The sequence below is a fragment of the Streptomyces sp. NPDC002784 genome, assembly GCF_053592135.1.
On the sequence record NZ_JBSFVD010000017.1, the window covers coordinates 1 to 56,696 of the forward strand.

General features: G+C 71.8%; 51 protein-coding genes and 1 pseudogene (1 of these 52 running past the window's edge). 22 read left to right on the top strand and 30 right to left on the bottom strand.

Going from position 1 to position 56,696, the window contains the following annotated elements; all coding sequences use genetic code 11:
* Nucleotides 1-142: 142 nt before the first annotated feature.
* The 3 genes from ACWD1Z_RS25720 to ACWD1Z_RS25730 all read right to left on the bottom strand — a co-directional run bounded on the left by ACWD1Z_RS25720 (nt 143) and on the right by ACWD1Z_RS25730 (nt 3,847).
* Nucleotides 143-1,615 (bottom strand): serine/threonine-protein kinase, encoded by a 1,473-nt coding sequence (locus ACWD1Z_RS25720; RefSeq protein ID WP_451121944.1) that lies wholly within the window; start codon nt 1,613-1,615, stop codon nt 143-145.
* Nucleotides 1,612-2,412 (bottom strand): serine/threonine protein kinase, encoded by an 801-nt coding sequence (locus ACWD1Z_RS25725; protein WP_389419691.1) that lies wholly within the window; start codon nt 2,410-2,412, stop codon nt 1,612-1,614. Before ACWD1Z_RS25725 ends, ACWD1Z_RS25720 begins: the two co-directional genes overlap by 4 nt.
* 214 nt (nt 2,413-2,626) lie before the next feature.
* A complete protein-coding gene (locus ACWD1Z_RS25730) occupies nt 2,627-3,847 on the bottom strand; it encodes a hypothetical protein (RefSeq protein WP_451121945.1) in 1,221 nt (406 codons plus the stop codon).
* 456 nt (nt 3,848-4,303) lie between these two features.
* On the opposite strand from ACWD1Z_RS25730, the gene ACWD1Z_RS25735 reads away from it, so the two are divergent.
* Nucleotides 4,304-5,221 carry a hypothetical protein gene (locus ACWD1Z_RS25735; protein WP_451121946.1) on the top strand — a complete coding sequence of 306 codons (918 nt, stop codon included), beginning with the start codon at nt 4,304-4,306 and terminating at the stop codon, nt 5,219-5,221.
* A 65-nt stretch (nt 5,222-5,286) separates the two neighbouring features.
* A complete protein-coding gene (locus tag ACWD1Z_RS25740) occupies nt 5,287-5,709 on the top strand; it encodes a peptidase inhibitor family I36 protein (RefSeq protein ID WP_451121947.1) in 423 nt (140 codons plus the stop codon).
* A gap of 56 nt (nt 5,710-5,765) precedes the next feature.
* On the opposite strand, the gene ACWD1Z_RS25745 is transcribed toward ACWD1Z_RS25740, so the two are convergent.
* The 3 genes from ACWD1Z_RS25745 to ACWD1Z_RS25755 form a co-directional block, all read right to left on the bottom strand.
* Nucleotides 5,766-6,116, bottom strand: coding sequence for an antibiotic biosynthesis monooxygenase family protein (locus tag ACWD1Z_RS25745; protein WP_451121948.1), 351 nt, complete (start codon nt 6,114-6,116; stop codon nt 5,766-5,768).
* Nucleotides 6,117-6,169: 53 nt separating this feature from the next.
* The gene (locus ACWD1Z_RS25750) at nt 6,170-6,799 is read right to left on the bottom strand and encodes a DUF3471 domain-containing protein (RefSeq protein ID WP_451121949.1); all 630 of its coding nucleotides are present in this window, start codon (nt 6,797-6,799) and stop codon (nt 6,170-6,172) included.
* 249 nt (nt 6,800-7,048) lie between these two features.
* Complete coding sequence (locus ACWD1Z_RS25755; protein ID WP_451121950.1) at nt 7,049-8,068, bottom strand: DUF389 domain-containing protein; 1,020 nt, start codon at nt 8,066-8,068, stop codon at nt 7,049-7,051.
* Nucleotides 8,069-8,337: 269 nt separating this feature from the next.
* Here ACWD1Z_RS25755 and ACWD1Z_RS25760 point away from each other — a divergent pair, with 269 nt between their 5' ends.
* Entirely contained in the window at nt 8,338-9,747 is a 1,410-nt protein-coding gene (locus ACWD1Z_RS25760) for a DEAD/DEAH box helicase (protein ID WP_451121951.1), read from the top strand.
* A 15-nt stretch (nt 9,748-9,762) separates the two neighbouring features.
* On the opposite strand, the gene ACWD1Z_RS25765 is transcribed toward ACWD1Z_RS25760, so the two are convergent.
* A complete protein-coding gene (locus tag ACWD1Z_RS25765) occupies nt 9,763-10,596 on the bottom strand; it encodes a dienelactone hydrolase family protein (protein ID WP_451121952.1) in 834 nt (277 codons plus the stop codon).
* Nucleotides 10,597-10,684: 88 nt separating this feature from the next.
* On the bottom strand, nt 10,685-11,089 hold the full coding sequence (locus tag ACWD1Z_RS25770) for a BlaI/MecI/CopY family transcriptional regulator (RefSeq protein ID WP_451121953.1): 405 nt from the start codon (nt 11,087-11,089) through the stop codon (nt 10,685-10,687).
* Nucleotides 11,090-11,223: 134 nt separating this feature from the next.
* On the opposite strand from ACWD1Z_RS25770, the gene ACWD1Z_RS25775 reads away from it, so the two are divergent.
* Together ACWD1Z_RS25775 and ACWD1Z_RS25780 are read left to right on the top strand one after the other, a co-directional pair.
* A complete protein-coding gene (locus ACWD1Z_RS25775) occupies nt 11,224-11,799 on the top strand; it encodes a TerD family protein (RefSeq protein ID WP_451121954.1) in 576 nt (191 codons plus the stop codon).
* A 17-nt stretch (nt 11,800-11,816) separates the two neighbouring features.
* Nucleotides 11,817-12,047, top strand: a complete 231-nt coding sequence (locus ACWD1Z_RS25780) for a twin-arginine translocase TatA/TatE family subunit (protein WP_451121955.1) — start codon at nt 11,817-11,819, stop codon at nt 12,045-12,047.
* Between the two features lie 25 nt (nt 12,048-12,072).
* Here the strand turns inward: ACWD1Z_RS25780 and ACWD1Z_RS25785 are convergent.
* Nucleotides 12,073-12,259, bottom strand: a pseudogene (locus ACWD1Z_RS25785) (IS200/IS605 family transposase); the annotation flags it as partial.
* A 24-nt stretch (nt 12,260-12,283) separates the two neighbouring features.
* Between ACWD1Z_RS25785 and ACWD1Z_RS25790 the strand changes: the two are divergent.
* Entirely contained in the window at nt 12,284-13,489 is a 1,206-nt protein-coding gene (locus tag ACWD1Z_RS25790; RefSeq protein WP_451122078.1) for an RNA-guided endonuclease InsQ/TnpB family protein, read from the top strand.
* 40 nt (nt 13,490-13,529) lie between these two features.
* Here ACWD1Z_RS25790 and ACWD1Z_RS25795 read toward each other — a convergent pair whose 3' ends face one another.
* The 7 genes from ACWD1Z_RS25795 to ACWD1Z_RS25825 all read right to left on the bottom strand — a co-directional run bounded on the left by ACWD1Z_RS25795 (nt 13,530) and on the right by ACWD1Z_RS25825 (nt 20,316).
* On the bottom strand, nt 13,530-14,951 hold the full coding sequence (locus ACWD1Z_RS25795; protein WP_451122079.1) for a family 43 glycosylhydrolase: 1,422 nt from the start codon (nt 14,949-14,951) through the stop codon (nt 13,530-13,532).
* A gap of 214 nt (nt 14,952-15,165) precedes the next feature.
* The gene (locus tag ACWD1Z_RS25800; RefSeq protein ID WP_451121956.1) at nt 15,166-15,636 is read right to left on the bottom strand and encodes a DUF3618 domain-containing protein; all 471 of its coding nucleotides are present in this window, start codon (nt 15,634-15,636) and stop codon (nt 15,166-15,168) included.
* Nucleotides 15,633-16,052, bottom strand: a complete 420-nt coding sequence (locus ACWD1Z_RS25805) for a phage holin family protein (RefSeq protein ID WP_389419681.1) — start codon at nt 16,050-16,052, stop codon at nt 15,633-15,635. Before ACWD1Z_RS25805 ends, ACWD1Z_RS25800 begins: the two co-directional genes overlap by 4 nt.
* Nucleotides 16,053-16,186: 134 nt before the next feature.
* Complete coding sequence (locus tag ACWD1Z_RS25810; RefSeq protein ID WP_389419680.1) at nt 16,187-16,735, bottom strand: phosphatase PAP2 family protein; 549 nt, start codon at nt 16,733-16,735, stop codon at nt 16,187-16,189.
* A gap of 110 nt (nt 16,736-16,845) precedes the next feature.
* Nucleotides 16,846-17,907, bottom strand: coding sequence for a YihY/virulence factor BrkB family protein (locus ACWD1Z_RS25815; protein ID WP_451121957.1), 1,062 nt, complete (start codon nt 17,905-17,907; stop codon nt 16,846-16,848).
* A 52-nt stretch (nt 17,908-17,959) separates the two neighbouring features.
* The gene (locus ACWD1Z_RS25820) at nt 17,960-18,508 is read right to left on the bottom strand and encodes a TetR family transcriptional regulator (protein WP_451121958.1); all 549 of its coding nucleotides are present in this window, start codon (nt 18,506-18,508) and stop codon (nt 17,960-17,962) included.
* 212 nt (nt 18,509-18,720) lie between these two features.
* On the bottom strand, nt 18,721-20,316 hold the full coding sequence (locus ACWD1Z_RS25825) for a right-handed parallel beta-helix repeat-containing protein (RefSeq protein ID WP_451121959.1): 1,596 nt from the start codon (nt 20,314-20,316) through the stop codon (nt 18,721-18,723).
* 517 nt (nt 20,317-20,833) lie between these two features.
* Between ACWD1Z_RS25825 and ACWD1Z_RS25830 the strand changes: the two genes are divergently transcribed.
* The 13 genes from ACWD1Z_RS25830 (at nt 20,834) to ACWD1Z_RS25890 (ending at nt 37,232) form a co-directional block, all read left to right on the top strand.
* Nucleotides 20,834-21,547: a GntR family transcriptional regulator gene (locus tag ACWD1Z_RS25830; protein ID WP_451121960.1), complete on the top strand. Its 714-nt coding sequence runs from the start codon at nt 20,834-20,836 to the stop codon at nt 21,545-21,547.
* On the top strand, nt 21,544-22,785 hold the full coding sequence (locus ACWD1Z_RS25835; RefSeq protein ID WP_451121961.1) for a hypothetical protein: 1,242 nt from the start codon (nt 21,544-21,546) through the stop codon (nt 22,783-22,785). Before ACWD1Z_RS25830 ends, ACWD1Z_RS25835 begins: the two co-directional genes overlap by 4 nt.
* The gene (locus ACWD1Z_RS25840; RefSeq protein WP_451121962.1) at nt 22,782-23,723 is read left to right on the top strand and encodes an ABC transporter permease; all 942 of its coding nucleotides are present in this window, start codon (nt 22,782-22,784) and stop codon (nt 23,721-23,723) included. Before ACWD1Z_RS25835 ends, ACWD1Z_RS25840 begins: the two co-directional genes overlap by 4 nt.
* An 11-nt stretch (nt 23,724-23,734) precedes the next feature.
* Nucleotides 23,735-24,607 (top strand): ABC transporter permease, encoded by an 873-nt coding sequence (locus ACWD1Z_RS25845; protein WP_389419673.1) that lies wholly within the window; start codon nt 23,735-23,737, stop codon nt 24,605-24,607.
* A 259-nt stretch (nt 24,608-24,866) separates the two neighbouring features.
* Nucleotides 24,867-26,459 (top strand): ABC transporter substrate-binding protein, encoded by a 1,593-nt coding sequence (locus tag ACWD1Z_RS25850; protein ID WP_451121963.1) that lies wholly within the window; start codon nt 24,867-24,869, stop codon nt 26,457-26,459.
* 9 nt (nt 26,460-26,468) lie between these two features.
* On the top strand, nt 26,469-28,382 hold the full coding sequence (locus ACWD1Z_RS25855) for a dipeptide ABC transporter ATP-binding protein (RefSeq protein WP_451121964.1): 1,914 nt from the start codon (nt 26,469-26,471) through the stop codon (nt 28,380-28,382).
* Nucleotides 28,370-29,533: a mandelate racemase/muconate lactonizing enzyme family protein gene (locus tag ACWD1Z_RS25860; RefSeq protein ID WP_451121965.1), complete on the top strand. Its 1,164-nt coding sequence runs from the start codon at nt 28,370-28,372 to the stop codon at nt 29,531-29,533. Before ACWD1Z_RS25855 ends, ACWD1Z_RS25860 begins: the two co-directional genes overlap by 13 nt.
* Nucleotides 29,530-30,384, top strand: a complete 855-nt coding sequence (locus tag ACWD1Z_RS25865) for an SDR family NAD(P)-dependent oxidoreductase (protein ID WP_451121966.1) — start codon at nt 29,530-29,532, stop codon at nt 30,382-30,384. The genes ACWD1Z_RS25860 and ACWD1Z_RS25865 overlap by 4 nt, the downstream gene beginning before the upstream one ends.
* An 11-nt stretch (nt 30,385-30,395) precedes the next feature.
* On the top strand, nt 30,396-31,133 hold the full coding sequence (locus ACWD1Z_RS25870) for a ribonuclease activity regulator RraA (protein WP_451121967.1): 738 nt from the start codon (nt 30,396-30,398) through the stop codon (nt 31,131-31,133).
* An 84-nt stretch (nt 31,134-31,217) separates the two neighbouring features.
* On the top strand, nt 31,218-33,200 hold the full coding sequence (locus ACWD1Z_RS25875; protein ID WP_451121968.1) for a GH39 family glycosyl hydrolase: 1,983 nt from the start codon (nt 31,218-31,220) through the stop codon (nt 33,198-33,200).
* A gap of 53 nt (nt 33,201-33,253) precedes the next feature.
* A complete protein-coding gene (locus ACWD1Z_RS25880; protein ID WP_451121969.1) occupies nt 33,254-34,633 on the top strand; it encodes an FAD-binding oxidoreductase in 1,380 nt (459 codons plus the stop codon).
* Nucleotides 34,630-35,709, top strand: a complete 1,080-nt coding sequence (locus ACWD1Z_RS25885) for a (Fe-S)-binding protein (RefSeq protein ID WP_451121970.1) — start codon at nt 34,630-34,632, stop codon at nt 35,707-35,709. The genes ACWD1Z_RS25880 and ACWD1Z_RS25885 overlap by 4 nt, the downstream gene beginning before the upstream one ends.
* Before the next feature lie 38 nt (nt 35,710-35,747).
* Nucleotides 35,748-37,232, top strand: coding sequence for an aldehyde dehydrogenase (NADP(+)) (locus ACWD1Z_RS25890; protein WP_451121971.1), 1,485 nt, complete (start codon nt 35,748-35,750; stop codon nt 37,230-37,232).
* 20 nt (nt 37,233-37,252) lie between these two features.
* On the opposite strand, the gene ACWD1Z_RS25895 is transcribed toward ACWD1Z_RS25890, so the two are convergent.
* The 6 genes from ACWD1Z_RS25895 to ACWD1Z_RS25920 form a co-directional block, all read right to left on the bottom strand.
* Nucleotides 37,253-38,245 (bottom strand): LacI family DNA-binding transcriptional regulator, encoded by a 993-nt coding sequence (locus ACWD1Z_RS25895; RefSeq protein WP_451121972.1) that lies wholly within the window; start codon nt 38,243-38,245, stop codon nt 37,253-37,255.
* A gap of 101 nt (nt 38,246-38,346) precedes the next feature.
* A complete protein-coding gene (locus ACWD1Z_RS25900) occupies nt 38,347-40,503 on the bottom strand; it encodes an alpha-galactosidase (protein WP_451122080.1) in 2,157 nt (718 codons plus the stop codon).
* A gap of 49 nt (nt 40,504-40,552) precedes the next feature.
* Nucleotides 40,553-42,586 (bottom strand): beta-galactosidase, encoded by a 2,034-nt coding sequence (locus ACWD1Z_RS25905; RefSeq protein WP_451121973.1) that lies wholly within the window; start codon nt 42,584-42,586, stop codon nt 40,553-40,555.
* Nucleotides 42,583-43,482, bottom strand: a complete 900-nt coding sequence (locus tag ACWD1Z_RS25910; protein WP_451121974.1) for a carbohydrate ABC transporter permease — start codon at nt 43,480-43,482, stop codon at nt 42,583-42,585. The genes ACWD1Z_RS25905 and ACWD1Z_RS25910 overlap by 4 nt, the downstream gene beginning before the upstream one ends.
* Nucleotides 43,479-44,390, bottom strand: a complete 912-nt coding sequence (locus ACWD1Z_RS25915; protein WP_451121975.1) for a carbohydrate ABC transporter permease — start codon at nt 44,388-44,390, stop codon at nt 43,479-43,481. Before ACWD1Z_RS25915 ends, ACWD1Z_RS25910 begins: the two co-directional genes overlap by 4 nt.
* Before the next feature lie 64 nt (nt 44,391-44,454).
* A complete protein-coding gene (locus tag ACWD1Z_RS25920; protein WP_451121976.1) occupies nt 44,455-45,816 on the bottom strand; it encodes an ABC transporter substrate-binding protein in 1,362 nt (453 codons plus the stop codon).
* A 545-nt stretch (nt 45,817-46,361) separates the two neighbouring features.
* Here ACWD1Z_RS25920 and ACWD1Z_RS25925 point away from each other — a divergent pair.
* Complete coding sequence (locus ACWD1Z_RS25925; RefSeq protein WP_451121977.1) at nt 46,362-46,682, top strand: hypothetical protein; 321 nt, start codon at nt 46,362-46,364, stop codon at nt 46,680-46,682.
* Between the two features lie 15 nt (nt 46,683-46,697).
* Here the strand turns inward: ACWD1Z_RS25925 and ACWD1Z_RS25930 are convergent, their stop codons facing one another.
* From ACWD1Z_RS25930 to ACWD1Z_RS25955, 6 genes are all read right to left on the bottom strand, one after another.
* Nucleotides 46,698-47,561, bottom strand: coding sequence for a MurR/RpiR family transcriptional regulator (locus tag ACWD1Z_RS25930; RefSeq protein ID WP_451121978.1), 864 nt, complete (start codon nt 47,559-47,561; stop codon nt 46,698-46,700).
* A gap of 116 nt (nt 47,562-47,677) precedes the next feature.
* Nucleotides 47,678-48,976 carry a cyanophycinase gene (locus tag ACWD1Z_RS25935; protein ID WP_451121979.1) on the bottom strand — a complete coding sequence of 433 codons (1,299 nt, stop codon included), beginning with the start codon at nt 48,974-48,976 and terminating at the stop codon, nt 47,678-47,680.
* A gap of 65 nt (nt 48,977-49,041) precedes the next feature.
* A complete protein-coding gene (locus ACWD1Z_RS25940; protein WP_451121980.1) occupies nt 49,042-50,280 on the bottom strand; it encodes a M20 family metallopeptidase in 1,239 nt (412 codons plus the stop codon).
* Nucleotides 50,277-51,029, bottom strand: a complete 753-nt coding sequence (locus tag ACWD1Z_RS25945) for an amino acid ABC transporter ATP-binding protein (RefSeq protein ID WP_451122081.1) — start codon at nt 51,027-51,029, stop codon at nt 50,277-50,279. The genes ACWD1Z_RS25940 and ACWD1Z_RS25945 overlap by 4 nt, the downstream gene beginning before the upstream one ends.
* 32 nt (nt 51,030-51,061) lie before the next feature.
* The gene (locus ACWD1Z_RS25950) at nt 51,062-52,057 is read right to left on the bottom strand and encodes an amino acid ABC transporter permease (protein ID WP_451121981.1); all 996 of its coding nucleotides are present in this window, start codon (nt 52,055-52,057) and stop codon (nt 51,062-51,064) included.
* A 2-nt stretch (nt 52,058-52,059) separates the two neighbouring features.
* On the bottom strand, nt 52,060-53,007 hold the full coding sequence (locus ACWD1Z_RS25955; protein WP_451121982.1) for an ABC transporter substrate-binding protein: 948 nt from the start codon (nt 53,005-53,007) through the stop codon (nt 52,060-52,062).
* A gap of 264 nt (nt 53,008-53,271) precedes the next feature.
* Between ACWD1Z_RS25955 and ACWD1Z_RS25960 the strand changes: the two genes are divergently transcribed.
* A complete protein-coding gene (locus ACWD1Z_RS25960; RefSeq protein WP_451121983.1) occupies nt 53,272-54,330 on the top strand; it encodes a hypothetical protein in 1,059 nt (352 codons plus the stop codon).
* Between the two features lie 388 nt (nt 54,331-54,718).
* The gene (locus ACWD1Z_RS25965; RefSeq protein ID WP_451121984.1) at nt 54,719-55,885 is read left to right on the top strand and encodes an alkane 1-monooxygenase; all 1,167 of its coding nucleotides are present in this window, start codon (nt 54,719-54,721) and stop codon (nt 55,883-55,885) included.
* A gap of 16 nt (nt 55,886-55,901) precedes the next feature.
* Here the strand turns inward: ACWD1Z_RS25965 and ACWD1Z_RS25970 are convergent, their stop codons facing one another.
* Together ACWD1Z_RS25970 and ACWD1Z_RS25975 are read right to left on the bottom strand one after the other, a co-directional pair.
* On the bottom strand, nt 55,902-56,381 hold the full coding sequence (locus ACWD1Z_RS25970; protein WP_451121985.1) for a MarR family winged helix-turn-helix transcriptional regulator: 480 nt from the start codon (nt 56,379-56,381) through the stop codon (nt 55,902-55,904).
* Between the two features lie 10 nt (nt 56,382-56,391).
* Nucleotides 56,392-56,696, bottom strand: the end of a protein-coding gene (locus tag ACWD1Z_RS25975) for an alkene reductase (protein WP_451121986.1). 757 nt of this gene lie beyond the right edge of the window; the window shows 305 of its 1,062 coding nt (coding positions 758-1,062); the start codon falls outside the window, past its right edge — the gene reads right to left on this strand; its stop codon occupies nt 56,392-56,394.

The following is a 56,696-nucleotide window of genomic DNA, read 5'->3' on the forward strand; positions in this document are numbered from 1 at the left end:
CGGCTGCCGCTGAACGCGGGCGGGGTCGGCTATGTCAGCGGTATCTACCTCAAGGGCGACGAGACCGGAGGCGTCACCACCAGGTGCTGAACCGGGTCGCGGCGGCCGGTGCTTGCGAGTGCCGGCCGCCGCCGTCCCCGTCTCAGCCGGCGCAGGCCGGGACCGCCGGGTGACTTCTGGTCCGCACCTCGGGCAGCCAGGCGGTGGTGCGCTCGGCCTTCGGGCCCTTCTCGGCCACGGGCAGCCGGATGCGGTACCACCGGGAGGACCGCACGCCCACCTCGTCGGTGATGGGCACGCCCCGCTCCAGCGCGCACTCGACGGCGAGGGCGTCGCCGTGCCACACCCGGGTCTGCACCACGTTGTCCAGGACGTACGGCGCGGTGGGGTCGATGGCCAGGCCGAGGCTGCACGTGGGGTGCCGGTCGGTGCGGGCACGGCACTTGGTGTCGGCGTTGTACACGCTCAGCCGGGCCAGCTGCCCCGTTCGCCCGGCGCCGCCCTCGGAGTAGCCCCACTGCCACCAGGCGGCGCCTCCCGCGCCGAGCAGGGCGACCGCGGCGCCCGCGGCCAGCGCCGCGGCCCGCCGGCCGGGCCGCTGCCGGGCGACGGGATGGTCGTCGCCGTGCCCGGCGGCCCGGACGCGCTCCAGCAGACTCTCCGACGTGTGCGCCGCGCGTTCGCTGTGGGCGGGCAGGAGACAGTCGGCGGCCAGCGCCCGCCAGAACTCCGGCACCACGACGTGCAGCCGCAGCGGGGCCCTGCCCTCGGCGTACTCCTGGACAGCGGAGGCCCGGGAGGTGAAGGTGGCCCCCGGGAAGGGCGAGGTGCCCCCGGTGAACACCTGATGGATCATCACGCCCAGCGCCCACACATCGGCGGTGGGCCGCACCTGTACCCCGCGTTCGTCGAGCGGAGCTCTCCAGCGCTCGGGAGGAAGGTAGTCGGGCGATCCGAGCGGCGGGATGTACCCGTGGGTGCCGCGCGTCCCCTCCAGTTCGGCGGTGAGACCGAAGTCGGAGAGCCGCAGCGAACCGTCCGCCATGATCAGCACGTTGTCCGGCTTCAGGTCGCCGTGCACCCAGCCGAGCCGGTGCAGATGGGCCAGCCCCTCCAGGATCTCGGTCAGCAGCCGGTCCGCTTCCGGCAGCGGCTTGCCGCCCGCGGCGTCCAGCAGGTCCTGGAGGCTGCTCTCGGCCCGCTCCATGACCAGCACGACGGCCCCGTCCAGCCCGGGCACCTCCGAGTCACCGAGCACCGCGGAGTCCAGCAGCCGCATCAGCCGGGGATGGTGCGCCCGGCTGCCGAACTCGATCTCCCGTCGCGCCGTCTCCGCCAGCCGCTCGGCCTGCCGGGGAGCGAGCCCCGAGGTCGGCAGGAACTTCAGCGCCACCCGGCCGCCCGCGGCGCCGGCGTCCCCCTCCGGGGCCTCCGCGGTGTCCCGGCCCTCGTAGACGCGACCCCAACCGCCGTCGGCGATCGGCTCGGTGACCTCCCAGCGGCCCACGCGAAAGCCCCGGGGTATCCGGCCCAGCGTCTCCCCGGTCCCACCGCGGCCCGAGGTGGCCGTTCGCCCGTCGACGTGCTCGTCGCACGTCTCCCCCGCACTGTTCACCGGTGCTCCCCCGCCCGTGCGAGTTCCGCGAGCGGAAGGTCCGGGGCGCGGGGCGGCAGCAGCGCCAGGTGCTCCTCGCGGACCAGCCCGAAGCGCAGCGCGACACCGACCACGGCCTCGCGCTTGCCGGTGCGCCGCGCACCGCTGCCCGCGTCGGCGGGGTCCTGCGGCCCGCGCACGCGCAGCTTCTGCTCCGCCAGGTAGTCGATGTGGGAGCTGACCGCCCGCGCGGTCAGCCGGGCCAGCGCCGGATGTGTGCGGATGCGGTCCACGACCTGCGGGGTGGTGGGCACCGAGACGGCCGATTCGTCCCGCAGCCGCGGTTCGCACAGCGCCACCAGGACGAGGAAGTACGTGGCGGTCTCGTCCAAGGAGTAGGCGTTGAGGGTACGGGTGCCCATGACACCGCCGGGGCCGTCGGTGTCGAGGTAGACATGGTCGGGTGCGAACACCTGGAAGCTCACCGAGGAGCCGCGGGTGGGCAGGACGACCCGGGCGAACTCGAACGGGATCGGCGCACCCGACCGGCGCGGCGGGACGCGAAGGTACTCTCCCGCGCCTTCCGGGTTCTCGACCAGATAGCTGTGCGTGGTGGAGTAGTTGGTGAGCTGCCAGTGGTCCTCGGTGACCCGCACCTCCCCGGCGAGCCGGGAGACGGCCGGGTCGGCCAGCAGCAGTTCGACGGGATGCGCTTTCGAGCCCCGGCCGAAGCGCGCAGCCTCCCCCGGCCCCAGGCGCAGGGTGGTCGCCGGTTCCGTGCGGTGTGCTGACGGCAAATGAATCAGTATGCCGCTCATCGACAGATTGTCCTTCCCCGAGTTCGGCCTGGTCAGTGGCCGGCAGGCATCGTAGCCCCGGGGGATCCCGTGCGAGTCCGCGCGGGGGAGCCGTTGGCTGGATTCTGCCGGTGGGCGGGAGCGGCCGCCCGAGGACGATACACGGAGAGCAGGACGCGGGCCCGGGTGGATTCCGTTCCACGCCGGGCCCTTCGCCGCTCGTCCCCCCGTGCTTCTACGGGGAACAGACGGGCACACCGGGGAGCTGGTTGCCCGGCGAGCTGATGTAGATGTTCGTCATGTAGCCGCCGTACTGGGGAAGATAGGCCCACCAGTCGTTCATGTATGGCGGAATGCTGACCTCCTGTCCCCGCTTCTGGCAGCTGACCAGGACCTCCACGCCGGCCGGCAGCGTCGTCAGCGGGGTGGTGTCGACGGTGGCCGGCCGCGGCCGTACGTTCGCGCCCGGGCCCCAGGTGCCGAACCAGGTGCCCGCCGGGCGGACGGCGCCGGGCACGTCGAGGGAGCGGGTGAGCCGGTTGACGGCCGTGTAGGCCGTGCCGTACGGGGTGCCGTCGGGGTGGAGGGTGAACACGGCCACGATGCTGCGGTCCTGGGGCCCGACCGTGCCGGTGGTGTGCAGCGCCTCCTGGGTCAGGTCGACCCCGGCCGCGGCACGCGGCGCGGACCGCTGCGCCGGGGTGGCGGATGCGGTGGTCGGGGGCTTGGGGGCGCAGTTGCCGGAGCTGCCGAAGCCGGACCAGCCCTGCTTGACCGCCCACGGCCGCTCGAAGGAGCCCGCGACGCCGAACTGCTGGTCGAACCCGTCGGTGCCGCAGCGCGTCGACTGCCGCAGGTTGCCCATCACGTAGTCGCGCACCGGCGCGGGGGCGGTGTCCAGGATGTGGCGGTAGATCCGCACCGTGTCGGCGGCCGACAAGGCCACATAGCCCCAGTAGGCCTCGAGTCCCGCGGGCGGGTTGGCGGTGTCGGTGAGCCCGAGCTGCGCCACCGTACGGTCGATGATCGCCGTCCGTCCGCCGAGGTCCCAGTAGTAGCCGGCCGCCTTGTCGTCGCTGCTGCGCAGCATCGAGTCGAGGCGGGTGCGGTCGGCGGCGGGCAGGGTGCGGGGGTCGCGGGTGCGCAAGTAGTCCAGGGCGATGAGGAGTTTCACCACCGAGGCCGACCGGAATTGCTGGTTCTCGTTGAGTCGTTCGGTGAAGGTTCCGGTCATACGGTCGAAGACCGCCACGCCCGCGGTCACGCCCGCCGGTACCTCGGCCTGCGTGGCGCGGGCCGGTGCGGCGGCGGCCTGCGACGTCCCGGTCAGGCCGAGCACCGTCGCGGCCAGGGCGAGGGCTGCGCCGGCGGCGGCGAGGCGCCGCGGGCGTCTGCCGCTCCGGTTCGGCGGGCGGTCGGCGGCCGAACCGCCGTGGTGGGTGGTCGGACTGTTCACAGTGGGTTCCCCTTGTTCGCTCGGGCCGCCGCGACGTCGTGCCACGGGCGCGGGTGCGGGCCGGACAGGACGGGCCTGTACCGGCACGGCGTTCCCCGGTGCGCACCCGGCGGCGGGTGCGGGACACCTGCCTGCCGGGCGAGTTCCGCGTACGGATCGCAGGCGGCGGGGGCACGCTACGGCGCACACCGGGCCGCCGGTATCCGGAAGTTGACGGAGTGACGGGCCCGCCGGGCAGGGGGTCGCCCAGGACCAGGAGCGCGCCCCGCCCGCCCCTACCCCACCCGCCCTCAGGGCGTCATTCCGCGAACTTCCGGATGACGCGCCCGGCCGCGCCCCGGATACGTTCCGCAGCGTCCGGTCGAGCCGCACACCGTCGGCCGACAGCACACGCTCCGTCCCGGCCGGGGACCGTTACCCGGCCGGGGACCACCATCGACGACACGAGGAGTTCCGATGAGCGGAAAGGATCTGCTCCGGACGCTCGCCGTGACGGGCCTGCTGCTCGTCACGGCCTGCTCCAGCGCCGACCAGCCGTCCGACGACACCGCCGGCCCCCTGCGCACCGGCCTGACCGACGAGGAGCGCAAGCTCCTCAGCGAGGCCGAACAGCGGCTGATCACCGACTGCATGCGGGACAAGGGCTTCAAGTACGGCCTCGACCCGGAGGGCCCGCGCAGCGACGCACCCGAACGCCGCTTCGGCCTGGACGACGTCACCTGGGCCCGCCGACACGGCTACGGCCTGGCCGAGGCGGCCCGCTCCGGCGACCGGGAGGGGAAGGCCGCGGCCGAACAGGGTCCCCAGGCCCGCTATCTCGCCTCTCTCTCACCGCGACGCAGGGCCGAGTTCGACCGCGCCCTCAACGGCACCGACCGGGCCGCGATCGTCGTCCCGGCGCCCGGCCGCGGCCAGATCTTCACCAGCGCCGACGGCTGCCAGGCCGACGCCCGCACAGAGCTCTACGGCGATCTGCGCCAGTGGACCGAGGCCAAGGCGGCCGTGGTGAACCTGGAGTACCTCACCTTCGACGATGTGGTCGCACAGAAGCCGTACACCAAGGCGGAGGCCGACTGGCGCGCCTGCATGAAGGCACGCGGGCTGTCCTACGCGAGCTCGTCGGAGGCCATCGGCGCGGTGGCGAAGGAGAACGAGTCACGCACCGCCCGGAAGGCGTGGCAGCGCGAAGTGACCGTCGCCGTCGCCGACGCGGAGTGCAACCGCGCGGCCGGACTGGCCCGGACGGGCAGCCGCCTGCAACGGCAGCACGTGCGGGACGCGGCGCGCCACGAGTTCGCGCGCCAGACCCGCTACTACACCCAGGCGGTCACCACCGCGCTCGGCCGAGCCCGCACTGTCGTCGGCTCCGCCTGAGCGCGCACCGCCCCACCGAACCCCCCGGCGCTCCGCCGGAGGAAACCCACCACAAGGAGAACACCATGCGCACCACCAAGCGCGCCCTGCTGGGGCTGGCCCTGGCCGGCGCCCTGCTCCCGATCGCCGCCACCACCGCCCAGGCCGGCGGCACGACCCCCACCTACAGCACGAAGGACCCCGGCAACTGCCCGGCGGGCAACCTGTGCGTCTACGCGGACATCAACTACGGCCAGGGCAACGTCGGCATCGCCATGTTCAAGTACGACAACCCCATCTGGTCGAACACCGTCAACAAGTACATGGCCCACGAGGACTCGTCCTGGTACAACAACGGCACCGGCACCTCGTACAGCTCCGTGGAGGTCTTCGCGGACAACGGCTACGGCGGCAACTCCTTCTGCCTGGACAGCGGTTGGGGCAACACCTGGGACAAGGTGGCCAACGACCAGGGCGAGGCCAACCGCTGGAAGAACGGCCCCTGCTGACCTGAGTTCGCGGAGCACCACCCCCGGGTCCACGGCCCGGGGGTTTCTCCTTGCCGTCAGGCGGTGAACCCGCTGCTGCGCTCCACCTTCGCCACGTGCAAGGAGTAGCTCTGGTACCACTCGGCTCGTCCTCGCTTCTGTGCCGCGCGGTGCTCGAGGTTGTTCCGCCACTCGGTGAGGGCGTCGGCGTCACGGAAGTATGCGACGGTGATGCCGAGCCCGCCGGGATTCTGCGCGTGGTCCAGGCCCAGGTAGCCGGGGACGTTCTTCACGAGCTCTTCCATGCGTGCGTTGGTCTCGCGGTATCCACTCTGCTCCTGGGTTCGCAAGGTGGTGAAGACCACGGCGTAGTAAGGGGGTTCCAGTGCCTCGAAGGGCATGACAGGTGCTTCCGGCTCGATGCTCATGACGTCACCGTAACCCGGAGGCCACGGTTCCCCTCCCATGAACTTTCCTTGTCTCACTGGGTGCTTGACTCGAAGGTGCCCAGCCCTTCGGCGTCCAGGTACTCGACGGTCAGGGACTTCTCGTCCGGGTCGAAGGTGACTCCGGTGCGGCCGACGGCGTTCTCGCCCCTGGTCAGGAAGCTGAACGTGTCGCCTTCGTAGTGCGTGAGCCGGTAGGACTGGGGCTCCGGTCCCAGCCGCAGCGTCAGGGTGCCGTCCTCGCCGGCGACGACTTCGGCCCGCCCGTAGTAGTCGTTCTCGTACGTCCCCGTGTAGGTGTCGGCGTCCTTCGCGGGCGCGGCGTCGGCGGGCGGGTCGGCGTAGTCGGTCTTCGACCGGCCGGCGTCCTCCTGCTGCTGGTACACCGCGTCCACCAGAGGAATCCAGTCGCGGCTGACCTCGCCGTCCTGCGCGATGTCGAAGAAGTCCAGCGCGACGGCGTCCGCGACCCCGGCCGGCGCGCTGTTGGTCAGCACGACGATGCCGAGCCGCTCGCCGGGCAGCATGGTGACGTTGGTGTGCGCGCCCAGCGCGAACGCTCCGGTGTGCGAAAGCCTGAGCCGGCCCTCGTCGTCGTAACTCACGTTCCAGCCAAGGCCGTAGAAGCCGGTCCGGCCTGCCGGGGCATGGGGCGGGCTGGCCACCGACTCGGGCCAGTGGGTGCGCCCATCCGAACCTGCTCCTCCTCCATTGAAAGTCCCGCGAGGACGTCTGTCGCGCCCAGCCGGACCCACCCCGGAGCCGAGCTGAAGCTCCCGCTCGGCGACGGTCTCGCCCTCCACCACCTCGTGCCCGGGGTCGAAGCGCTCCTGAACGGGCCGCACCCGCGCGGCATGCGGTCTGCCGATACCCACGCCTGCCGGCAAACCATCGATTGCGCCCACCAGTCGGGCTCAGCTGCGTCTGCTCGCGCGCACCGTGCAAGTGTCCGTCTGCGTGGGGCACCACAGGGTGCGGCCGCCGACCAGATGCAACTCCAGGTCGGCGTCCCGCATGCCGTTGGTGTCGAGCGCGGCGCGCAGTGCGCTGGGGGCGGGCTGCGGAGGCAGGCCGAGGATGCCGATGACGACGATGCCGTTGCGTGCCTCGACGGAGGCGACCTCCCAGGTGCCGGAGGCCGCCCACTGCTCGGCGACCGGCCGGGCGTTGGCGGCGAGCAGGCGGTCCCGGGCGACGCTGATGGTGCCGGCGGTGAGCGGGGCCGCGACGAGCACGAGCACGCAGGCCACCGCGGCGAGGGTCCGCCCGCGGAAGCGGCCGACGCGCAGAGCGGCCCGCTCCGCGCCCGCCCGGACGCCGTAGCAGAGGAACACCACGGTTCCGGTGGCCACGATCGCGGCCACGTTGGTGGCGAACAGCAGCGCCGACTGGCCGGCGTCGTGGTAGCGGTGCACGGTGAGCAGCAGCCCGGTGACGGCCAGGGGCGGCACCAGGGAGATGGCGATCGCGACGCCGGGCAGGGTGTCGGAGATGTCGGAGCGCACCAGCGCGAACGCGCCGACCGTGCCGGTGGCCAGCGCAGCGAGCAGGTCGATCAGGCGGGGGCTGATGCGCGAGGACACCTGGCCGTTCGAGGCGAAGGCGTCGGGCGGGGCGGCGATCCAGCCGAGCAGCATGCCGATCGCCACCACGGCCAGCGCGCCGCCGAGCACCAGCAGCACACAGCGGACCACCTGGTGCCGGTCGGCCAGGACGAGCGCCAGGGCGCAGCCCAGGATCGGCGTCATGAGCGGGGCGACGATCATCGCGCCGATCACCGTCGCCGTGGAATCGCCCACCACACCGGCGCTCGCGATGACGGCGGCGAGCACGAGCAGGCTCCAAAAGCGCGTCGAGCCCGGGCTCCGCAGCCCGCGCTCGATGAACAGGGTGTCGGTCATGCGCCGGGCGGCGACCGCGTCGACCTCTGCCACTACCGGGTCCTTCCGGGTTCAGGCGGCCTCGTGAGCGGGCGCCGGACCCACCACGGTCCAGCCGGTCGGGGTGATCACCGTACGGGCCACCAGCACGAAAGGGCTCCAGGCGCGCGGGGTGTCACCGGCGGAAGGCGACGCCGATGCCAGGGCTGAGAGTGAGTGGGCGCCCGCTGATAAAATGAGGGCACGCTTCGACCTCGCCGGGGCCCGTACCAGGGAGTACGGGCCCCGCAGCGTTCCGGGGCGCCAGATCAGGAAGGTCCCGTATGAACCCGAAGCCGCCCGCCCCTGGGCCCTCCCCTGCCGGTGCACCGCAGCGGGCGACAGGACCGCAGGGCGAGCCTTCGATGCCGCTGACCGTGTCCCCGGGCCTGCCTCCGGCCGCGTCCTTCGCCGCCCTCGACATGCCGTCGAAGCTGACGCAGAAGATGACCGGCCTCGGCGTGACCGAGCCCTTCCCGGTCCAGGCGGCCACCCTGCCCAACGCGCTGGCCGGCCGCGATGTGCTGGGCCGCGCGCGGACCGGCTCCGGCAAGACGCTGGCCTTCGGGCTCGCGCTCCTCGTCCGGACAGCCGGCCTGCGAGCGGAGCCGAAGCGGCCGCTCGCGCTGGTCCTGGTGCCGACCCGGGAACTCGCACAGCAGGTGAGCGACGCGCTGACCCCGTACGCGCAGACCCTGAACGTACGGCTGGCGACGGTGGTCGGCGGGCTGTCGATCAACCGGCAGCAGGCGCTGCTGCGCACGGGAGCCGAGGTCGTCATCGCGACGCCGGGGCGGCTGACCGACCTGGTGTCGCGCCGCGACTGCCACCTCAACCAGGTGCGGATCACCGTGCTGGACGAGGCGGACCAGATGTGCGACCTGGGGTTCCTGCCGCAGGTCTCGGAGCTCCTGGACCAGGTCCGCCCCGACGGGCAGCGGCTGCTGTTCTCGGCCACCCTCGACCGCAACGTCGACCAGCTGGTGCGGGACTACCTGCACGACCCGGTCCTCGCCTCGGTCGACCCGGCGGCGGGCTCCGTCACCACGATGGAACACCATGTGCTCAACATCCACCCCGCCGACAAGTACGCCACCGCGACCGAGATCGCCGCGCGCGACGGCCGGGTCCTGATGTTCCTGGACACCAAGGCCGCCGTGGACCAGTTCACCCGCCACCTGCGGGCCAGCGGCGTCCGGGCCGGTGCCCTGCACAGCGGGAAGTCGCAGCCCCAGCGCACGCACACGCTCGGCCAGTTCAAGGACGGTGGGATCACCGTGCTGGTGGCCACCAACGTCGCCGCGCGGGGCATCCACATCGACACCCTCGACCTCGTCGTCAACGTCGACCCGCCGGCCGACGCCAAGGACTACCTGCACCGTGGCGGGCGCACGGCACGCGCCGGGGAGTCCGGGACCGTGGTCACCCTGGTCACCCCCAACCAGCGGCGCGAGGTGAACCGGATGATGTCCGAGGCCGGGATCCGGCCGACGGTCACACAGGTGCGTTCCGGCGAGGCGACGCTGACCGCCATCACCGGCGCCAAGCGCCCGCCCACCCCGGCCGGGAAGAGCGGCGGCAACGCCCCCTTCCGCGGTCTCGGCTCCCGCCCCGCGAAGGAGTCCCGCAAAGCCGCCGAGGCCCGCAAGGCCGCGGAAGCCCGCGCGGCGGCCAGGGTACGCAAGAGCCGCTGACGGCGGCCTTGACTCCTACGTCGGATCAGGCAGCGCGAGCAGCCGGGTGCGGAAGTGGTCGAGGACCTGGTCCAGCGCCTGGCGGGTGGGCTGGCCCGGCTCGTCGACCAGATGCTCGGTGAGCACCGAGTGCGGGGGCAGCAGCCCCTCGGGGTTCGCCGCCTTGTCGTCGAGTTCGATCGCCACGAACGCCTCGCCGAGCTTCTCCCGCAGCAGCGCGAACCGCTCGGCGGGAGCCACCCGGTCGCCGCGGAAGCGCAGTCCGAGCACGGTCAGGCCGCCCGCCGCGCAGCGCTGCTGGACGCTGCGCAGGTCGCCCGGGGAGATGTCCAGGGAGCGGCGCTTGCGCGCGGTGACGGGCAGCGGGAGGGAGGGCTGGCAGAGCACGGGCGCGAGGAGGCCTTCATCGGTGGCCATGGCGAGGGCGTAGCCGCCGGTGAAGCACATGCCGAGCGCGCCGACACCCGGGCCGCCGCACCGCTTGTGCTCGCGGACCGCGAGGGCCCGCAGCCAGGTGACCACGGGTGACGTGCGGCCCGCCGCGAGTGTGGTGAACTCGCGGCTCACGCAGATGTGGGCCGCGGCGCGCAGGCCGGTCATCGCGGTTCCGGTCCACCCATGGGCACGTGGGTGGGGATCGCGTCCGGCGACGCCGAACAGGTCCGGCAGAACCACGGTGCAGCCGATGTCGCGCACGCACCGCGCGAACCGGGCGACCTTGGGAGTGATGCCCGGGATCTCGGCGATGACGATCACGGCCGGGCCGGTGCCGGAGCGCAGCACGACATGCGACCGGCCTTCGTGGGTGAACGGCTCCCGGGTGAAATCCGTCAACGGGTCGTCGGCCACGCGTCCTCCTGGCTCCAGGGCGGTGCTGAGGTCCTGACAACGGATCAGGATCCTACGCGCCAGCGGCTGTTGCCGCACCGGTGCGGCTTCAGCCATGCCCTTTGTCTTCGGCCTCGTCCTGGTCCTTCGGCCGCCCCAGCAGGGCCCGCAGGATCCGTTCGCCCTCGGGGTCGAGTGCGGTGACGAAGCCGGCCAGTACCGCCTCACGGTCCTGCTCGGCGTCCAGCACCTTGCGCATCCTCCACGCGGCCAGCCCCGCCTCGTCCGAGGCCGGCGTCCAGACGAAGGACCGGCCGGTGCGCTCCCGGGTCACCGCACCCTTGGTCAGCAGCCGGGTCAGGATCGTGATCACCGTCGTATAGGCGAGGTCACCGCCGAGCCGCTCCTGCACCCAGCCCGCGGTCGCCGGTCCGTCCGCCGCGCGCAGGGCCGCGAGGACCTGCCCCTCCAGCTCCCCCTGCCCCCGCCGCCGGCGGCGCCGGTGGTCCGTCACGCCCTGACTCCCTTCCGCCGCCGCGCACTTGACGGGCGGTCCGCCGCCCCGGAGTACCCCTTCCATGATTTCTACAATGCTGTAGATTCGGCAGCGGCGGAACCTCGATCGGGATCTCAACCAGGAGGAAAACAGTGGGTGTTTCCCTGTCCAAGGGCGGCAACGTCTCGCTCAGCAAAGAGGCCCCGGGTCTGACCGCCGTACTGGTCGGCCTCGGCTGGGACGTGCGCACCACGACGGGCACCGACTACGACCTGGACGCCTCCGCCCTGCTGCTCGACGCCGCCGGAAAGGTGCTGTCCGACCGGCACTTCGTCTTCTACAACAACCTCACCAGCCCGGACGGCTCCGTCGAGCACACCGGCGACAACCTCACCGGTGAGGGCGAGGGCGACGACGAGGTCGTCAAGGTGAACCTCGCGGGCGTGCCCGCGGAGGTCGACCGGATCGTCTTCCCGGTCTCCATCCACGACGCCGAGAACCGCGGCCAGAGCTTCGGCCAGGTCCGGGGCGCCTTCATCCGCGTGGTCAACCAGGCCGGCGGCGCCGAGATCGCCCGCTACGACCTGTCCGAGGACGCCGCCACCGAGACCGCCATGGTCTTCGGCGAGCTCTACCGCAACGGCGCCGAGTGGAAGTTCCGCGCGGTCGGCCAGGGTTACGCCTCCGGCCTGGCCGGGATCGCCGCCGACTTCGGCGTCAACGTCTGACCCGGACGGCCAGCGACATGTTCGGACTCAGCGAACTCGCGGTCGTCCTGCTCGTCGTCATCGCCGTTCTCGCCGCTAAGAAGGGGCCCGAACTGGCGCGTTCCGCGGGCAAGGCGGCGCGCGTCCTCAAGGCGGAGGGCCGGGCATTGAAGGACGACCAGGAGGCCGCCGGGGAGCGGACTCCACCCCGCGTGGTCCAGGGTAAGACCGCCTCCCCCGACACACAGCAGCCACGGGACTGCAGCTGAGACGAGTCCTTGACCATGCGGAGTGGAGTGGCGTGCCGCCGCATGAACCGGCGAAGTAGGAGGACGATCAGAACCAGCCGCGCATGATCGCCTGGCTGATCCTTGCTGGTGAACTCCGCGCGCAGGCGGCGGGAGGAGACGCCCTCGATGCTGTTGACCAGGCTGGCGAGTGCGACCTTCGGCGGGTAGTGCACGAGCGGGTGGACATGGTCGGTTGCGCGGATAGGGAGATGGCTGTGCAGCTTCGGTACAGCTTCCGCTTGTACCCCAGTGCCGGTCAGCGCACGGCGTTGGCACGGGCGTTCGGGTGTGCGCGGGTCGTCTTCAACGACGCGTTACGCGTCCGCGAGGAGGCCCGCGCGGCGGGGCTGGGATTTGTCACCTTGGCGCAGCTGTCGAAGAATCTGACGGCCTCGAAGAGGACGCCGGAGCGGGGCTGGCTGGGCGAGGTGTCCTCGGTAATCCTCCAGCAGTCCCTGCGGGACGTGGATACCGCGTACCGGAACTTCTTCGACGGCCTCAAGGGCAAAGGCCCGCGCATGGGTGCGCCACGGTTCAAAGCGAAGCGGGACAGCCGGCAGTCGATCCGCTTCACCGCGAACGCCAGGTGGCGGATCACGCCAGGCGGGAAGCTGTGTCTGCCGAAGGTCGGCGACCTCAAGGTGAAGTGGTCCCGGACGCTGCCCTCGGCGCCGTCCACCGTGACGGTCGTCAAGGACGCGGCCGGCCGGTACTTTGCCAGCTTCGTCGTCGAGACCGGCGCCGCCGAGGTGCTGCCCGCAACGACGGCCGCGGTCGGCATCGATCTGGGCCTGGGGCACTTCGCCGTTCTCTCCGACGGCCGCAAGGTCGACAGTCCGCGCTTCCTGCGCCGCGCCGAGAAGCGGCTGAAGAAAGCCCAGCGGGAGCTGTCCCGCAAGGAGAAAGGCTCCAGCAACCGGGGCAAGGCCAGGGTGAAGGTCGCCCGCGCTCACGCGCGAGTTGCCGACGCACGCCGCGAGTTCCACCACCGGCTCTCCACACAGCTGATCCGCGAGAACCAAGCGATCGCCGTGGAAGACCTGTGCGTGAAAGGGCTCGCTCGCACGCGCCTGGCCAAGTCCGTTCACGATGCCGGGTGGTCGGCGTTCGTGGCCATGCTGGAGTACAAGGCCGCCCGGCACGGACGCACCCTGGTGAAGATCGGCCGCTTCGAGCCGACCTCCCAGGTGTGCTCCGCCTGCGGCGTGAAGGACGGCCCCAAGCCCCTGAACGTCCGCGTCTGGACGTGCTCGGCGTGCGGGACCGTCCTCGATCGGGATGAGAACGCGGCCGTCAACGTCGCCAAGGCCGCCGGACTGGCGGTATCAGCCTGTGGAGCGCAGGTAAGACGGGCACCCGTGCCCGCACCGCGCAGCGAAACAGGAACCCACCAAAAGCTACCCACCGCGTCCCCGCGGTAGGAGCAGATTGGAATCCCGGGCCTTTACGCCCGGGAGGATGTCAATGCGTGTAGAACGTGGCGTCCGCCCGGTCGGTCGCCGTGTTCAGGGCCTGGACGTGCAGCAGGTAGTTGTAGTGGCGGATGTAGCGGCCCGGGGCGTTGTACGACTCGTAGGAGACGCCTGCCGGGTCCGTCAGGCCGGCCCGGGCGGTGAAGGAGGCGTCGCCGCGGAACTGGGCCGTGCCGTCGTTCTTCTCCACCCACACCTCGAAGTTTCGGTGCCGCAGGTAGTAGCCGGGGAAGTTGGCCGACTCCAGGGAGATGGTGCCGCTGCCGGCGAGACCGGTGACCGTGCGGAACTGCGAGTCGGCCAGCGGGGCGACGTTCGCCTCGATCCTGGCGCGGTACTCCCAGTGCCGGATGAACCGGTCGGGGGCGTTGTAGGAGGAGAGCCGGATCGGCGTGAGGCCGTCGGCGACCGGGATGCCGAAGTCGGGTGTGCCGTCGGCCTTCCAGTAGATCTTCTGCACGCGGGTGCGGCGGTTGGGGTCGTTGAGCGGGTCGCCGCTGATGTCCTTGTAGCTGCGGTCGTGGTACACGAGGATGTCCGACCTGCCGTCCTCGGAGACCGTGAACTGGTTGTGGCCGGGGCCGTATTGGCTGGTCGCCGCGTTGCTGGCGAAGACGGGGCCGGCGGTCTTCACCCAGGACGAGGCGTTCAGCAGGTCGGCGGAGGCGGAGGCGGTCAGCAGGCCCATGCAGTAGTTGGCGTCGGTGGCGCTGGCCGAGAAGGTCATGAAGACCTTGCCGTTGCGCTGGATCACGGCGGGGCCCTCGTTGACCCGGTGGCCGATCGTCTCCCAGGAGGCGGTCGGCGTGCTGATCCGGACCGGGGTGCCGGTGATGGCCCAGGCGCTGGACATTCTCGCCAGGTAGAGATTGGTGCCGCTGCCGACGGCGGGGTCGTTCTGCGCCCAGCTGAGGTAGCGGACGCCGTTCACCACGAAGGTCGTCGCGTCGAGCGAGAAGGTGTCCAGCGGCAGTGCGATACGGCCCTTCTCCGTCCAGGTGCCCGTGATCGGATCGGCGGCGGCGCATTCGAGGACGTAGGGCCGGATCTTCCAGATGTCGTTCGTGGCGCCGGCGGCGAAGTAGACGTACCACTTGCCGTCGATGAAGTGGATCTCCGGGGCCCAGATGTGGGCACCCATCTCGCCGCTGGAGTGCTTGGTCCAGATGGTCGTCTCGGCGGCGGACGCGAGCCCCTGGATCGTGGTGGCGCGGCGCAGGACGATGCGGTCGTACGCCGGCACCGTGGCGGTGAAGTAGTAGAAGCCGTCGGTGTGTTTGAGGATGTGCGGGTCGGCTCGCTGCGCGGCGAGGGTGTTCGTGTAGGTGACCCCGGGTGACGCGGGCACGGCGGCGTGGGCCGTCCCGGCCGAGACTCCGGCGACGGTGGCGGTGGCCGAGCCGGCGATCATGCCGAGGACCGTTCGACGGGCGAGCTCAGGTCGCACGGGGGCACTCCTTCTGGTCGATATATCGAATGCCATTCGACTGTTCGGCCAGAAGATAGGATCCTCACCCCCCTCCGTCAACGCTTCTGTCAGATCCCGCCACGGCTGTCTGCACGCAGAGGACCGGCAGGTTCGGTTCACCTGCCGGTCACGACTGCTCCGCCCTGCGCCCGAACCGTCAGCGGCGCCTGCGAGCGCGACGGATCAGCAGCAGCGCCACGAGCGCGCCCGCGGCGGCGAGCACCGGAGTCCGCTGGTCCCGCGCCACCTGCATGCCCTGGCCGGCCTTCTCCCGCACCGGCTCGGGGGCCTTGTCCCGGGCCAGCTCCGCCATGTGCGCGGCCTTGTCGCGGACCTGCCCGGAGGCCGCCACCGCCTTGGCGCGTACCGGCTCCGGGGTCTTGTCCTGCACCGTGTGGGCCGCGTGTGCGGCCTTGTCCCGCAGCTGAGCCGTGACCTGGGTGGTCTTCTCGGCGACCTGCTGCTTGACGGCGGTGGTCTTCTCCTGGGCCCGGGTCTTGACGTCGGTCTTCGCCGCGAGGGCCTCGACGGTCTCGCCCAGTTCCGCGCGGGTCGCTTCGACCTGATCGCGCAGTTCGGCCGGGGAAGGTGCCTGCTCATCGCCCGTGTGCGGCTTGTCTGGAGTCATCGTTGTGCCTTCTCCTTGATCTCGGCCACATCGGCCTTGATGCTGTCCATGGCCTGTTCGGGCTTCGCCGGGGTCGCCTTGTCGATCTGCTTCTTGCCGAGCACCGCCATCACCGCGGTGATGACGGCCAGGACGCCGGTGACGATCAGAGCCGCCAGCCACACATCCATGGCCTGCGACAGCGCGGCGATCGCGGTGGCCACCAGCGCCTGGAGGGTGAGCACCCCCATCAGCCCGGCGCCGCCGAACAGGCCGCCGCCCTTGCCGAACCGCTTGCCCTTCTGGCTCATCTCCGCCTGTGCCAGGCGCATTTCGTCGCGGACCAGTTGCGACAGCTGCTGCGAGGCGCGCTGGACCAGCTCACCCACTGGTTCCTGCGTCTCGGCACCTGGGCGGTGGGCGCTGTCTGCTGTCATGGCTGCTCACCTGTCCTTCGTCGGCCTGTCCGGCAGGCCCGGTGCGCGCCGTGGTCCGTTCTGGTACGGCTGCGGCCTGCCCGCTGGTCTGATCGGACGTCCGGGTACCCCCGCGGGACACACGTCACCGCTTCTCAGCGGACGGATCGCCACAGCAGCCGCGGAGCGCTCCGGACCAGGGCGGCCGCGCCCAGTCCGATCAGGCCCCCGGCCACCACGTCGGAGGGGTAGTGCGCTCCGCTGTACACGCGCTGCGCGGACACCAGCACCGCCATCACCCCGCAGGCGGCGCCGGCGGCCGGCCACGGCGGCGCGACGGCGCCCGCGAAGCCGACGGCCGCCGCGGTGTGCCCGGAGGGGAAGGAGGAGCTGTCCGGACGGTCCTCGAGCTCCTCGGGCGGCACCCACTCCCGCGGCGGGCGGCGCCGTTCGTACAACTGCTTGGCGACCGCGTTGGAGAGCACCTCTGCCGTCGCCATGGCAGTGATTCCCGCTACGGCCGCCGTACGGCCGCGCCACCCGCCGAAGGCGGCCAGCGCTGCGGCCGTCGCCCACCACAGCTTGGTGTGCTCGGCCGCCTCCTGCACCGCGGGCGAGGCCCGCCGCAACCAGGGCGGCCCGCACCCGATCACCCGCCTCGCCAGCAGATGATCCCCGTCGCGCAGATCCGTCATCGTCACCATGACCAGCCGACTTCCCTCCAAAGGCGTTGTCCATACGGCTCGGCCGCCGCCGGACCTGTCCGGAACCCTGCGCCGGGTCCGGGACGGGGCCCGCGGCGGCGGCCGCGACCTCAGGTTTCGAGACGGCGGCGGTCCTCCTCGTCCCACTTGCGGGTGTCACGCGGCTCGACGTACGGCTCGTCCCCAGCGGGATGACCGCCCGCCACAGCCCGCTGGCGGGCCATCTCCGCGTCGAACTCCAGGCCCAGCAGGATCGCCAGATTCGTGATCCACAGCCACACCAGGAAGATGATCACACCGGCGAAGGTTCCGTACGTCTTGTTGTACGAGCCGAAGTTCGCCACGTAGAACGCGAACCCGGCCGAGGCGACCAGCCAGATCAGTACCGCGAGGAGGCTGCCCGGGGTGACCCAGCGGAAGCCGCGCACCTTGGCGTTCGGCGTCGCCCAGTACAGGATCGCCATCATGGTGGTGACCAGGATCACCAGCACCGGCCACTTCGCGATCGACCACACGGTCAGTGCCGTGTCGCCGAGACCGAGCACGGAGCCGACCTGCTTGGCCAGGCTGCCGGTGAACACGACGATCACCGCGCTGAGCACGGCAATGACCATCAGGACCACGGTCACGCCGAGGCGGACGGGCAGCACCTTCCACACCGGCCGTCCCTCGGGGACGTCGTAGACCGCGTTGGCCGTCCTGATGAACGCGGCGACATAGCCGGAAGCCGACCACACCGCCAGTGCCAGGCCCACGATCGCCATGATCGAGCCGAGCCCTGCGTTGCCCTGCATCTGCGTCACCGCGTTGGTCAGGACATCTCGCGCCGCGCCCGGGGCCAGCTTTTGGATGTTGTCCAGCACCTGCTGGGACGCCGACTGCCCGACGACTCCGAGCAGCGAGATCAGCGCCAGCAGTGCGGGAAACAGCGCCAGGATCCCGTAGTAGGTCAGGGCCGCGGCCCGGTCGGTCAGCTCGTCCTTCTTGAACTCCTTCAGGGTGCCTTTCAGCACCGCCATCCAGGAGCGCTTGGGCAGGTCGGTCGGAGTGTCCGGCGCCTGCTCTTCCACCTGTTCGTTCGGCCCGGCCTGGGGTCCCTGCGCGGTGTCGGCCGTCTGGTCGGTCGTTCCGTGCTCGCCGTGCCTTCCATGCCGTCTCAGAGTCCGTGCCATGCGGCCCCGAGTATCCCCTCGGGCACCACCCCACACACGGCGTCCCACCTGATCAGCTCAGCACCTTCAGCACCGCCTGGGAGATCCGTGCCGCCGTCGGCCCGGGCTCCTCCCCCGGGAGGAGGAGGTGGCTGATGGTCATCCGGACGGTGATGTCGGTCGCGAGGGCGACGAGATCCTCGTCCCGGTCGGGGAAGCGCTCCGTGAGCCATGCGCGCAGCAGGGACTGGGCAGCGTCGAAGATCGGGTCCGCGCGTGCGGTGAGGTAGGGCAGCAGGCTGTCGGACCCCTCCCTGGCGGCCACGACCACAGCCCGGATGAGCGGGTTGCGGTGGGCCTCGGTGAGGACGAAGAAGACAGCGCTCTCCAGCGAAGCACGGGGATCCGGGAGCCCGGGGTAGAGGGTCAGGGAGACGCTGTGCAGAAACTCGTGCGTCTCCCTGATCACCAGGGCACGGCCCAGGCCCGCACGGTTGCCGAACTCCTTGTACACCGAGGGCCGCGACACCTCGGCCGCCGTCGCGACGGCGGACAGGCTCACCTTGTCCCAGCCCGAGCCGCACGTCAGGTCGCGTGCGGCGTCCAGTACGCGCTGCCTCATGTGCTTGCGCCAGGCGACGCGTGGCGGGTCGGGTATCGATCGGTCGCTGTCAAAGGGCTCTGTCCTGTTCATGTGCGCCGCCATGGCCCGAGTCTGGCAGGACCACCTGGCCGCGGATGCTCCGGTGGAGGAACCCGCGGCCAGGTGGTGGGGGCCCGCTGCCCGGGCGGGGGGGGCCGGGGCAGCGGGGGCAGGGAGGGGATCCGGTCGCGTCAGCCGCGCTTGCGGCGGAGCAGGAAGATGATCCCTCCGCCCAGCGCCAGCGTCACGGCGGCCAGTCCGAGGGGTACGGCCACGCCGGCACCGGTCCGGGCCAGCGGTTCGCTGTCACCGGCGGCCCGGGAGTCGTTCCCGCCGTCCGGGCCCGTCTCGTCCGAAGGGCTCGCGCCGGCCGCCTCGGTGGCCGTCGTGCCGGGTGCCTGCGAGGCGTCGGTTCCCGAGGTGGGAGCGGCTCCCGCCCCGGACGCGGGGGCCTCGCCGGGTGCCGCATCGGTCGCCTTCGCGGCGTACGCCCCGCGGTCGGGGGCGTCGGCGGATCGGCGGGCGCCGGTGATGTCCGTGGTGACCTCGGCCAGCGACATGCCCGAACCGATGGCGGGCGAGCCCTCGCTCAGCCGGAAGTCGGCGCCGGACCGGGCGCCGGGCTTGACGAACCCGGGGTCGGCGATGATGTCGTGCGAGCCCTTCACCTCGGGCGCCTTCCCGCCGTAATAGACGTTGTAGTCGTAGAAGACGTCGACGTTCTTGTGCGCGGAGTTCGTGGCCTGGCCGGGGCGGCCGTAGGAGACGTTGTTGAGGAGCCGCACGTCCTTGCTGTCGTGGGCGAAGATGTTGGCGTAGCTCTCCATGCGGGTGCTGCGGCCGTTCTGGTAGGCCGTGTTGTGCAGGATGTCCACGTGCTGGCTCTTGAAGGAGTGGATGCCCGAGCCGCCGTTGTTGTAGGAGACGTTGTTGGCGACCAGGACCCGGCCCTGGTAGTCGGGGCCGCTTTCGCCGGCTTTCGACTTGTCCTTGAGGGTGTCGATGATGATGCCGTTACCGTCCGAGTAGCACTTGCAGCGCTCCCACTTCACCTTCGTCTCGTTGTCGTGGACGGTGTTGTTGGTGACGCGGATCTTGTACTTCCTGGGGTCGCCGCGGTCGATGTCGCGCGCGGCCAGGATCGAGATGCCGCTGGTGGCGAAGACGGTGTACCACGAGGTGGAGTAGACGTGGTTGCGGTCGATCGTCATGTAGTCGGCGCCGCGTGAGCCGATGCCCAGGCCGGGGCAGTGGTGGACGGTGTTGCCGACGATGTCGATGTGGTGGGGTGTGGCGCCCGACGACTTGTTCGGTTCGGCCCAGATGCAGTTGCCGTTGTACTTCCCGTCCTTGGTGCCGGCGCCCCGCTCCGCGTCCGCCAGGGACATGGTGGCGCTGCTGCCCTTGACCTCCAGTCCGCGCACCACGATGTGCGCGGCACCGCTGATGCGGATGCCGTTCCACGCGGCGACGGTATGGATGACGGGGCGGTGTCCCGGGTGCGCCTGGAAGGTGATGGGTGCTCCGGGCCGGCCGGAGCGGGAGATCACCATCACGTCCGAACCGCCCGGACGCTCGGTGTAGGTGCCGTTCATGATGGAGACGGTGTCTCCGGGGGCGGTGCTGTCAGCGGCCTTCTGCAAGGTGCGGAACGGCTTGGCCGGCGATGTTCCCTGGTTGCTGTCGGAGCCGCTGGGGCTGACGTAGTACGTGCGGGAGGCGGCCTGCGCCGTCTGCGATCCGGCGAGACCGAGGGGTATCGCCGCGCCGACGAGTACTACGGACACTGCGTATGCGCCTGTGCGTTTCATTGCTGCCTTTTCTTCGAGGATGCTCGCGCGGACGACGCTCCGCCCCGGCCCCCACGGGACCGGCTGGAAGACCATGGGTCGCGCAAGACCTCACGAGCGGTCCGGGGAGCAACGTCGGGCACGCGACCGCGGTGCGAGGAGGCACATAGGGATGTCGTTCCTGGCCTGCGCGTGACGATTGCGTCCCTGCGCTCCTCCGGACTCTTCTCTCAGGAGGCACGGCAGCTCACGATCGCCCGACCGGCAGGCCCTGGCCCCGCGGTCGCGGAATGTCGGCAGCCCGATGCGTCACCGGCTGCCCACCCGCGGCGTCACTCACCCAAGTCCGCTTCGTGGGGGGTGAGTTGCGCAAGTGACGTTGGCAGACTCCGGCTCCGGACGCAAGGCAGAACGAGTTGTCAACGTTCTGACCACCTGTCAGCTCCGCACGGAATTTCACGAAGGTGACATCAAAGGGTTGCGCATTGGCATCGTGGTATACCAGCATGCCGCCATGCCAAGCATCGATTACGAGACACCGGGCACCCCGCCCTCTCCCCCCGCCGCGCTGCCCCCCTTGAGGCAGCCCGCCTCCCGCACGGACCGGGTGCGCGACGCGCTGCGGCAAGCGATCCTCGACGGGGCGCTGCCGCCCGGGCGGGCCCTGGTGGAGCGGGAACTCGCCGAGATGTACGGCGTCTCGAAAACCCCGGTGCGTGAGGCGCTCAAGCAGTTGCAGTCGACCGGGCTGGTGGAGATCAATGCCTATCAGGGGGTGAGCGTCCGCAAGCCCGACGACCGGCTGGTGCGGGAGCTGTACACCGCCCGGCGCGCGGCCGAGCCCGAGGCCGTCCGGCTGGCCGCCGAGCAGCGCGGAGCCGCGGTGTATCCCGCGGCGCGGCGCGCGCTCGACGAAGCGGCCGTACTGATCGGGTCCGGGGAGACGCAGGGCCTGGGCATCGCCAACCGGCGCTTCCACCGCGAGCTGTACACCGCCTGCGACAACAGCTTCCTGTGCGGTTTCCTGGACCAGCTGCAGGACCTGACCGCCTTCGTGGCCGGACTGGGCTGGCGGCTGCGGGCGACCTTCGAGGAGGAGGCCGCCGAGCACGCGGCCATCCTGGAGGCCATGGAACAGGGCGACGCCGACCGGGCCGAGCAGCTGACCCGGTCCCATATCCGCAAGGCGCAGCAGACGCTGTCCCGCACGCTCGGGGACGAACGGTGAAGACCGAGATCTTCGCCCATCCGCTGTCGTTCCGCCGCGCACCGCAGGCCGAGGCGGAGCGGTTGCGGTCCGCGGGAGTCGACGGGGTGCGCCTGGCGTACGCCTACCACGGCGGACGCTGGCTGCTGACGACGAGCGACCCGGCGGCCGTGGTGGACTTTCCCGCCGGCCGCTGGTTCGCCCGGCGCGACGACCGCGCCGGCGACGGAACCGGGCTGTCCCTGCCCGTGCTCGGGAACGAGGCGGTGGAGGCGACCACGGCCCTGGTGGCCGCCGGTGTCGCCGTGACGGCCTGGCTGGTGGGCCTCCACCAGTCGGGCCCGGCGACCGCCCGGCCCGACCTGGCCCTGCGCAACGCCTTCGGCCACCCCTACCGGCACGCGCTGTGCCCCGCCCAGCCCGAAGTCGTCGACTACGCCCGGACTCTGGTCGCCGAAGCGGCCGGGCAACCCGGAGTGAGCGGCCTGGAACTGGAGGCGTTCGGTTACCTGGGCTGGCAGCACCAGAGCGCGCACGACAAGTGCGGGGCAGCACTGCGGCCCGTGGACCGCTGGCTGCTCTCCCTCTGCTTCTGCTCGGCCTGCGCCGACCGGTTCATCGCGGCCGGCATCGACGCCGCCGAGACGGCCGCACGGACCCGGGCCGCCGTGCTCGCCCAGCTGGCCGAGCCTCGCCCCGCCGACGGCATCGCTGAGGACGCCGCCACCGCGCTGGGCCAGGACCTGCACGACACGGTCCTCGCCGTGCGGGCCGACGTGACCACCGACCTCGTACGGGCGGCCGCCGAGGGCTCGGCAGGGCTGCCCCTCTCCGTCCGCGCCACCGACGACCGCTACGCCTGCGACGGGAAGTCCTCCGGCGACCTGCGCGCACTGGCGTCCGCCGCCAGCTCGCTCACGGTCACGAATCTCGCCGGGGACGCCTCCGCTCTGCGACAGGACATCGTCGCGGCCCGCGGCACGGAGGCTGAGGTAGCGGCCGGCTGGCACTTGGGCACCGCACAGACCCACACCGAGGAAGAGCTCACCGACATCGCTCTGCAGGCCCGCTCGCACGGAGCCGGCTCCCTCGTCCTCTACGCCTACGATCTCGCCCCCGCACCGCGGCTGGAGTGGTTGCGCCGCCTGCCCCGGGGGCCAGTGGCCGGTGCCCCGGCCACGTACGAAAGGCGGCACGAAAGCCCTCACGAAAGCCCGCACGACAGCCCGCACAACAGACAAACGGAGCCGGCAAGATGACCGGATACCTGATACGCCGCCTACTCCAGCTCATACCCGTCGTCCTGATCGTGTCGCTGGTGCTGTTCCTCCTGCTGCGCCTGATGCCCGGCGACCCCACCCTGGACATCCTGGGTCAGGAGGCCAGCGCCGAAGACCGGGCGGCACTCCGCGCCGAGCTGGGCCTGGACGCCCCCCTGTGGCGCCAGTTCACGGACTGGCTCAGCGGCATGGCCCGCGGCGACCTCGGCGCCTCCTGGCTCACCGGCGAGGAGATCGGCACCGTACTCGGCGAACGGCTCGCCGCGACAGCCGAACTCGGCGTCATCGCCCTGCTCTTCGCCCTGTTCATCGGCATCCCCGCCGGAGTGCTCGCCGCCGTGAAACGGCGCACACCCACCGACACCGCGCTCAACTCCGCGGGGCTCCTGGCCCTTTCCGCGCCTCACTTCTACCTGGCGGCCCTGCTCATCCTCGTCTTCGGACTGTGGCTGAAGTGGCTCCCGCCCTCCGGTTATGTGCCGTTCACCGAGGACCCGGTGGAGAACCTGCGGCACATGGTGCTGCCCGCGGTCACCATCGGCTCCACCATCGCGGCCGTCACCATGCGCCAGACCCGCGCCGCGCTGCTGGCCGTGTTCAACGAGGACTACATCCGCACCGCGGAGGCGAGCGGCCTGTCCCGTCGCCGGATCGTCGGCGTCTACGCCCTGCGTAACGCCATCGTCCCCGTGGTGACCGTCGTGGCCCTGCAGATCGGAGCCCTGATGAGCGCCACCGTGGTGACCGAGACCGTCTTCACCGTTCCCGGCATGGGCACGCTGATCGTCAACGGCATCTTCAGCCGGGACCTGCCCGTCGTCCAGGGCGCCGTTCTGATGGTGGTGGTCTTCGTCCTCCTGGTGAACCTGCTGGCCGACCTGATCTACGCGTGGCTCGACCCGCGCATCACGTACTGACAGGAGCGACGATGGCCACCGAAACCCTCACCCCGGCCGCGCGCCGCCCGGTCCTGGACCGGCTGCGCCGCGACCGCCGCGCCCAACTCGCCCTGCCGATCCTGCTGTTGCTGGCTCTGGCCGCCGCTGCCCGGCCGTTCATGACCGAGCGGATGCGGGCCACCGACACCGACAACCTCCTCGCCGGCCCCAGCGCGCAGCACTGGCTGGGCACCGACGAACTCGGCCGGGACGTCCTGGCCCGCATCACCGCCGGGGCACTGGTGACCGCGGAGGTCGCCACCGTCACCGTGGGCGCGGCCCTCGTGGCGGGAACCGTCCTCGGCCTGCTGGCCGGATACCGCGGCGGATGGCTGGACGCCGTCATCATGCGGACGTCCGACGGGCTGCTCGCCTTCCCGCTGCTCGTGCTCGCCCTCACCGTGGTCGCCGCCCTCGGCCCCGGGCTGCGCAACGCCCTCATCGCCATCGCCGTCGTGACCACGCCCCGCTTCGCCCGGGTGGTCCGCGGAGAGGTGCTGTCGCTGCGGACTCGCGAATGGGTCTCGGCCGCGCGCATCGTGGGCGTACCGCAGTCCGCCATCATGCGCCGCCACCTGCTGCCGCACCTGGCGGGCACCCTGCTGGTCTTCGCCGCGCTCCAGGTGTCCACCGCGATCATGGCCGAGGCCGCCCTCAGCTTCCTCGGCCTCAGCGTCCAGCCCCCGCAGCCCAGTTGGGGCGCCATGGTGGCCTCCGGCACCGACCATCTCAGCGCCAGCTGGTCGCTGAGCGTCTTCCCCGGCCTGGCCATCCTCCTCACGGTCGCCGCGTTCAACATGCTGGCCGACGCCCTGCGCGACGCGCTCGACGCGCATCGGCCGCAGCTGACGCCACCGCGCTGACGCGGTCGCGCCGCCTGCAGAACAGAACAGCGGCCTGCGCAGCCTCGAACCGCACCCGTGGGCGGTCCTACCGCCCACCGAACCGAACCACCTCCCTCACCGGCGCACCAACCCGCGTCCCACCCCTCCGGCGCCCTCTGCCGCGCCCGTCGGCCCACCCTCCAGGGCCCCTAGGAGCGAGCCCCCTCCGGCCCGCCTCCCCCGCACCCAGCGCACCCCGCACCCCGCACCCGCGATCCGCACAAGGAAGTGCCCTGTCATGCCCCTTTCCTCACGTATCTCCCGTTCCTCCCTCGGCCTGCCACGCCGTGCCGTCCTCGCCGGTGCCGCCGCCACCGCGGCCACCGTCACCCTGTCCAGCGTCTCCGGATGCAGCGGCGACTCCGGTTCGCCCGGTGGCTCCTCCGGCACGCTGACCGCGGGATTCGACAACGAACCGGTCACCCTCGACCCGGCGCTCAGCGCCGCCATCTCCTCCGACCGCAACGTGCTGAACCTCTTCTTCGACGCGCTGCTGCGTCAGCTCCCGGACGGAACGTTCGAGCCGGCCCTCGCCACCAAGTGGGACGCCACCGACTCCGCGGTCACCCTCACCCTGCGCGAGGGGGTGAAGTTCCATGACGGGACGCCCTGCGACGCCGAGGCCGTGGTGTTCAACCTGCGCCGGGTGATGGAACCTGCCACCCTCTCCACCAAGGCCGCCGCACTGGCCAAGGTGGCCTCCGTCGAGGCGGCGGACCCGAAGACCGTGAAGATCACGCTCAAGTCGCCCGACCCCCTGCTGCTCACCCACCTCGCCCACGAAACAGGCATGATCGCCTCCCCTGCCGCGATCAAGAAGCACGGCGCGGACTTCAGCCGCAACCCGGTCGGCACCGGTCCCTTCACCTTCGCCCAGTGGCGGTCCAAGGTGCAGCTGACCGCCGAGCGCAACGACACGTACTGGGCGAAGGCCGCCGACGGCAGCGCCCTGCCGAAGCTGGACAAGGTCATCCTGCGCTTCGTCACCGAGGCCAAGGTGCTGCGCGCCGAACTGTCCACCGGCGGTGTGCAACTGGTGCGCGCGCTGCCCCCGGAGGAGTACAAGCAGCTCAGCGGTGACCAGCGGATCGTCATCAAGGACGGCGGGGTGCGCCGCGCCTACTACGTCGCCCTCAACGTCACCAAGGGCCCCTTCAAGGACCCTGCCGTGCGCGCCGCGTTCGCCCGCGCCGTCGACCGCCGCGCGGTGGGCAAGGCGGCGGCCGGTGACGAGTACGACATCGCCCCGTCCTTCGCGACCTCCTCGGACTGGTTCTACGACGACTCCATCGCGCCGCTGCCCCAGGACCCCGGCAAGGCGCGCCAGGCCCTGGAGGAGGCCGGGCTGCGCGGCGAGGTGCCCATCACCGTCGTCGCCCGCCGACGCGCGCCCGACCCCACCATCGCCGAACTCCTGCAGAGCCAGCTCACCGAGGTCGGCTTCGCCCCCAAGGCGGAAGTCCTGGAGTTCCAGACGCAGCTGGACCGCATGAAGAACCGGGACTTCGACGCGGCACTCCTGGTCATCGACATCCCGCGCCTGGACCCGTCGCTGGCGTTCGACCCCTACTTCACCAGCGACGGATCGAACAACTGGTCCGGGCTGGACGACCGCACCCTCGACGCCCTGCTCGCGGACGCCGCCGACACCGGCGACAGGCCGGCGCGCAAGAGGGCCTACTCCGACGCGCAGCGCCGCATCATCGACAAGAACTACTGGGTCTTCCTGCACCAGGCGAAGTCGCCCCTCATCCACAGCAGCCGGCTCAAGGGTGTCCAGCTCGACGTGGACGGCCAGTGGCGGCTCGCCGAAGCCCACCTGGATGTGTGAGGAACGCACATGTCCCTCCTCGAGATCCAAGACCTGAGCGTCACCTTCAACGGCACCCCGCCCAGTCCGCCGGTGCGTGCCGTGGACAGCGTCGATCTGCACCTGGAAGCGGGCGAAACCCTCGCCGTCGTCGGTGAGTCCGGCTCCGGGAAGACCGTCACCGCCCTGAGCCTGCTCGGACTGAACCCTCCCGAGCCCGTGTGCAGCATCACCGGCTCGATCCGGCTGGACGGCACCGACCTGCGCGCCCTCGACGGCAACGAGTGGCGGGCCGTACGGGGCCGGCGCGTGGCCATGGTCTTCCAGGACCCCGGCTCCGCGCTCAACCCGCTGCTCACCATCGGCACTCAGATCGTGGACGCGGTACGGGCCCACGAGCGGCTCACCCGCGAACAGGCCCGCCGGCGGGCCGTGGAGGCCCTGGAGCTGGCCCGGATGCCGGAGCCGGAGAGCCGGCTGCGGCAGTACCCGCACGAGCTGTCCGGGGGGATGCGGCAGCGCGCCGCCATCGCCCTGGCCATCGCGGCCCGCCCCCGGCTGCTGATCGCCGACGAGCCGACCACCGCCCTGGACGTCGCCGTACAGGCGGAGATCATGGCGATGCTCCGCTCCCTGTGCGTCGACCTCGGCATGGGGCTGATCCTGATCACCCACGACCTCGGTGTGGTCGCCGAACAGGCCGACCGGGTGGCGGTGATGTACGCGGGACGGGTCGTGGAGAGCGGCCGGGCCGCACACGTCCTGAAGCAGCCGAGGATGCCGTACACCCAGGCCCTCCTCGCGGCCACGCCCCGGCTCGACGCCGCCGCCCGTACCCGGCTGGTGTCCATCGAGGGGCAGCCGCCCCGGCTGCGGGACCGGCCCTCGGGGTGCTCCTTCGCTCCCCGGTGCCCCGTCGCCGTGGACGACTGCACGAAGACCGCGCCGCCGCTGACCGTCTTCCCCCGAGACCACGCCGCGGCCTGCCTGTTCGCGGACGCTCCGGTGGAACTGCCCACCGCACCGGCCGCGACCGCGAGCGACCCCGAGCCCGTGGCCCCGGCCACCGCCGCCGAGCCGCTGGTGGAGTTCGACGCGGTCGACCTGCGCTATCCGGTCCGCGGCGGGGCCCTGCGCCGGGTCACCGGCCACGTCCACGCCGTCCAAGAGGTCAGCCTGCGGGTCGAGGCGGGCCGGACCCTGGCCCTGGTCGGGGAGTCCGGCTCCGGCAAGACCAGCCTCACGAAACTGCTCCTGCGCCTGGAGCGCCCGTCCGGCGGCACCGTCCGCTACGACGGCATCGACGTCACGCGCCCCGACCCGGCCGGGCTGCGGCGGCTCCAGCGGGAGGTGCAGGTCGTCTTCCAGAACCCCTACGCGAGCCTGGACCCCCGGCTGACCGTGCGGCAGATCCTGCACGAGCCCCTGCGGGTGCACGGCCTCGACGCCGACGCGGCCGTCCTCACCGGGCTCCTGCGGGACGTCGGCCTGGACTCCTTCGCCCTGGACCGCTTCCCCTCCGCCTTCTCCGGCGGCCAGCGTCAACGCATCGCCATCGCGCGGGCCCTGGCCCTGCGCCCGCGGCTGATCGTGTGCGACGAGGCGGTCAGCGCCCTGGACGTGTCGATCCAGGCGCAGGTGCTCAACCTGCTCGCCGACCTCCAGGCGGAGCACGGCATGGCCTACCTCTTCATCACCCACGACCTGGCCGTGGTCCGCTCGGTCGCCCACCGCATCGCGGTGATGCGGCACGGCCGGATCGTCGAGGAGGGCACGGCGGAGGACATCTACGCCGCCCCCGCCCACGAGTACACCCGCGCACTGCTCTCCAGCGCGCCCGGCCGCAATGGCCCCCCGGCGTGCGCGGGCGCCCGGCAGCCCACCGCATCGCTCTCGCAGAACATCTCGCAGAACAAGGAACGGAGCCCCCTGTGGCGAAGGTGACCAGGGTCAGCCTGACCTCGATCAACACCCCCCGGCACAACAGCATCACCTGCGGCCACATCCTGGTCGAACTCCACACCGACGACGACTCCCTCGTCGGCGTCGGGGAGATGTCCGACCTCCAGCACCTGCCGCGCTTCCACTTCGACGTGCCGGAACTGGAGGCCACCCTCAACGAGATCCTGGTGGGCCTGGACGCCCTCCAGCTGACCGAGGTCGAACGGCGGCTGGAGGCCAACTTCCCGCAGGCCGGGTACATCTACGACAAGAGCCGGGCCATCAAGTGCGGCGTCGACATCGCCTTCTGGGACCTGGCGGCCAAGCAGCTCGGGGTCCGGGTGTGCGACCTGCTGGGCGGTGCGGTCCGCGAGTCCGTGCCCATCGCGTACCCGATCTTCCGGCAGCAGCACGAGGAGGACGTCGAGCGCAACCTCGCCATGGTCGAGCGGCGCGTCGCGGAGGGCTTCGAGTTCTTCCGGGTGTACGTGGGGCGCCGGCTGGACCTGGACGAGCGGTTCCTGCGCACCGCCCGCGAACGGTTCGGCGACCGGATCGCCATCAAGTCGCTGGACTTCTCCAACCTGCTGGACGCCAAGGCGGCCTGCAACTTCGCCGAGAAGGTCGCCGACGTGGGCTTCGACCTCGTGGAGGCACCGGCACCCAACCACGACGTGCGCGGGCTGGTGTACGCCCGCAACCGGCTGCCCGTACCGATCAGCGAGCACGTGTACGGCTTCCGGTGGGCGCTGGACCTGGTCGCCGCCGACGCGGTCGACGTGTTCAACGTCAGTGTCATCGCCATCGGCGGCATCACCCCGGCCCGGCGCATCTTCGCCATCGCCGAGGCCGCCGGGAAGTCGTGCCTGGTCGGCACCACGCAGGAGCTGTCCATCGGGACGGCCGCCGCGGCCCATGTCGCCATGGCGATGGCGCCGGTCACCGTGCCCAGCGACCCCGTCGGCCCGCTGCTCTACACCCGCGACGTGGTCTGCGACCCGGTGCGCTACGTCGACGGCCGGCTGCACGTGCCGTCGGGCCCCGGCCTGGGCATGCGCCTCGACCCGGAGCTGGTGAAGGCGTCGGCGGGCCCGCTCACCTGGGCCGCCACCAGCGCCGCCGCCGTCGTCGACCGGCAGGAGGTCCCGCGATGACCGGCCCCGCCGCCGAAGGGCCCACTGGGGGCGGACGGTTCGCCGGCCGGGTCGCCCTGGTCACGGGCGGGGCCCGCAACATCGGCCTCGCCATCGCCGTACGGCTGGCCGCCGAGGGTGCCGCCATCGCCGTCAACGGCCCCGACGAACGGGAGGCCGAAGCGGCGGCGGCAGCACTGCGCGAGAGCGGGGCACGCGCCGTCGCCTGCCCGGCGGACGTCTCCGACCCGGCGCAGGTCGACACCTGCGTCGCCCGCGCGGTGGAAGTGCTGGGCGGCCTGGACATCCTGGTCAACAACGCCGCCGCGGCGATGCTGGGGCGCGGTCGCCTGCTCGACCTGGATCCGGCGGACTGGGACCGCAGCTTCGCGGTCAACGCCCGCGGCACGTTCCTGTGCACCGTCGCCGCGGCCCGGGTGATGCCGGCCGGCGCGGCGATCGTCAACATCTCCTCCGTCGGCGCGACCCGCGCCCACCGCTCGGCCGTCGCCTACGACGCCTCCAAGGGCGCCGTCGAAGCCACCACCAGGGCCACGGCCCTGGAACTGGCCCCCATGGGCATCCGCGTCAACGCCGTCGCGCCGGGCCCCGTCATCAACGACCGCTACGAACTGCTGGACGCCGCGCAGAAGCGCGCCCGCGTCCAGCCGGTGCCCCTGGGCCGCATGGGCGACGGTTCCGACGTCGCCGCGGCCGTCGCCTTCCTGGCCTCCGCCGACGCCTCGTTCATCACCGGCCAGGTGCTCACCGTCGACGGCGGGCTGACGGCCCAGATCAGGCCGCCCGGCACCGACCCCAGCCTCGACTCCCCCGCCACCACCCCGGCGCACACCACCGCCGACCAGCCCTAAGGACCCGCAACATGACCGAGACGCCCCAGGCGCCGCTCAACCCCGACGACCTGGCCGCTCTCCGCGAGGCCAGCACCGCCACCATCACCACCCAGCTGTTCAAGCACGGCCTGCGCAACACCTTCCTCGCCGGCCTCACCCGCGTGACCGCCGACGCGCCGCGCATGGTCGGCGAGGCGTTCACCCTCCGGTACATCCCGGCGCGCGAGGACATCGACACCCTCGACGTGTACGACGACTACGACCACCCCCAGCGCGCCGCCATCGAACAGGTCGGGCCCGGCCAGATCCTCGTCGTGGACTGCCGGGGCGAGGGCCGCGCCGCGTCGGCGGGCAACATCCTGCTCACCCGGCTGTCCGTCCGGGGCGCCGCCGGACTGGTCACCGACGGCACGCTGCGCGACATCGAGGAGATCGGGCGCCTCCCGCTGCCCGTGTACGCCACCGGTGCCGCGGCGATGACCAACCTGGCCCTGCACCACGCCGTCGACCTCCAGGTCCCCGTCGGCTGTGCCGGTGTCGCGGTCTACCCGGGTGATGTCCTGGTCGGCGACGCCGACGGCGTGGTCTGCATTCCCCGCCACCTCGTCGCGGTGATCGCCCGTCAGGCGCGGGAACAGGAGCGGCTGGAGGCGTTCATCACCGAGCGGGTCGCCGCCGGCGCACCCCTGCGCGGCACCTATCCCGCGGACGCCGAGACCCTGCGCGCCTACGAGGAGTCCCTCCTCGCCCCGTCCGCCCAGGACTGACCCATCACACTCCCGCGGCGGGCGGGACCGCCGCGGGCCGGCCGTCCGGCCGGAACCAGCCTCCGAGGAAGAAGGCAGGAACACATGGTCACCCCCTCCCCCACCGTCAGACGCCCCTTCGCCGTCCTGATGGCCGGCGCGCTCGTCGGCGGCCTGATCTCCGTCGCCACCGCCGGTCCGGCCACCGCGGCCGACATCACCGGCGACTTCGACGCCACCGCACCCGGCAGCACCCCTGCCGGCTGGCAGGTCACCGGCGCGGCCGGTGACGCCGCCGTGCAGGACGTGCCCGGCACCGTGGACCGGAGCCTGCGGCTGCGGGACACCTCCACCGGCGCCCCGGTCACCGCGAGCACGACCTTCGGCACCACCACCTCGACCGTCGTCGCGGGCTTCCGGCTGCGCGCCGCGCAGACCTCCGCGACGATCGGCGTGCACCTGGACAGCAGCGGCGGACACAGCGTCACCGTCGCCATGGGCACCGACGGCCGCCTTTACACCTACAGCGCGGCCGAGCGCGTGGACCTCGGCGCGTACACGGCCAACCGCTGGTACGACATCCGCGTGGTCGCCCACCCGTCCTCGGGCACCGCCGACGTGTGGGTGGACGGCTCGCGCAAGGCCAAGGGCCTGGCGTTCCGGACCGGCACCAGGGCCCTGGGCAGCATTGCGGCCGGTACCTCCACGGCCGGCACGGGCACCGCCTGGCTGGACGACGTCCGCACCACCACCGAGAGCGCCCCGCAGGGCTGGCCCCGCCTCGGGTCCGTCGCCCCGCGCACCGCCTGGGAGGTCGGCACCTCCCCGCTCATCGTCGGCGCCGAGACCCTCGACCGCGACTACACCGACTACCAGGCCTTCGCGCCCTACCTGGGCAAGCTCGGCGCGACCAGCACCCGGCTCCAGGGCGGCTGGGCGAAGACGGAGAAGACCAAGGGCGTCTACGACTGGACCTGGCTCGACCGGATCGTCGACGACGCCCTCGGCCGGGGCGTCAAACCCTGGATGCAGCTGTCCTACGGCAACGGCGCCTACACCGGCGGCGGCGGCTCCGGCCTCGGCGGCCATCTGCCCACTTCCCCGGAGGCCCTGGCCGCGTGGGACGCCTGGGTGACCGCCATGGTCAAGCGGTACGAGAATTGGGTCACCGAGTGGGAGATCTGGAACGAACCCAACCTGGCGGGCATCCCCGTCGGCGACTACACCGACTTCTTCATCCGCACCGCCCGGCTCATTCGCGCCGAACAGCCCGACGCGGTGATCTACGGGCTGTCCGAGGCCGGCATCGACGTGCCCTACACCCGGGACTTCCTCGTCCGGCTCGCCGAACGGGGCAGGGCCGACCTCCTGGACGGCATCAGCTACCACCCGTACAACCCCAACCCCGACGACGCGTGGACCTACGGGCAGGTGCAGAAGATCCGGGACCTGATCGCCCAGTACGCGCCCGGGACCGTCCTGCGCCAGGGCGAGAACGGCGCGCCCAGCAGGCCTGGCAGCTTCGGCGCCCTGGGTGACCTCGACTGGACGGAACTCAGCCAGACCAAGTGGGTCCTGCGCCGCGTGCTCAACGACCTCGGACGCGACATCAGCACCAGCGTCTTCAGTATCTCCGACCTGCACTACCCCTCGAAGATCAACAGCAAGGGGCTGCTGCAGACCAACACCGACAAGAGCATCCGCTACGCCAAGCCCTCGTACTACGCCGTGCAGACTGTGGCGTCGGTCCTCGCCGGCACCAGGCCGCTGCCCGGCTACCGCTGGAGCGCGGCCCCCGACACCCCGCTCACCGTGCAGGCGTTCGCCAAGCGCGACACCGGCCGGCAGATCGTCGGCGTCTGGTCCGGCACGGCCAAGCCCAGCGAGAGCACCGCCCGCACCGCCACCGACCTCACCTTCACCGGCGGGGACTTCGCCGATCCTGTCTACGTCGACGTCCGCACCGGCGCCGTCCACGACATCCCGGCCGCCAACTGGTCGGTGCAGGGCAGCACGTACACCTTCAAGGACATACCGGTGTACGACTCGCCCGTGCTCATCGCCGACCGTTCCGTCATCAAGTTCTAGCGCCCGGCCGGTCCCCGCCCCCGCCGGGGCGGGGACCGGCCCAGGAGGCAACCGTGCAAGCCCCTGTCCGAGCCGCGCTGAAGTCGATCGTCGGCGACGCGCACTACCGCGAGGCGGACGGCGACCTCGTTCCCTTCAGCCGGGACGCCACCCCGCTGTTCACCGCACGGCCCGACGCCGTGGTCTTCCCCGCCGACACCCAAGAGGTGTCGGCCATTCTGGAACTCGCCACCCGGCACGGCGTTCCGGTCGTGCCGCGCGGCGCCGGATCCAACCTGTGCGCCGCCACCGTCGCCCTGCGCGGCGGCATTGTCCTGGCCCTCACCCGCCTCGACCGCATCCTGGAGATCGCCCCGGCCGAACTGCTCGCCCGCGTCCAGCCGGGCGTCACCAGCGCGGCACTCGCCGACACGGCCGCCGGGCGGGGCCTGCTGTGGGCACCCGACCCGGGCAGCCGCACCGTCGCCACCATCGGCGGCACCATCGCCACCAACGCGGGCGGTCTGCGCGGCCTCAAGTACGGCGTCACCCGCGACTACGTCCTCGGCCTGGAGGCCGTCCTGCCCACCGGAGAGGTGATCCGCACCGGCGGGCGCCTGCACAAGGACGTCGCCGGATACGACCTCACCCGCCTGCTCACGGGCTCCGAAGGCACCCTCGCCGTGATCACCGAGGCCACCCTCGCATTGCGCCCCGCACCCCGGACGTCCGGCACCGGAGTCGCCTACTTCCCCGACCTCGCCGCCGCGGGCAGCGCCGTCACCGCGATCATCTCCAACGGCGTACTGCCGGCCACCCTCGAATTCCTCGACCGGTCCTGCGTCCAGGCGGTGGAGGACTTCGCCGGACTCGGCCTGCGCACCGACGCCGGCGCGCTGCTCCTCTTCGGCGACGACGGCGAACCCGACGCCGTGACCCGCGCCCTGACCCGGATGAGCGAGGCCTGCGCCGCGCACGGCGCACTGGAGGTCACCACCGCCGCCCAGGTCGCCGAGGCCGCGGCCCTGCTCGCCGCACGCCGCTGCGCCCTGCCCGCCCTGTCCCGGCTCGGCGCGCTGACCATCCTGGAGGACGCGACGGTCCCGCGCCCGCGCATCGCCGAGATGGTGGAGCGCATCGACCGGATCGCCGAGCGGCACGACGTCACCCTCGCGACCTTCGGGCACGCCGGCGACGGCAACCTCCACCCCACCTGCGTCATCGGCTCCCCCGACGACACCGAGGCCATCGCCCGGGCGGAACGCGCCTTCGGCGACATCTTCGCCACCGCCATCGAACTCGGCGGCACCATCACCGGCGAACACGGCGTCGGAGCCGCCAAGTTCCCCTACCTCACCGCGCAACTCGGCTCCGCACAGGTCGCGTTGCTGCGCCGCGTCAAGGACGCCTTCGATCCGGCCGGCATCCTCAATCCCGGAAAGCTGGGTTCATGACCGACTCCGTCTTCGACCCCGACCTGCTGTCGCGCTGCATCTCCTGCGGCTTCTGCCTGCCCGCCTGCCCGACGTACGCCGCGACCGGGGACGAGGCGTCCTCGCCGAGGGGCCGGATCAACCTCATGCGCGCCCTCCAGAACGGCAACCTCGACCCTTACGACCCCACACTGCAGGAGCAGTCCTCGCAGTGCCTGGGCTGCCGCGCCTGCGAACCGGTGTGCCCGGCGGGGGTCGAGTACGGGCAGCTCCTCGAACAGTGGCGCGACCACCAGTGGAAGGGCCGCAGACAGCCGCTGCCGGCGCGGGCCCTGATGCTGGCGGCCCGGATGCGTCCCGTCTTCCGCCCCCTGGGCCTGGTGCGCAGAGCAGCCCGCGGCAGGCACCGGTCGTCGAAGGCCTCCGCAGCCCCGGTGTCCCTCATGCTCGGCTGCTTCGAACGGGTCCTGTTCCCGAAGGTCAGCCGTGCGGCCCGGGCCTTGGTGCCCGGCGCCGCAGTCCCCGCCGGCCAGGGCTGCTGCGGCGCCCTGCACGCCCACAACGGAGACACGGCAGCCGGCGAACGCCTCGCGCACCGCCTCGGGGACGATCTGCCCGGCACCATCGTGACCACGTCCGGAGGCTGCGCCGCCCACCTGTCCTCGGTGCTCGGCCCGGAGCGAGTGCGCGAACTCTCCGCGTACCTGGCCGATCGCGGCGCGTCGGGCGAACTGCGCGTGGACGGACGGCGGGCGCGCGTCGCCCTCCAGGACTCCTGCCACCTGCGCAACGGCCTCGGTGTGTGGCAGCAGCCCCGCGACCTGATCGGCCAGGTCGCCGACTACGTCGAGCTGCCCTCCGCCGCCACCTGCTGCGGGGCGGCGGGCACGTACTCCCTGCTCAGGCCCCGCGAATCCCGCCGCATCCTCGACGCGAAGGTCCGGGAGATCGAGGCCGCCGGCGTCGACTACGTCGCCGCGGTCAACCCCGGCTGCCTGCGCCAACTGCGCACCGGTCTGCGCCGCGCCCGCTCCCGGGTGAAGGCCGTGCACATCGCCGAACTGCTCGCCGAAGCAGCGGACAACGGGCCCCGGTGACGGGCCCCCACCTCAGTCGACCCACCGAGAGGCAGCACATGTCTTCCCGCACCACGGCGCCGTCACAGGACGCCGCCACGGCCACCGCCCGCGCCGCGGCCCAGGCCCAGGCGGCCGCCCCGGCCCTCGCCGGCCTCCCCCTGCCCGAGCGAGCCGCGCTCCTGCGCGGCCTGTCCCACACACTGGGCGAGAACGCCGCCCACCTCGCGGCCGTCGCCGAGGACGAGACCCGGCTCGGGGTGGACCGCCTGCGCGGCGAAATACGGCGTACACAGGCGCAGTTGGAGATGTTCGCCGACGTGGTCGAGGCGGGCGCTTTCCTGGACGTCATGATCGACCCCCCCGACCCCTCGGCGCAGCCCGCACCCCGGCCCGACATCCGCCGCATGCTGGTGCCGCTGGGGCCGGTCGCGGTGTTCTCGGCCTCCAACTTCCCGTTCGCCTTCTCCGTGCTGGGCGGTGACACCGCAAGCGCGCTCGCCGCGGGCTGCCCCGTGGTGGTCAAGGCGCACGAGGGACACCCCCGGCTCTCCGACCTGACCGGTGAACTGGCCGCCGAAGCCCTCCCGGCCGGCGTCCTGTCCGTCGTCCACGGCCGCGAGGAGGGCCGGAGCCTGGTCACCCATCCCGCCATCCGCGCGGTCGGCTTCACCGGCTCCACCTCCGGTGGCCGCACCCTGTTCGACCTGGCCGGCAGCCGTCCCGACCCGATCCCCTTCTACGGCGAACTCGGCTCTGTGAACCCGGTGGTGGTCACCCCGGCGGCCTGCGCGGCACGCGGCGCGGACATCGTCCGCGAGTACATCGCCTCGGTCTCCCTGGGCCAGGGACAGTTCTGCACCAAGCCGGGCCTGCTCTTCCTGCCGGCCGAGCACGCCTTGGAGGACCATCTCCGCCGGGCCGTCGCGGCTGTCCCCCCGGCCCCCCTACTGGGCTCCTGGATCAGCACCGCCTACCGCGCGACCCTCGAAGAAGTGGCCACGCACCCGGCCGTACGTTCCGTACACCGTGCGCCAACCCCGGACGACGCGAGGGCGTCCGTCCCCGCCCTCCTCGCCACCACGGCCGAGTCCGTACGGGCGCACCCCGAACTCCTCCAGGAGTGCTTCGGCCCGGCCTCGCTGATCATCACGTACACCACGACGGAAGACCTGCTGGCCACCCTGCACACCCTGCCGGGCAGCCTCACCGCGACCGTCCACGGCCAGGAACACGAGGACGAGCCCCTGGCCCGTCTCCTGGCAGCCGCCCTGCACACCGGACGCCTGATCTGGAACGGCTGGCCCACCGGCGTCGCCGTGACGCCCGCCATGCACCACGGCGGCCCGTGGCCGGCGACGACCTCCCCCCTGCACACCAGCGTCGGCAGCAGGGCCATCACGCGCTGGATGCGCCCGATCGCCTATCAGAACATGCCGGAGCAGCTGCTGCCGGCCCCGCTCCAGCGCGCCAATCCCTGGAACGTCCCGCAGCAAGTGAACGACGCCCGGCGTACCGTCCCGCCAGGACGCGCGGCCTCCTGACGGGGGCCGCGGCCGGGGTCTCACACCGACGCGCGGGCCACGAACTCGGCCTTGACGTGCACCGTCTTGTGCACCTTGCGGCCGTCGAGGCGCTCGGTGAGGAGCCGCGCCGCCGCCCGGCCGACCTCGGCCGCCGGGTAGCGGATGGTGGTCAGCTGGGGGCGGACCAGGGACGCGAAGGAGGCGTCGTCGTGGCCGATCAGGGCGACGTCTCCGGGGATGTCGATGCCGAGTTCGTGGGCCTTGTCCAGGGCGCCGACGGCGATGACGTCGTTGCCGCAGAAGACCGCGTCGGGGCGGTAGCGGCGGTTCATGAGCTCGCCGAAGCCGGCCGCCCCGGCTTCCCGGGTGTGCTCGCCCCTGACCACCAGGTCGTGGGGCAGCGACATGCCGAACTGCAGGGCCACGGCGCGCAGGTGCTGCAGCCGGGGATCCCCGCCGGTGGCGTCGCGGGGACCGGCGATCATGGCGATGCGGCGTCGCTGCGCCGCGGCCACCCGTTCCAGCGCACGCCGGGTCGCCGCGCGCGCGTCGGGCGTGACGAGGTCGATCGGGCCGAAGGAGACGTCAGCGCTCACGACGACGGGCATACCGGCGTCGACGAGCGGCTTGAAGTCGTCCGGGTTGAGCCGGAACGGGGTGATGATGACACCGGCGAAGCGCTGCTGGAGCGCCTCGGCCAGCAGGGCGCGTTCCTCGTCCTGGCGGGCGCGGGTGTTGCAGACGACGACGTGCAGTCCCAGGCCGCGCAGCTCTTCCTGCAAGGTGGCCGCGAGCTGCGCGAAGAAGGGGTTGGCGATGTCCGGCACGATCAGTGCCACCAGGCTCGACCGGCCGGTCCGCAGACTGCGCGCGGTGACGTCGACGGTGAACGACAGCTCCTCGATCGCCGCTTCCACCGCGGCCCGGGTCTCGGGCGCCACCGGCCGCTTGCCGGAGAGCACATAGGAGACCGTGGCCGACGACACTCCTGCCGCACGGGCGACATCGGCCATCGTGACCCGTTCTCGCACCACTCACGCTCCCTTCGACGGCCACCCTACTTCACGTGCGGTTCCGTCGAGAGAGCGCTCTCCGCGGGGCGGTCCGGCGGACGATTCCGGCCCCGCCTGCGTCAGCCCGCCACGCGCCGCAGCCGGATCAGCGCGCTCGCGCAGTCGCCCGCCGGCAGGTCGGGCAGCGTCAGGCCGAAGCCCATCAGCGTGGCCCCCGACCATGCGCGTCCGGTGTCCTCGTCGCGGTAGCGGGCGGCGTTCTCCAGCCCGCGCAGCCGCAGCGGCGCCTCCGGCGGACCGAACGCGGTGCTGGGCCGCCAGACCAGGACGGCCGCGCGGTCACCGTCGAGATACTGCACGGCCGTCAACGGCCCCTGGCCGGGCGCCAGGAGACGGAACTGCTCGCCTCGCTGCACCACGGGACGGATGTCCTTGTAGACCTCGACCAGGTCGGCGGCCTCGGCGAGTTCGGCGTCCGTCCAGCGCGTCAGGTCCCCGCCGATGCCGAGCACCCCGGCCATGGCGCTGTGGAAGCGGAACCGCAGCGGCACTGCCCTGCCGGTCAGCGGGTTGGGGCTGTCCGTGACCCAGGCGGACATCACGTGCGCCGGGTACAGCTGGCTGAAGCCGTGCTGGATGCGCAGGCGGTCCACGGCATCGGTGTTGTCGGAGGTCCACACCTGGTCGGTGCGGGCCAGGATGCCCGGGTCGACGCGTCCGCCACCGCCCGCGCAGGCCTCGATCCGCAGTCCCGGGAACTCCGCCCGCAGCTGGTCCAGCACCCGGTACAGCCCCCGGGCGTGCTCGACGTGCACGCGGCGGGCGTCGGGGCCGCCCGCGGCGTGGCCCGCTTCGGTGAACGAGCGGTTGAAGTCCCACTTGAGGAAGTCGACCGCGTTGTCGGTCACCACCTGGCGCAGCCGGCCGAGGGTCCACTCGGTGACCTCCGGCCGGGAGAAGTCCAGCACCAGCTGGTGCCGCAGCTCGGTGGCGGTGCGGTCGTGGAGGTGCAGGACCCATTCCGGGTGGGCACGGTACAAGTCGCTGTCGGCGTTGACCATTTCGGGCTCCACCCACAGCCCGAACGCCATGCCCAGGCGGTGCACCTCGTCGGCGAGCGGACGCAGGCCCCGGGGGAACTTCTCCGGATGGGGCGTCCAGTCGCCGAGTCCCGCCCGGTCGTCGTCACGGCCGAGGAACCAGCCGTCGTCGAGCACGAACAGCTCGGCGCCGATGGCGGCGGCGCGGCGGGCGAGCGCGATCTGGTCGTCCTCGCTCACGTCGAACCCCGTGGCCTCCCAGGAGTTGTACAGCACCGGCCGCACCTCCTCCGGGTGGGGCAGGACGTGCGCGCGCAGGTGGCGGTGGAAGGCCCGGCTCGCGCCCCCGAAGCCGCCGGTGGTGTGCAGGGCGAGACTGGTCGCGGTGCGGTGCCGTCCACCGGGCCGCAGGCGCAGCTCGGCACTCTCGTGGCCCTCGTTCGCCAGTACGCCGGTCCGGCCGGCGGCCGTGCGCTGCGCGGTGATCCGCCAGCTCCCGCTCGCCGCGAGCGCGACGACCCAGACCTCCCCCTGTTCCTCGCCCGCGTCCCCGGCATCGAGTGCGGCCCAGGGGTTGGCGTGGTGTCCGGTGTGGCCGCGCCTGCTGCCCAGCGCCGTCTCGCCGACCGGCAGCCCCGACCGCTGGAGGCGGCCCTCGGCGGACCAGCCCCCGTGCACGGAGCTGAGCCGCCAGTCCGGCCGCTGCGGGAGCGGCCAGTGCGCGGAGGCGTACCGGACCAGCAGCACGTCCCCGTCCCGCGGCGTGCCGGTGTGCGCGAACTCCACCCACCGCTCCACCACGTCACCGTCCGGCGGGACGCGGTAGTGCAGCTGCCAGGCCAGCGGCCGGGTGCGGTCCCGCAGCTGGACGACCACATGGTCTTCCTGGACCAGGACGACGTCCTGCACGGTCGCCTCGACGGGACTGCTGCCGTCGGCGAAGCGCACCTCGAAGGCGGGGACGCCGAAGCGGGCTCCGCCGTCGACCGGGTACTCCTCGGTTCCGTCCCAGCGGCCGGCGAAGCTGTTGTCGTGCTCGCTCCAGGGCGGCAGCGCGACCGCGTCGGCGAGCGGCAGCGCGGCACCCCAGTGGAGGTGCCGCACGATGCCCGCGTCCCGGTCCACCCGGAAGACGTAGGCACCCTGAGCGGTGCGCAGCAGCACGGTGCCGCTGTCCTCGTCCAGCTCCACGGGGCGGAACGCACCGGTGGACGACGGGACCGGGCGGGTGGGCATGGTGGTCACGTGACCCTTCCTCGCAGCTTCTCGCGGATCCGACAGCAGGTCAGTCCGGGGTGGACGACTGATCCTCGCGTACGACGGCCACTCCCCCGGGCGGTACCACGGCCCGGCCGTCGGTGACGTCGGCGTCGCCGAGGCCCACTCCGGTGACGGGCACGGTGACGGTCTGTTCCGTGTGATTGATCAGGAACAGATAGGAGTACCGATCCCCCACGCGCCGCACCGCCTCCAGTCCGGGCGGTGCCTCGACGACGGGGGTGAGGCGGGCCTGCTCGCCCATCGCGTGGATCACGTCGCGCAGGGCGGGTACGGGCAGCCGGCCGGCCGCGTACCAGGCGGCGCCCCGGCCGAAGCCGTGCCGGGTGACGGCCGGGCCGCCGCGGGCCGGGCCGCCGTCGGCCGAGTCCTCGTACCGCAACACCGTGGTGCAGCCCCGCGGTTCGACGCGCTCCACCCACTGCGCGACGTCCGTTCCGTCGTCGAGCCGGGCCCGTTCGCCCGTCCGCAGGGGCAGGAATTCGTCCACGACGAGTCCGAGCACCTCCCGCAGGGCTCCCGGATGTCCGCCCGGCCGCACCCGGTCGGAGTCGTCGACGACCCCGCTGAAGCAGCCGACCGCGAGATGGCCGCCCTGCCGCACGTACTGGGTGAGGTTGTCGGTGGCGTCGTCGGAGAGCAGGTACAGATTGGGGGCGACGACGGCCCGGTACGGGGTCAGGTCGGCGCCCGGGGGCACGAGGTCGCAGGTGATGTTCATGGTCCACAGCGCCTCGTACCAGTCGCGGACCACGTCCAGGTAGCGGAACTGGCCGGAGGGCCGGGCCTGCAGTTCCAGGGCCCACCAGTTGTGCCAGTCGAAGAGCACGGCCACCTCGCCCCGCACCCGGCTGCCGGTGACCTCGGCCAGGGAGGCCAGCTCCGCGCCGAGCGCACTGACCTCCTTCCAGACCCGGCCGTCGGTGCCCGCGTGCGGGAGCATCGCGGAGTGCCACTTCTCGGCGCCGGCGCGGGACTGCCGCCACTGGAAGAACATCAGCCCGTCGGCGCCGCGGGCCAGGTGGGTGAGGCTGTTGCGCCGGGTCTCCCCGGGCCGCTTGGCCACGTTGACGGGCTGCCAGTTGACCGCGGACGTCGAGTGCTCCATGAGCAGCCAGGGCCGGCCGGCGGCCATGCCGCGGGCGAGGTCGGCGTTGAGCGCCAGGTCGATGTGGCCGTCGCGGTCGGCGGCGGGGAGGTAGTGGTCGACGGAGACCAGGTCGCACTCGGCGGCGAAGGCGTAGCCGTCGACCTTCTTCTCCAGGGTGCCCATCACGTTGGTGGTGATCGGCACCCGCGGAGTGGTACGGCGCAGCAGGGCCGTCTCGGCGAGGTGCCGGGTGAGCAGCGCGTCGGAGGAGAAGCGGCGGTAGTCGAGTTCCTGGCCGGGGTTGCGGAAGGCGGTGGTGTCTCGGGGCGGGTCGATCTCCTCCCAGTCGCCGTAGCGCTGGCTCCAGAAGTCGGTGCCCCATACGTCGTTGAGCGCGTCGAGGGTCTTGTACCGCTCCTCCAGCCAGATCCGGAACGCGGCCGCGCTGGTGTCGCAGTAGCACAGGGCGTTGTGGTTGCCCCACTCGTTGTGGACGTGCCACAGGGCGAGGGCGGGATGGCTGCCGTAGCGGGCCGCCAGCTCGGTGACGAGGGCGTCGGCCGCTTCGGCGTAGGCGGGGCTGCTGGGGCAGAAGACCTGCCTGCTGCCGTGCGCGAGCCGCGTGCCGGAGGCGGTGACCGGCCGGGCCTCGGGGTGCCGGCGGGTGAACCAGGGGGGCGGTGCGGCGGTCGGCGTGGCCAGGTCGACGGCGATGCCGTGGGCGTGCAGCAGGTCCAGGACCTCGTCGTGCAGGCTCCAGTCGTACGTGCCGGGCCGTGGCTGGATGCGGGACCAGGAGAAGACACCGACGGTGACCAGGTTGACGCCCGCTTCGCGCATCAGGCGGGCATCCTCGCGCCAGACCTCGCGCGGCCACTGCTCCGGGTTGTAGTCGCCGCCGTAGGCGATCCCGCCGAGTCGGCGGGTCACTTCGGCGAGGGGGTGGTTCACGATTTCACGGCTCCAGCGGCGAGTCCGGCGCGCCAGTAGCGCTGCAGGAGGAGGAAGGTGAGCACGATCGGCACGACCGAGACCAGGGCGCCGACGATGGTGAGGGTCTGCAGTTCGGGCAGCCGGCTGGTCTGCGACTGCCAGGTGAACAGGCCCAGGGTGACGGGGTAGAGACGCTCGTCCTGCAGCATGATCAGGGGCAGCAGGAAGTTGTTCCAGATGACGACGAACTGGAACAGGAAGATGGTCACCAGGGCGGGTGCCATCAGGCGCAGTGCGATGGTGCGGAAGATGCGGAACTCGCTCGCTCCGTCCATGCGGGCGGCCTCCATCACCTCGTCCGGGACGGACGCGGCGGCGAAGATGCGGGAGAGGTACACGCCGAACGGGCTGACGATGCTGGGCAGGAACACCGACCAGAAGGTGTTGGTGGCGTCGAGTTCGGCGAACATCAGGAACAGCGGCAGGGCGAGCGCGGTGGCCGGGACGAGGACGCCGCCGAGGACGACGGAGAAGACCGCCTCACGGCCGCGGAAGGCGTACTTGACGAGCGCGTAGCCGGCCGCCGCGGCCAGCAGGGTGGCGACGGCGGCTCCCGCGCCCGCGTACAGCAGGCTGTTGAGCAGCCAGCGGGCGTAGACGCCGTCCTGCTGGGCGAAGAGCGAGGACAGGTTGTCGCCGAAGTGCCATTCGGCGGTGCGGAATCCGGGCGTGCTGACCAGGTCGCTCTGGCTCTTGGTCGAGGACACGAGCAGCCAGTAGACCGGCAGCAGCATGTAGCAGGCGACCGCGATCATGAAGGTCACGGCGGCGGCGGTGGACAGGCCGGTGCGCGGTCCGCGGCGTGCGCCGGCGGAGGGGGCGTGGGCGCCCTCGGTGCGGGTGAGGAAGCTCATCCCTGCCTCCTGGAGGTGAAGCGCAGGAACGCGAACGACAGGACGAAGGTGACGAGCGCGAGGACGACCGACAGGGCGGCGGCCTCGCTGTAGTTGTCGCCGGAGGCGAGCGAGTACGCGGCGAGGTTCGGGGTGTACGTGCTCGTCACGCTGGTGGAGATGGACCGGAAGACCTGCGGCTCGGTGAACAGCTGGAAGGTGCCGATGATGGAGAAGACCCCGGTGAGGATGAGGGCCGGACGGATGATCGGGATCTTGATGCGCAGGGCGATGGTCCAGCCGCTCGCCCCGTCCACCCGTGCCGCCTCGCCGATGTCGGCCGGCACGGCCTGCAGGGCGGCGTAGATGATCAGCATGTTGTAGCCGGTGTACGTCCAGGTGACGACGTTGGCGATGGACCACAGGATCGCGTCCGGGCCGAGCAGGTCGACGTGCAGGCCGGCCGACCGCAGCAGGTCCACCACGGGCGACAGCCGCGGGTCGTACAGGAACGCCCACATCAGGGCGGCGACGACGCCGGGGATGCCGTACGGCACGAAGTAGACGAGCCGGAAGAACCGCTTGGCGCGCGCGACCGCGGAGTCCAGCAGCAGCGCGAGGACCAGGGCCAGCAGCAGCATCACGGGGATCTGCACGAGGGCGAAGCCGAGGACGCGCAGCAGGCTCTCGGTGAAGTAGTCCTCCTGCAGGACCCGTCCGTACTGCTCGAACCCGGCGAAGACCGTCTCGGTGCGGCCGAAGGTGCCGCCGGTGCGTTCGGTCTTGTGCAGGCTCTGCCAGAAGGCGTACCCGACCGGCACGAGGGTGAACAGGACGAAGGGGATGAGGAAGGGTGCCAGGAAGGCGTAGGGGGTGAGGGTCCGGCGCGATCGACGGCGCGCCGGGGCCGGGGCGTTGGTGGATGTCACGGGCAGCCTTTGAGGTGCTGTTCCCCGCCGCCCGAGGGCGGCGGGGAGGCCGGGGAGGGACCGATCACTCAGCCACGTCGAGCGACTGCTTGCGCAGGGACTCGGCGCTCTGCGCGCCGGTGTCCTTGAGCACGTCACCGAGGGTGCTCTTGCCGGCGATGGCCTTGGCCGTGCCGTCGCTGAGGAAGCGGTAGGTGTCCGTCATGGTCGGACCCCAGGTGAAGTCGGTGTCCACGTTCGCGGAGGCCTCGGCGAAGACGTCGAAGATCTTCTGCTTGCCGTAGAAGTCCACCGGCTGCTTGAGCGCCGGAAGGTCGAGACCGGCCTTCGCCGCCGGGTAGAGCCCGCCCTCGCGGTTGAGGATCTCCAGCGCCTCGGGGTCGCTGTTCAGCCACAGGGCGAACTTGGCGGCCTCGGCGGGGTGTTCGGTCCCGGCCATCACCGTCGTGGTGGAGCCGCCCCAGTTGCCGGCCTGCTGCTGGCCCTCCTCCCACTGCGGCATGGGGGCGACCGCCCACTTGCCGTCGGTGGACTTGGCGTTGTCGCGGATGGTGCTGTAACCCCAGGCGGCGCTGACCCAGGTGACCACCTCGCCGGTGTTCCATGCCTTGTACAGCGCCGGGGAGAAGCCCTGGAGGTCGGTGGCGACGAGCTTGTCGTCGATCAGCTTCTGCCAGTAGTCGGCGACCTGGCGGCTCTCGGGCCGGTCGACGGTGACCTTCCAGCTGTCGCCGTCACGCTCGAACATGGTGGCCTGGTTCTGCCACAGCAGGCCGGTGAACCAGTTGGGGTCGGTCTGGGAGAAGTGGGTGATGTACTTGCCCTCCTCCTTCAGCGTGCGGGCCTGCTCCGCGTACTCGTCCCACGTGGCGGGGGCCTTGAGACCGAGCTGGTCGTAGATGTCCTTGCGGTAGAACAGGGCCATGGGGCCCGTGTCCTGCGGCACCGCCCAGACGCCGTCCTCGCCGTCGGCACCGAACTCCACCTGCGACCAGGTCCAGTCGACGAAGGTGTCGCCCGCCTCCTTGACGCCGGGGCAGGACGAGATGTCCGTCAGCCCCTCCTTGAGCCGGAAGCTCGCCAGGGAGTCGTACTCGACCTGACCGAGGTCCGGCGCCTTGTCGGCCTTCAGGGCGTTGGACAGGTTCTGGTAGGTGCCGGCGTTGCCGGCGGGGGTCGTCTTCAGCTTGACCTGGATGTCGGGGTTCTTGGTGTTCCAGACGTCGACGGCCTTCTGCATGCCCGGGACCCAGGACCAGTAGTCCAGCGTGACCTTGCCCGAGGCCGGCTTGCAGGACGCCTCACCTCCGCTGCCGGCCTTGTCGCCCCCGTCACCTCCACCGCAGGCGGTCAGTGCCGTGAGGGCCAGAACCGTTCCGCCGATCACGCAGCGTCCGACCAGTGATGTGCGATCACGCATCGCCATGGTTGCTCCTTGCACCGGGATCCGCTCCGATGAAGCGGTGGGCACAAGAGACATCTGAAATCAACGAAAGTCAACAGGCTCAGGCGAACTTATGACGCTCAGGTGCACTTCGTAATCAGTTCGAAACCTTACGCGGAGCCTCTAAGAGCCCCGTGACCTGCACATTCACGGAGCGCGGCACAGAACCCGCGCAGCGATCTCGCTCTGCGGAATCGATTACGCTACGGTGCTCAAGCGCACCGACAAGAGAGCGGCGGCGCATCCGGGGGCGGGGCACTGCGGCGCCCCGCCCCCATCTCCAGCCACTTGACGCGGCGTCAGAACGTTGTCGAGGAAGGGTCCGCCATGCGTCGTACGCTCTTACGGGTCCTCGTCACCGTCACCGGCCTGATCGCGGCGACCCTGGTGACCGTGTCGAAGTAGGAGTCCCTGGTGCGGCACTACGCCTCCTGGGGGCTGATCAGTGTCGCGCGGAAGTCCCAGGGCGGCCTGTTCCCCAGCCATTCCGGCTTCGCGGACGACCTCAACGCGCGCTGACCTGGCTCGTGGCCCAGAACGGCACCGCCGGATCGCGCTTCGAGAACGCCGTGGCTGTACGGCACTTGGCGCTCTCCGGGCACTCCATGGGGGCGGGCGCCGCGGTCCTCGCCGCGCAGCGCAACCCGGCCGTCTCCTCGGTGTCCCTGCTGGCCGCCGCCGAGACCAACCCGTCCGCCGTCGCGGCCGCCGCACAACTGACGCTGCCGCCACAGTTCCTGGCCGGCAGCCGGGACACCGTCACCCCACCGGAGCAGACCTGGCACGAGCAGGTCTGGGGGCAGGCCGCGCAGACGCTGCCCGGCGTCGACCACGAGGCCAGGCGCTGACGCCTCGGCGACCGGTCACACCAACCCGGTACGGCGGGCGACGTCCTCGGTGTGCCGCATGTGCTGGTGCGCGTCGTCACCCAGCTCCGTGATGAGGCCCGCGACGACGGTCTCGATGACGGCGAGGGTGGGCACCAGGCTGTCGTACGGGGACGGGGTGGTCACCTGGCTGGGCAGCACCACCTCGGCGTGCGCGCTGGTGGGCGACAGCCAGGTGTCGGTGAAGACGACGACCTTGCCGCCCTGGTCCTGCACGAGCTGGGCGAGCGCGGTCTTGTCGCTCTCGTAGCGGCGGTAGTCGAAGACGACGAGGACGTCGCGGCGGCCGAGCCGGGCCAGGGCGGCGGCCCGTTCGACGTCCCGTTCCGGCAGGATGTGGACGTCGTCGCGCAGTTGCATCAGGTGCAGGCCGAGGTACTGGGCGAGCAGGTGGGTGAACCGGCCGCCGACCAGCGTGATCCGGCGCTTGCGGTCGGAGAGCAGGGTGATGGCCCGTTCCAGGTCGTGCGGTGGGGTCTCGGCGAGGGTCTGGGCCACGGCGGTGGTGAACAGCCTGCTGCTGCGGGCCATGAGGCCCGCGGCCGTGTCGTCGCCGGGGACGTCCTCCGTCTCCTCGTACAGCGACAGGGGCGAGGCGTTGCGCTGGTCGAGCTCGGCGCGCAGGGCGGCCTGGAACTCGGGGAACCCGCTGTAGCCGAGGCGGGCGACGAAGCGCAGGACCGTGGGGGCGCTGACGGCGGCGCGTTCGGCGATCGTGGCGACGGTCTCGAAGCCCGCCGCCGGGTAGGCGGCCAGGAGCACCCGCGCGACCTTCCGCTCGGCGGGGCTGAGGGTGCCCAGCTTGAGGCGGATGTCGTCGGCGAGGGTGCCGGAGGCCATGAGGGCTCCTTTCGGATCTTGCGGTACGCCGGTGCCGAGCCTAGTGCCCGCACGGGCGGCTCGGTCCGGCCGGAGGTACCGGCCGGACCGAGCCGGCGACGGGGTGGGACGCGCGGTCACCGGGGGGCGATGTCGATGCGCAGTCCCACGAGTGACCGCGCGGTGGTGCCGTCGCTCGTCCAGGCGGTGAAGCCCGGCCGCTTGGTGAAGGTGACGGCGAAGCGGGGAGCGCTCTCGTAGGTGGTGGCGGTGGCGGTGCGCTGGGTGCGGGTGGCGGCGAGGGCCGCGGCGGTGCTCAGGAAGGAGTACGGGACTCCGGCCGGGTTGTCGACCGAGTGGAAGACGTCGTCGTTGGCGGGCACGGGGGACGTGCCGCTCGGGGTCAGCGGGCGCTTGCCGGGACCGGGGCGGGCGGCCCAGCGGCGGGCGTCGTAGTGGTCGCCGTCGGTGAGGTGGGTGTACCGGGCTCCGGTCAGGGTCCAGCCGGCCCGGGAGGTGCGGGCGCGGGCGTCGCGCAGGTCGAGGATGCCGACGCCGTTGGTGCCGAGGACGGTCATGGTCTCGGCGTGTGTTCCGGGGCGGTCGACGACGAGGGCGCTGTTCTCCTGGAGGGCGTAGACGCGGTCGTGGCCGGTGTCCGCGGCCAGGCGCAGGGCCCGGCCCTCCCTGCCGTAGGCGCCGGTGTGCGTGTCGACGAGGCCGGAGCGCAGGAAGCCGAACCCGCCCGCCGGGAGGTGGCCGAGCCGGGTGGGGTCGTCGAAGTAGCCGGGCGCGCTGCCGTCCCGCAGGCCCTGGTAGGACTCGCCGCCGGTGACCATGTCCGCTCCGGCCGCGATCTGGGCGCCCGCGGAGGTCCCGGCGACGACCGCGCCGTCGGCCAGCTTGGCGCGGATGGCGGCGAGCACCTTGGAGTCGGTGTGCCGGTCGCCGTGCAGGAGGGTGGTGACGTACCGGTACTGGTCGCCGCCGCCGAAGAAGAACCCGGTCATGGAGTTGATCCGGTCGACCACCGCGTCGGAGTCGGCGTTGGCGATGTGGTCGAGGTCGACCGGGATCCACTCGGCGTCGGCCGCGCCGTGCTTCTCGAACAGCCCGGCGTAATAGGCGCCGTTGCAGGCCGAGTTGCTGCACCGCTCGGGGTCGTTCGCGTGCGGGTCCTGGCTCTCGGGCACGGAGGCGGCGGTGAGGACGCCGATACGGGCGCGGGAGCCGCCGGCCCGTTCGATGATCTCGCCGTACACCTGGGTGTTGCTCTCCTTCAGGGCGCCGCCGATCAGGACCAGGGAGCCCGCCGCCGGTCCGGTGCCGGGGTGCGTGGTCGTCTGGGCGGCCGCCGGAGCGGCGGTGAGGGTGAGGACGAGGGCGGTGGCGGCGGCCAGGAGGTGACGCCGGCCGGGTCGAGGGCGCTCGCGCATGGTCTCTCCATGAGGTGTGGTGGGGCCCGGGAGGTCCGGGTGCGGTACGGCCGGGGGTCCGGCGGTCATGCGTCGCCGCCGCTGTCGCCGAGCGCGACGATCAGCGAGGCCAGCAGGGCGACGCGCTGGGGCACGCTCGCGGTGTCCAGCCACTCCTGCGGGCTGTGGTCGGCGCCGCCGACCGGACCGAGTCCGTCCAGGACCGGAACGCCCACGCCGGCGATCAGGTTGGCGTCGCCGACCCCGCCGGTGGCCGTGGCGCCGAGGGCGAACCCGAGTGCCCCCGCCGCCCGTTCGGCCGCGGCGAACATCCGGTGCGACGCCTCGGTCGCCTCCATCGGCGGGCAGTCGTCGAGTTGCTCGACGGTCACGGCGGTGCCGGGGACCGCGGGGCATGCGGCGGCGTCCTCGATGGCCCGCCTGACCTTGCGTACGTCGGCGGCGGTGGCCGCGCGTACCTCCAGGCGGAGTTCGGCCTCGGCACAGACGATGTTGGGGCGGTGGCCGGCCCGGACGACGCCGACGTTGACGGTCACGCCGTCCCAGCGCCCGTTGAGGGCCTGCAGAGCCACGACGAGGTGCGCCGCGGCGAGGGCGGCGTTTGCGCCGCGCTCGGGTTCGATGCCGGCGTGGGCGGCGCGGCCGGTGATGGTGAGCCGGAAGTCCGCAACGCCCTTGCGGGCGACCACCAGGTCCCCGTTCTCTCGCGCGCACTCCAGTCCGAGGGCGTAGTCGACGCCGCGGGCGACCTTCTCGGTGACCGCCCGGCTGACCGGGGAGCCGATCTCCTCGTCCGGGGTGGCCAGGAACACCAACTCGGCGTATTCCGCGATGCCTTGCTCCCGCAGCAGCTCCAGGGCGGTCAAGCCGGCCAGCAGACCGCCCTTGTCGTCGCTGACTCCGGGACCGTGCGCCCGGGTGCCGTCCAGGGTGAAGGGCCGCTCGGCTGCGGTCCCGTCCTCGAACACGGTGTCCATATGGGCCGCCAGCAGGATCCTGCGCCCGCCGTCCGCTGCCGCGAGGCGGCCCGCCTTACGGGCGACCAGTACGTCTCCCGTGCGGAGGGCGTCGGAGGGTGGACCGTCCGCGGCAGGCGGCCGGATCCGCTCGACGGCGAATCCGAGCGAGGTCAGGGACGCCTGCACCCAGTCGGCAACCCGGTTGACTCCGTCGGGGCTGTACGAGCCGGAGTCGATGGCGACGAGGCGGGCGAGGTCGTGCAGATAGCGCTCAAGACGGCTGCGGGCCGGGCCGAGCAGGTCGGCGGGGCGGGGCCGGGGCCGCTGCCGCGAGGGGGCGCTCACAGAACCTTGGACAAGAACGCGCGGGTGCGTTCCTGTTCGGGTTCGACCAGGACCTGCCGCGGATCACCGGCCTCGACGATGACTCCCTCGTCCATGAAGACGGCCGTGTCACCGACTTCGCGGGCGAAGCCGATCTCATGGGTGACGACGACCATCGTCATGCCGTCGTCGGCCAACTGGCGCATCACGTCCAGGACATCGCCGACGAGTTCCGGATCGAGGGCGGAGGTCGGCTCGTCGAACAGCATCAGCTTGGGTTTCATGGCGAGGGCGCGGGCGATGGCCACGCGCTGCTGCTGGCCGCCGGAGAGCTCTGCCGGGTAGTGCTCGGCGCGGTCGGCGAGACCGACCCGCTCCAGCAGCTGCCGCGCTTCCTGGCGGGCCTGTGCCCTGGCCACGCCGGCGACGCGGACCGGTGCTTCGATGACGTTCTCCAGCGCCGTCATGTGCGGGAAGAGGTTGAAGCGCTGGAACACCATGCCGATGTCGCGGCGCCGCTCGGCCACTTCCCGTTCCCGCAGTTCGTGCAGCTTGCCGCCGTGCTGGCGGTAGCCGACGAGGTCGCCGTCGACGGTGAGCCGGCCGCCGTCGACCTTCTCGAGGTGGTTGATGCAGCGCAGGAAGGTGGACTTGCCCGAACCGGACGGCCCGAGCAGGCAGCACACGCTGCCGCGCCGGACGGTGAGGTCGACGCCCTTGAGGACCTCCAGCTTGCCGTAGTGCTTGCGCACGCCTTCCGCGTGAACCATCGGCACGCCTGCGTCGTGCACGGTCGGGGCGCTCACCGGCCGGCCTCCTTGTTCTTCACTTGCGCGTTCTTCGCTTGTGCGTTCTTCGCTTGCGCGGGCCGGGTGACGCCGCCGAGCAGGCGCCGCAGGGGGGACACGTGCTGGGCGCGGGCGGTGCCGCGGCCGTAGCGGCGTTCCAGCCACGCCTGCGGGACGCCTAGCACGGTCACCAGGGCGAGGTACCAGAGGCTCGCGACGACGAGCATGGGGATGACCTGGTAGTTCTGGGCGTACACGTCCTGGATGTTGGACATCAGGTCGTGGGCGGAGATCACGGAGACCAGTGCGGTCATCTTCAGCATGTTGATGGTCTCGTTGCCCATCGGGGGGATGATGACGCGCATCGCCTGGGGCAGCACGACGCGGCGCATGGTGAGGGCGGGGCGCATGCCCAGCGAGTGGGCGGCCTCGGTCTGCCCCGGGTCGACGGACTGGATACCGGCGCGCACGATCTCGGAGGCGTAGGCGGCCTCGTTGAGCCCGAGGGCGAGCAGGGCCGCGACGGCCGGTGTCAGCAGGGAGTTCGTCTCGGCCCGGAAGAAGGTGATGTCGGTGAACGGGATCCCGATCAGCACGTACTGGTACAGGGCCGCGGCGTAACCCCAGAAGATGATCTGTACGAGCAGCGGCGTACCGCGGAAGATCCACACGAAGAACGTGGCCAGTCCGTACAGGACGGGGCTGGTGGACAGCCGCATGACCGCGATGACCGTGCCCAGGGCGAGCCCGAGGACCATGGCGGCCGCGGTCAGCCACAGGGTGGTGAACAGGCCGTCGAAGATGAGGTCCGCGAAGAGGTACTCACCGACGATGTCCCAGCGCAGGTTGTCGTTCCTGGCGAGCGAACCGGCCAGCCCGACCAGGGCGGCCAGAGCCGCCGCGGCGGCCACCCACCGGCCGTAGTTGCGTACCGGCACGACGACGAGGTCGTCCGCCGCGAGCCCGTGGGCGGGCGCGGTGATGTTCCGGGGTGTCTTCAGCTCGACCATGCTCAGTCGACCGCCGCGTTCCTGGTGGCTTCCTTCACCGCGATGGAGGCGACGCCGTACTTGTCGAAGATCTTGGTGGCGGTGCCGTCGTCGATGAGGGCCTGGAGGGCCATCTGGATCGCGTCGGTCAGTTCCGGCAACTCCTTGGTGACGGCGATGCCGTTGGGCGAGGCGTTGTAGCCGCCGGGTGCTGTGGGGTCCTCGACGAGGTCGAAGGTCTTGCCTCCGTCGGCGGACTTGGCGGTCCAGCCGGCGGCCGGCTTGGTGAGCAGCTGGGCGACGACCTTGCCGGAGCGCAGGGCGAGTTGGGCGTCGGAGTCCTTGGGGAAGGTCTGGATGTCGATCCGGCCGCCACCGGTCTTCTCGCAGGTGGCCTGGTGGCTCTTGAGCAGGTCGAGCTGGTTGGTGGCGGCCTGCACGGCCACCTTCTGCCCGCACAGGTCGTCGAGGGTGGCGAGCTTCTCGGGGTTGCCCTCGGCGACGAGGATGCCGGAGCCGGACTGCGAGTAGTCGACGAAGTCGACGACCTGCTGCCGCTCCTTGTTGTCGGTGATGGCCGACATCGCCGCGTGGAACTTGCCGGCCTGGATGGCCGGGACGATCCCGTCGAACTTCTGCGGGGTGAAGGCGAACCGCACACCCAGCTTGGCGCCGAGGGCCTGGCCGAGGTCGTAGTCCAGGCCCGTCAGCTCGCTCTCGCCTTCCTTGACGTACATCTCGAAGGGCGGGTACGGGACATCGGTGGCGACCTTGACGGTGCCCGCGTCCTTGATCTCCGCCGGCAGCGCGTCGTGCAGCACGGGGTCCTTCTCGATCTTGACGCCGGCGACGGTGACGCTGCCGCTCGCGGCCGGTGCGGTGTCGTCACCGGTGGAGCAGGCGCTGAGGGCGGTGAGGGCGGTGGTCACTACGGTGGCGGTCGCCAGACGGCGGACCGTGCGAGCGTTCATGGCGGGTCGGACCTCTCGGAAGCCTTGGCCGGCGGAGACGCCGCCGACCACACTCCGGAAATTACAGAACGCCCGCAATCTTGGCTAGATGTATCGCGCGTTACGTTCACGTAACGAGCCGCGATAACACCCCTGGACCTCGGCAGATCACCATTCACCTGCCCTTTTCACATGACCTCAAGTCGATCGTGCGGTACATCTTCCAGCCACAGCTGACCAGTTGTACCGTCCGCTAGCACACCGCATCTCAACTCCGGAGGATCCATGTCCCTACGCCTGAGACGCCGTTCGGCGACCGCCGCCGCCCTGGCGCTGCTCTCCCTCACCGCCACCCTCGGCTCCGCCGCCCCCGCCCAGGCAGCGGCCGACCGGATCCGCCTGGGCAACGCCGCCGACGCCGACCGCGCCGGCTGGCAGGGGCCGGCGTTCACCATGAACGGCGACGGCTCGGTCGTCCCCGGCTCCATGAGCCGCGCCCTCGACACGATCCGCGGCAACACCGGCTCCCTCGACGTCGTCGTCCTCGCCGGCTCAGCACCGTCCTCGGGCAGCAGGACCCCGGAGTGCGACACCGTCATGCGGCTGGCCGGGGTCAACTCCTGCACCACGTGGACACTCACCCGCGCCGCCGACGGCAACAACACCCAGGCCAACGCCGACATCCGCCAGGCCGAGTTCGTGTACTTCGCGGGCGGCGACCAGTGCCGGTACGTGCGCTGGAAGGGCACGGCACTGGAGACCTCGGTCGAGTCCGTGGTCGCCAAGGGCGGCGGGGCGGGCGGGGGCAGCGCGGGCCACCACGTCAGCAGCCCCGTGGTGTACGACGCGTGCGGCGGCAGCGCCACCAGCGCCGACGCCCTGGCGGACCCCTACGACCGCTCCGTCACCTTCACGACCGGCATGTTCGAGTGGCCCCACTACGCCGGTGTCGTCAACGACTCCCACTTCAGCGCCCGTGATCGCATGGGCCGCACCATGGCGTTCGTGGCCCGTGCCGTCAAGGACGGCCTGACCCCGGGCGGTCGGGCCTGGGGAGTCGGTGTCGACGAGCGGGGCTCGCTGTTCATCGACAGGAACGGCCTGGCCACCCAGTACGGGGCGAACGCCTATGTCGTCCTCGGTGACCACCAGCCCGAGCGGGCCGTCGCGGGCCGGCCGCTGACCTACTCCGACTACAAGATCTGGCGGCTGACCCCGGGCGCGACCTTCGACTTCGCCAACCGTCCCACGTGCGGCTACTACCGCCGCAGCGTCACCAACGGGGTCCCGGACGCGAACCCGTACAACGGCACCCCGGAGAGCTGCGCCACGAGCCCGTCCTGACCCTGCCCCACCTGCATGCGGCGCCGGTCCGCCCGCAGGAGCGCGCCCGTGCCGCCGCGGCGGGATCTGTCAGCGGCGGCACGGGCGCGTTACCTGCTCGGCGGACAGCACACGGGGAATCCGCCGACGGCCAGCGTGCCATGACGGCCAGGCGCCGCCCAGAGCGACTCGGCGTCAACGTTCTGACGCTTCGTCAGCGGGGCTGCCACCTCGGGAGGCACGGGACAACGCGCCCGTCACCTCGGCGGCGAAAGCGGCCCGCGCCGGCATGAGCTCTAGCTGACGCAGCGTCAGAACATTGACAGCACGCCCCCGATTGTCAGCGACAGCCGTCGGTGCCACCCTCGCCGAGTCTCCGGATCCCGAACGCCCCCAAGGAGCTCAGCCGATGACGGCACCGTCGACGACACCTCCCGCATCCCCCGCCGGCACACCCTGGCGCGACCGCAAGCGCTACGCGTGGCTGCTCGGCCTGGCGGTCCCCACCCTGCCCTTCCAGGCCACGGCGCTGGTGGCCGTCAGCGGCTGGCAGGCGCTGTGGTGGTGGGGGCCGTTCTTCGCCTTCGTCCTCATTCCGCTGCTCGACGCGCTGATCGGCCCGGACCAGGAAAACCCTCCCGACGAGGCCATACCGCTGCTGGAGGAGGACCGGTACTACCGCTGGTGCACCTACCTGTACCTGCCCCTGCAGTACGCCGGTCTGCTGTACGCGTGCCTGCTGTGGTCCGACGGCATGAGCGTGCCGGAAGCGCTGGGCCTCGCCGCCACGGTGGGCGTCGTCGCCGGTGTCGCCATCAACACGGCGCACGAACTCGGGCACAAGCGGGAGACGGTCGAACGCCGTCTGGCCCGCCTCGCGCTGGCCCAGTCCGGCTACGGACACTTCCACGTGGAGCACAACCACGGTCACCACATCCGTGTGGCGACCCCCGAGGACCCCGCGAGTTCGCGGCTCGGGGAGAGCCTGTGGGCGTTCCTGCCCCGAACGGTCGCGGGGAGCGTGCGCTCGGCCTGGCGCCTGGAGACCCGTCGCCTCGACCGGCGCGGGCATCGCACCTGGTCGTACCGCAACGACGTACTGACCGCGTGGGCCCTGACCGCGCTGGTCTTCGCCACGCTCGCCGCCGTCCTCGGACCGGTGGTCCTGCCCTACCTGCTCGTCCAGGCGGCGTGCGGCATCCTGCTGCTGGAGACCGTCAACTACCTCGAACACTACGGCCTGTTGCGCGAGCGGCGACCGGACGGGCGGTACGAGCGAGTCGCCCCACGCCACAGCTGGAACAGCAACAACACCACCAGCAACATCTTCCTGTACCAGTTGCAGCGCCACTCCGACCACCATGCGAACCCGCTGCGCCGCTACCAGACCCTGCGCCACTTCGACGAGGCCCCCCAACTGCCCTCCGGCTACGCCTCCATGATCGTCCTGGCCTGGGCGCCCCCGCTGTGGCGCCGCGTGATGGACCCGAAGGTCCTGGCGCACTACGACGGCGAGGCCGGGCGGGCCAATCTCCATCCTCGGCGGGCGAAGCGCTACGAGGCGCCTTCCCGGTAACCCGCCCGGCAGGTGTCTACGCTCCGTCCCGGCGGGCCGCTTCGCGAGTGCTGATCGCGTTGGCGATCGTGTACGCGTCGCGGACGAAGGACTCCGCCTGCTCCTTGGAGAGGTCGCGGACGGAGGCCTCTTCCAGGGTTTTCCACATGGCCACGATGGGCTCCCGCATGGCGCGGCCCTTGTCGGTGAGGTGGACGACCATGACCCGCCGGTCGTGTTCGGCCGGCTGGCGGGTGAGCAGGCCGGCTTCCTGCATGCGGCGCAGGGACTTGGAGACGGTGGAGTGGTCCAGGCCGACGCTTTCCAGCAGTTCGGACTGGGTCTGGCCGTCGCGGTCCAGAAGCTGCATCAGCAGCAGTTCCTGACCGGGGTGCAGGTCCATGTCGCGGAGCATCGCGGCGGCGTAGCCGCGGTGGGCGCGGGCGAGCTGGAAGATCGCGTAGCTCACCTGTCCACCGCTGACCGTGGAGGGGATGTGGGGCGTGGGGGCGGGCATGGTCTGGTCCTCAGGCGGTGTAGGTGGGGTAGTCGGTGTATCCGGCCGCGCCGCCGCCGTAGAAGGTGGCCGGATCGGGGGTGTTGAGCGGCGCGTCCGAGCGTAGCCGGTGGACCAGGTCGGGGTTGGCAAGGGCGAGGGCGCCGACGGAGACGAGGTCGGCCGTGCCGTTGTCGATGTCCTTGGCTCGGGTGGCGACGTCGGTGCCGGCGCGGTTGAGGATCAGCGTGGTCGGCCATGTTGCGCGCAGGGTGTCCAGCAGGGCCTCGTCGCCGGCGTGGAGGAGGTGCAGGTAGGCGAGGCCGAGCGGGGCGA

Bases quoted from the DNA above. Each gene is read 5' to 3' on its own strand.
- ACWD1Z_RS25810 (WP_389419680.1), bottom strand. From the start codon at position 16,735: ATGGTGACGATGACGGATCTGCGCGACGGGGATCATCTGCTGGCGAGG.
- ACWD1Z_RS25840 (WP_451121962.1), top strand. From the start codon at position 22,782: ATGACCGGATACCTGATACGCCGCCTACTCCAGCTCATACCCGTCGTC.
- ACWD1Z_RS25805 (WP_389419681.1), bottom strand. From the start codon at position 16,052: ATGACAGCAGACAGCGCCCACCGCCCAGGTGCCGAGACGCAGGAACCA.
- ACWD1Z_RS25850 (WP_451121963.1), top strand. From the start codon at position 24,867: ATGCCCCTTTCCTCACGTATCTCCCGTTCCTCCCTCGGCCTGCCACGC.
- ACWD1Z_RS25910 (WP_451121974.1), bottom strand. From the start codon at position 43,482: ATGAGCTTCCTCACCCGCACCGAGGGCGCCCACGCCCCCTCCGCCGGC.
- ACWD1Z_RS25795 (WP_451122079.1), bottom strand. From the start codon at position 14,951: ATGATCGCCGGCTCGGCCACCGCCACCGTCGCCGGAGTCTCGGCCGGG.
- ACWD1Z_RS25930 (WP_451121978.1), bottom strand. From the start codon at position 47,561: ATGGCCTCCGGCACCCTCGCCGACGACATCCGCCTCAAGCTGGGCACC.
- ACWD1Z_RS25875 (WP_451121968.1), top strand. From the start codon at position 31,218: ATGGTCACCCCCTCCCCCACCGTCAGACGCCCCTTCGCCGTCCTGATG.
- ACWD1Z_RS25830 (WP_451121960.1), top strand. From the start codon at position 20,834: ATGCCAAGCATCGATTACGAGACACCGGGCACCCCGCCCTCTCCCCCC.
- ACWD1Z_RS25760 (WP_451121951.1), top strand. From the start codon at position 8,338: ATGAACCCGAAGCCGCCCGCCCCTGGGCCCTCCCCTGCCGGTGCACCG.
- ACWD1Z_RS25885 (WP_451121970.1), top strand. From the start codon at position 34,630: ATGACCGACTCCGTCTTCGACCCCGACCTGCTGTCGCGCTGCATCTCC.
- ACWD1Z_RS25935 (WP_451121979.1), bottom strand. From the start codon at position 48,976: ATGCGCGAGCGCCCTCGACCCGGCCGGCGTCACCTCCTGGCCGCCGCC.
- ACWD1Z_RS25855 (WP_451121964.1), top strand. From the start codon at position 26,469: ATGTCCCTCCTCGAGATCCAAGACCTGAGCGTCACCTTCAACGGCACC.
- ACWD1Z_RS25970 (WP_451121985.1), bottom strand. From the start codon at position 56,381: ATGCCCGCCCCCACGCCCCACATCCCCTCCACGGTCAGCGGTGGACAG.
- ACWD1Z_RS25865 (WP_451121966.1), top strand. From the start codon at position 29,530: ATGACCGGCCCCGCCGCCGAAGGGCCCACTGGGGGCGGACGGTTCGCC.
- ACWD1Z_RS25815 (WP_451121957.1), bottom strand. From the start codon at position 17,907: ATGGCACGGACTCTGAGACGGCATGGAAGGCACGGCGAGCACGGAACG.
- ACWD1Z_RS25735 (WP_451121946.1), top strand. From the start codon at position 4,304: ATGAGCGGAAAGGATCTGCTCCGGACGCTCGCCGTGACGGGCCTGCTG.
- ACWD1Z_RS25845 (WP_389419673.1), top strand. From the start codon at position 23,735: ATGGCCACCGAAACCCTCACCCCGGCCGCGCGCCGCCCGGTCCTGGAC.
- ACWD1Z_RS25800 (WP_451121956.1), bottom strand. From the start codon at position 15,636: ATGACTCCAGACAAGCCGCACACGGGCGATGAGCAGGCACCTTCCCCG.
- ACWD1Z_RS25780 (WP_451121955.1), top strand. From the start codon at position 11,817: ATGTTCGGACTCAGCGAACTCGCGGTCGTCCTGCTCGTCGTCATCGCC.
- ACWD1Z_RS25960 (WP_451121983.1), top strand. From the start codon at position 53,272: ATGTCCCTACGCCTGAGACGCCGTTCGGCGACCGCCGCCGCCCTGGCG.
- ACWD1Z_RS25725 (WP_389419691.1), bottom strand. From the start codon at position 2,412: ATGAGCGGCATACTGATTCATTTGCCGTCAGCACACCGCACGGAACCG.
- ACWD1Z_RS25820 (WP_451121958.1), bottom strand. From the start codon at position 18,508: ATGAGGCAGCGCGTACTGGACGCCGCACGCGACCTGACGTGCGGCTCG.
- ACWD1Z_RS25900 (WP_451122080.1), bottom strand. From the start codon at position 40,503: ATGCCCACCCGCCCGGTCCCGTCGTCCACCGGTGCGTTCCGCCCCGTG.
- ACWD1Z_RS25965 (WP_451121984.1), top strand. From the start codon at position 54,719: ATGACGGCACCGTCGACGACACCTCCCGCATCCCCCGCCGGCACACCC.
- ACWD1Z_RS25950 (WP_451121981.1), bottom strand. From the start codon at position 52,057: ATGGTCGAGCTGAAGACACCCCGGAACATCACCGCGCCCGCCCACGGG.
- ACWD1Z_RS25920 (WP_451121976.1), bottom strand. From the start codon at position 45,816: ATGGCGATGCGTGATCGCACATCACTGGTCGGACGCTGCGTGATCGGC.
- ACWD1Z_RS25890 (WP_451121971.1), top strand. From the start codon at position 35,748: ATGTCTTCCCGCACCACGGCGCCGTCACAGGACGCCGCCACGGCCACC.
- ACWD1Z_RS25745 (WP_451121948.1), bottom strand. From the start codon at position 6,116: ATGAGCATCGAGCCGGAAGCACCTGTCATGCCCTTCGAGGCACTGGAA.
- ACWD1Z_RS25945 (WP_451122081.1), bottom strand. From the start codon at position 51,029: ATGGTTCACGCGGAAGGCGTGCGCAAGCACTACGGCAAGCTGGAGGTC.
- ACWD1Z_RS25740 (WP_451121947.1), top strand. From the start codon at position 5,287: ATGCGCACCACCAAGCGCGCCCTGCTGGGGCTGGCCCTGGCCGGCGCC.
- ACWD1Z_RS25870 (WP_451121967.1), top strand. From the start codon at position 30,396: ATGACCGAGACGCCCCAGGCGCCGCTCAACCCCGACGACCTGGCCGCT.
- ACWD1Z_RS25955 (WP_451121982.1), bottom strand. From the start codon at position 53,007: ATGAACGCTCGCACGGTCCGCCGTCTGGCGACCGCCACCGTAGTGACC.